At 68.5% G+C, this 55,690-nt stretch carries 54 protein-coding genes (2 of these 54 cut by a window edge); 24 read left to right on the top strand and 30 right to left on the bottom strand.

All coding sequences use genetic code 11. The features are described 5' to 3' along the window. From FM069_RS22040 to FM069_RS08535, 7 genes are all read right to left on the bottom strand, one after another. Window positions 1-27: the 5' end (the start) of a hypothetical protein gene (locus FM069_RS22040; protein ID WP_267904179.1), read on the bottom strand. Its footprint begins 99 nt before the window's first position; 27 of the gene's 126 nt are visible here — the first part of the coding sequence; the start codon lies at window positions 25-27; its stop codon lies off the left edge, out of view. Then, entirely contained in the window at window positions 24-326 is a 303-nt protein-coding gene (locus FM069_RS08510) for a hypothetical protein (protein WP_143487869.1), read from the bottom strand. The genes FM069_RS22040 and FM069_RS08510 overlap by 4 nt, the downstream gene beginning before the upstream one ends. Before the next feature lie 41 nt (window positions 327-367). Beyond that, window positions 368-1,705: a cell envelope integrity protein CreD gene (creD, locus tag FM069_RS08515; protein WP_143487870.1), complete on the bottom strand. Its 1,338-nt coding sequence runs from the start codon at window positions 1,703-1,705 to the stop codon at window positions 368-370. Window positions 1,706-1,805: 100 nt separating this feature from the next. Continuing rightward, on the bottom strand, window positions 1,806-3,230 hold the full coding sequence (gene creC, locus FM069_RS08520; protein ID WP_143487871.1) for a two-component system sensor histidine kinase CreC: 1,425 nt from the start codon (window positions 3,228-3,230) through the stop codon (window positions 1,806-1,808). A gap of 3 nt (window positions 3,231-3,233) precedes the next feature. Beyond that, window positions 3,234-3,935 (bottom strand): two-component system response regulator CreB, encoded by a 702-nt coding sequence (creB, locus tag FM069_RS08525; RefSeq protein WP_143487872.1) that lies wholly within the window; start codon window positions 3,933-3,935, stop codon window positions 3,234-3,236. A gap of 105 nt (window positions 3,936-4,040) precedes the next feature. Next, window positions 4,041-4,556, bottom strand: a complete 516-nt coding sequence (gene rloA2, locus FM069_RS08530; protein ID WP_143487873.1) for a retropepsin-like aspartic peptidase RloA2 — start codon at window positions 4,554-4,556, stop codon at window positions 4,041-4,043. 96 nt (window positions 4,557-4,652) lie between these two features. Further along, window positions 4,653-5,900 carry an HD-GYP domain-containing protein gene (locus tag FM069_RS08535; RefSeq protein WP_143488060.1) on the bottom strand — a complete coding sequence of 416 codons (1,248 nt, stop codon included), beginning with the start codon at window positions 5,898-5,900 and terminating at the stop codon, window positions 4,653-4,655. 157 nt (window positions 5,901-6,057) lie between these two features. Between FM069_RS08535 and FM069_RS08540 the strand changes: the two genes are divergently transcribed. The 4 genes from FM069_RS08540 to FM069_RS08555 all read left to right on the top strand — a co-directional run bounded on the left by FM069_RS08540 (window position 6,058) and on the right by FM069_RS08555 (window position 10,647). Then, complete coding sequence (locus tag FM069_RS08540; protein WP_143487874.1) at window positions 6,058-6,948, top strand: acyltransferase; 891 nt, start codon at window positions 6,058-6,060, stop codon at window positions 6,946-6,948. A gap of 200 nt (window positions 6,949-7,148) precedes the next feature. Further along, complete coding sequence (gene betT, locus FM069_RS08545; protein ID WP_143487875.1) at window positions 7,149-9,152, top strand: choline BCCT transporter BetT; 2,004 nt, start codon at window positions 7,149-7,151, stop codon at window positions 9,150-9,152. A 135-nt stretch (window positions 9,153-9,287) separates the two neighbouring features. Continuing rightward, on the top strand, window positions 9,288-10,073 hold the full coding sequence (locus FM069_RS08550) for a hypothetical protein (RefSeq protein WP_143487876.1): 786 nt from the start codon (window positions 9,288-9,290) through the stop codon (window positions 10,071-10,073). A 34-nt stretch (window positions 10,074-10,107) separates the two neighbouring features. Beyond that, entirely contained in the window at window positions 10,108-10,647 is a 540-nt protein-coding gene (locus FM069_RS08555; RefSeq protein ID WP_143487877.1) for a hypothetical protein, read from the top strand. A 40-nt stretch (window positions 10,648-10,687) separates the two neighbouring features. Here FM069_RS08555 and FM069_RS08560 read toward each other — a convergent pair whose 3' ends face one another. Both FM069_RS08560 and FM069_RS08565 read right to left on the bottom strand, forming a co-directional pair. Then, window positions 10,688-11,179: an STY0301 family protein gene (locus FM069_RS08560; protein WP_178106694.1), complete on the bottom strand. Its 492-nt coding sequence runs from the start codon at window positions 11,177-11,179 to the stop codon at window positions 10,688-10,690. Further along, entirely contained in the window at window positions 11,136-11,531 is a 396-nt protein-coding gene (locus FM069_RS08565) for a BPSL0067 family protein (RefSeq protein ID WP_143487879.1), read from the bottom strand. Before FM069_RS08565 ends, FM069_RS08560 begins: the two co-directional genes overlap by 44 nt. Window positions 11,532-11,825: 294 nt before the next feature. On the opposite strand from FM069_RS08565, the gene FM069_RS08570 reads away from it, so the two are divergent. Next, the gene (locus FM069_RS08570) at window positions 11,826-12,938 is read left to right on the top strand and encodes a Gfo/Idh/MocA family protein (protein ID WP_143487880.1); all 1,113 of its coding nucleotides are present in this window, start codon (window positions 11,826-11,828) and stop codon (window positions 12,936-12,938) included. A gap of 354 nt (window positions 12,939-13,292) precedes the next feature. Here FM069_RS08570 and FM069_RS08575 read toward each other — a convergent pair whose 3' ends face one another. Next, window positions 13,293-14,201, bottom strand: a complete 909-nt coding sequence (locus tag FM069_RS08575) for an RluA family pseudouridine synthase (protein WP_143487881.1) — start codon at window positions 14,199-14,201, stop codon at window positions 13,293-13,295. A 126-nt stretch (window positions 14,202-14,327) separates the two neighbouring features. Continuing rightward, window positions 14,328-15,269 carry a phospholipase BipL gene (locus tag FM069_RS08580; RefSeq protein ID WP_143487882.1) on the bottom strand — a complete coding sequence of 314 codons (942 nt, stop codon included), beginning with the start codon at window positions 15,267-15,269 and terminating at the stop codon, window positions 14,328-14,330. A gap of 89 nt (window positions 15,270-15,358) precedes the next feature. Here FM069_RS08580 and FM069_RS08585 point away from each other — a divergent pair, with 89 nt between their 5' ends. Both FM069_RS08585 and FM069_RS08590 read left to right on the top strand, forming a co-directional pair. Then, window positions 15,359-15,931 carry a DUF6436 domain-containing protein gene (locus tag FM069_RS08585; protein ID WP_143487883.1) on the top strand — a complete coding sequence of 191 codons (573 nt, stop codon included), beginning with the start codon at window positions 15,359-15,361 and terminating at the stop codon, window positions 15,929-15,931. A 103-nt stretch (window positions 15,932-16,034) separates the two neighbouring features. Further along, window positions 16,035-18,413 carry a penicillin acylase family protein gene (locus FM069_RS08590; protein ID WP_143487884.1) on the top strand — a complete coding sequence of 793 codons (2,379 nt, stop codon included), beginning with the start codon at window positions 16,035-16,037 and terminating at the stop codon, window positions 18,411-18,413. A gap of 61 nt (window positions 18,414-18,474) precedes the next feature. On the opposite strand, the gene FM069_RS08595 is transcribed toward FM069_RS08590, so the two are convergent. Next, window positions 18,475-20,022 carry a phosphoenolpyruvate carboxykinase gene (locus FM069_RS08595; protein WP_143487885.1) on the bottom strand — a complete coding sequence of 516 codons (1,548 nt, stop codon included), beginning with the start codon at window positions 20,020-20,022 and terminating at the stop codon, window positions 18,475-18,477. A gap of 318 nt (window positions 20,023-20,340) precedes the next feature. After that, window positions 20,341-21,234 carry an Hsp33 family molecular chaperone HslO gene (gene hslO, locus FM069_RS08600; protein WP_143487886.1) on the bottom strand — a complete coding sequence of 298 codons (894 nt, stop codon included), beginning with the start codon at window positions 21,232-21,234 and terminating at the stop codon, window positions 20,341-20,343. 82 nt (window positions 21,235-21,316) lie between these two features. Here hslO and FM069_RS08605 point away from each other — a divergent pair, with 82 nt between their 5' ends. Next, window positions 21,317-22,117, top strand: coding sequence for a phosphatase PAP2 family protein (locus FM069_RS08605; protein WP_143487887.1), 801 nt, complete (start codon window positions 21,317-21,319; stop codon window positions 22,115-22,117). Window positions 22,118-22,284: 167 nt separating this feature from the next. Here FM069_RS08605 and FM069_RS08610 read toward each other — a convergent pair whose 3' ends face one another. Further along, window positions 22,285-22,683 carry an RNA-binding S4 domain-containing protein gene (locus FM069_RS08610; protein WP_233282009.1) on the bottom strand — a complete coding sequence of 133 codons (399 nt, stop codon included), beginning with the start codon at window positions 22,681-22,683 and terminating at the stop codon, window positions 22,285-22,287. Window positions 22,684-22,900: 217 nt separating this feature from the next. On the opposite strand from FM069_RS08610, the gene rimB reads away from it, so the two are divergent. The 3 genes from rimB to FM069_RS08625 are packed head-to-tail and all read left to right on the top strand — an operon-like array spanning window position 22,901 to window position 25,181. Further along, window positions 22,901-23,377, top strand: a complete 477-nt coding sequence (gene rimB / locus FM069_RS08615; protein WP_143487889.1) for a retropepsin-like aspartic endopeptidase RimB — start codon at window positions 22,901-22,903, stop codon at window positions 23,375-23,377. Continuing rightward, the gene (gene rimK, locus FM069_RS08620; RefSeq protein WP_143487890.1) at window positions 23,374-24,279 is read left to right on the top strand and encodes a 30S ribosomal protein S6--L-glutamate ligase; all 906 of its coding nucleotides are present in this window, start codon (window positions 23,374-23,376) and stop codon (window positions 24,277-24,279) included. Before rimB ends, rimK begins: the two co-directional genes overlap by 4 nt. Further along, window positions 24,276-25,181, top strand: a complete 906-nt coding sequence (locus FM069_RS08625) for a S66 peptidase family protein (RefSeq protein ID WP_143487891.1) — start codon at window positions 24,276-24,278, stop codon at window positions 25,179-25,181. The genes rimK and FM069_RS08625 overlap by 4 nt, the downstream gene beginning before the upstream one ends. Window positions 25,182-25,515: 334 nt before the next feature. On the opposite strand, the gene FM069_RS08630 is transcribed toward FM069_RS08625, so the two are convergent. The 3 genes from FM069_RS08630 to FM069_RS22045 all read right to left on the bottom strand — a co-directional run bounded on the left by FM069_RS08630 (window position 25,516) and on the right by FM069_RS22045 (window position 27,821). After that, window positions 25,516-26,829, bottom strand: coding sequence for an ATP-binding protein (locus FM069_RS08630; protein ID WP_143487892.1), 1,314 nt, complete (start codon window positions 26,827-26,829; stop codon window positions 25,516-25,518). Between the two features lie 61 nt (window positions 26,830-26,890). Beyond that, complete coding sequence (ompR, locus tag FM069_RS08635) at window positions 26,891-27,625, bottom strand: osmolarity response regulator transcription factor OmpR (RefSeq protein ID WP_143487893.1); 735 nt, start codon at window positions 27,623-27,625, stop codon at window positions 26,891-26,893. A 67-nt stretch (window positions 27,626-27,692) separates the two neighbouring features. After that, entirely contained in the window at window positions 27,693-27,821 is a 129-nt protein-coding gene (locus tag FM069_RS22045) for a hypothetical protein (protein ID WP_267904180.1), read from the bottom strand. Between FM069_RS22045 and FM069_RS08640 the strand changes: the two genes are divergently transcribed. From FM069_RS08640 to rmf, 4 genes are all read left to right on the top strand, one after another. Beyond that, window positions 27,820-30,153, top strand: coding sequence for a Tex family protein (locus tag FM069_RS08640; RefSeq protein ID WP_143487894.1), 2,334 nt, complete (start codon window positions 27,820-27,822; stop codon window positions 30,151-30,153). The two genes, FM069_RS22045 and FM069_RS08640, sit on opposite strands and share 2 nt — an antisense overlap. A gap of 70 nt (window positions 30,154-30,223) precedes the next feature. Then, entirely contained in the window at window positions 30,224-30,607 is a 384-nt protein-coding gene (locus FM069_RS08645) for a PaaI family thioesterase (protein ID WP_143487895.1), read from the top strand. A gap of 267 nt (window positions 30,608-30,874) precedes the next feature. Then, entirely contained in the window at window positions 30,875-32,461 is a 1,587-nt protein-coding gene (gene gshA, locus FM069_RS08650; protein ID WP_143487896.1) for a glutamate--cysteine ligase, read from the top strand. A gap of 157 nt (window positions 32,462-32,618) precedes the next feature. Beyond that, on the top strand, window positions 32,619-32,834 hold the full coding sequence (gene rmf / locus FM069_RS08655; protein WP_143487897.1) for a ribosome modulation factor: 216 nt from the start codon (window positions 32,619-32,621) through the stop codon (window positions 32,832-32,834). Between the two features lie 25 nt (window positions 32,835-32,859). Here rmf and FM069_RS08660 read toward each other — a convergent pair whose 3' ends face one another. Beyond that, window positions 32,860-33,276 (bottom strand): carboxymuconolactone decarboxylase family protein, encoded by a 417-nt coding sequence (locus FM069_RS08660; RefSeq protein WP_143487898.1) that lies wholly within the window; start codon window positions 33,274-33,276, stop codon window positions 32,860-32,862. A 75-nt stretch (window positions 33,277-33,351) separates the two neighbouring features. Between FM069_RS08660 and FM069_RS08665 the strand changes: the two genes are divergently transcribed. Then, window positions 33,352-34,170 carry a cyclase family protein gene (locus FM069_RS08665; protein ID WP_143487899.1) on the top strand — a complete coding sequence of 273 codons (819 nt, stop codon included), beginning with the start codon at window positions 33,352-33,354 and terminating at the stop codon, window positions 34,168-34,170. A gap of 34 nt (window positions 34,171-34,204) precedes the next feature. On the opposite strand, the gene argA is transcribed toward FM069_RS08665, so the two are convergent. Together argA and argE are read right to left on the bottom strand one after the other, a co-directional pair. After that, window positions 34,205-35,503, bottom strand: coding sequence for an amino-acid N-acetyltransferase (gene argA, locus FM069_RS08670; RefSeq protein WP_143487900.1), 1,299 nt, complete (start codon window positions 35,501-35,503; stop codon window positions 34,205-34,207). 187 nt (window positions 35,504-35,690) lie between these two features. Then, a complete protein-coding gene (gene argE, locus FM069_RS08675; protein WP_143487901.1) occupies window positions 35,691-36,845 on the bottom strand; it encodes an acetylornithine deacetylase in 1,155 nt (384 codons plus the stop codon). Between the two features lie 143 nt (window positions 36,846-36,988). Between argE and FM069_RS08680 the strand changes: the two genes are divergently transcribed. Both FM069_RS08680 and FM069_RS08685 read left to right on the top strand, forming a co-directional pair. Next, window positions 36,989-37,567 (top strand): serine acetyltransferase, encoded by a 579-nt coding sequence (locus FM069_RS08680; protein WP_143487902.1) that lies wholly within the window; start codon window positions 36,989-36,991, stop codon window positions 37,565-37,567. Window positions 37,568-37,595: 28 nt separating this feature from the next. Continuing rightward, window positions 37,596-38,957, top strand: a complete 1,362-nt coding sequence (locus FM069_RS08685; protein WP_143487903.1) for a CYTH domain-containing protein — start codon at window positions 37,596-37,598, stop codon at window positions 38,955-38,957. A gap of 556 nt (window positions 38,958-39,513) precedes the next feature. On the opposite strand, the gene FM069_RS08690 is transcribed toward FM069_RS08685, so the two are convergent. The 9 genes from FM069_RS08690 to FM069_RS08730 form a co-directional block, all read right to left on the bottom strand. Beyond that, a complete protein-coding gene (locus FM069_RS08690; RefSeq protein WP_143487904.1) occupies window positions 39,514-40,131 on the bottom strand; it encodes an isochorismatase family protein in 618 nt (205 codons plus the stop codon). Then, window positions 40,128-41,174, bottom strand: coding sequence for a M29 family metallopeptidase (locus FM069_RS08695; protein ID WP_143487905.1), 1,047 nt, complete (start codon window positions 41,172-41,174; stop codon window positions 40,128-40,130). The genes FM069_RS08690 and FM069_RS08695 overlap by 4 nt, the downstream gene beginning before the upstream one ends. A gap of 4 nt (window positions 41,175-41,178) precedes the next feature. Then, window positions 41,179-42,018 carry an alpha/beta fold hydrolase gene (locus tag FM069_RS08700; protein WP_143487906.1) on the bottom strand — a complete coding sequence of 280 codons (840 nt, stop codon included), beginning with the start codon at window positions 42,016-42,018 and terminating at the stop codon, window positions 41,179-41,181. Continuing rightward, on the bottom strand, window positions 42,015-42,770 hold the full coding sequence (locus tag FM069_RS08705) for a maleate cis-trans isomerase family protein (RefSeq protein WP_143487907.1): 756 nt from the start codon (window positions 42,768-42,770) through the stop codon (window positions 42,015-42,017). The genes FM069_RS08700 and FM069_RS08705 overlap by 4 nt, the downstream gene beginning before the upstream one ends. Beyond that, entirely contained in the window at window positions 42,767-44,023 is a 1,257-nt protein-coding gene (locus FM069_RS08710) for an FAD-dependent monooxygenase (protein ID WP_143487908.1), read from the bottom strand. The genes FM069_RS08705 and FM069_RS08710 overlap by 4 nt, the downstream gene beginning before the upstream one ends. A gap of 86 nt (window positions 44,024-44,109) precedes the next feature. Then, on the bottom strand, window positions 44,110-45,060 hold the full coding sequence (locus FM069_RS08715; protein ID WP_143487909.1) for a PDR/VanB family oxidoreductase: 951 nt from the start codon (window positions 45,058-45,060) through the stop codon (window positions 44,110-44,112). Further along, a complete protein-coding gene (locus FM069_RS08720; RefSeq protein WP_143487910.1) occupies window positions 45,047-46,105 on the bottom strand; it encodes an aromatic ring-hydroxylating oxygenase subunit alpha in 1,059 nt (352 codons plus the stop codon). Before FM069_RS08720 ends, FM069_RS08715 begins: the two co-directional genes overlap by 14 nt. 198 nt (window positions 46,106-46,303) lie before the next feature. After that, window positions 46,304-47,005 carry a TetR/AcrR family transcriptional regulator gene (locus tag FM069_RS08725; RefSeq protein ID WP_143487911.1) on the bottom strand — a complete coding sequence of 234 codons (702 nt, stop codon included), beginning with the start codon at window positions 47,003-47,005 and terminating at the stop codon, window positions 46,304-46,306. A gap of 36 nt (window positions 47,006-47,041) precedes the next feature. After that, a complete protein-coding gene (locus tag FM069_RS08730; protein WP_143487912.1) occupies window positions 47,042-48,244 on the bottom strand; it encodes a benzoate/H(+) symporter BenE family transporter in 1,203 nt (400 codons plus the stop codon). Between the two features lie 539 nt (window positions 48,245-48,783). Between FM069_RS08730 and FM069_RS08735 the strand changes: the two genes are divergently transcribed. The 6 genes from FM069_RS08735 to FM069_RS08760 all read left to right on the top strand — a co-directional run bounded on the left by FM069_RS08735 (window position 48,784) and on the right by FM069_RS08760 (window position 54,926). After that, complete coding sequence (locus FM069_RS08735; protein ID WP_143487913.1) at window positions 48,784-49,875, top strand: TRAP transporter substrate-binding protein; 1,092 nt, start codon at window positions 48,784-48,786, stop codon at window positions 49,873-49,875. A gap of 2 nt (window positions 49,876-49,877) precedes the next feature. Further along, window positions 49,878-50,432: a TRAP transporter small permease subunit gene (locus tag FM069_RS08740; protein WP_143487914.1), complete on the top strand. Its 555-nt coding sequence runs from the start codon at window positions 49,878-49,880 to the stop codon at window positions 50,430-50,432. Beyond that, window positions 50,425-51,858: a TRAP transporter large permease gene (locus FM069_RS08745; RefSeq protein WP_143487915.1), complete on the top strand. Its 1,434-nt coding sequence runs from the start codon at window positions 50,425-50,427 to the stop codon at window positions 51,856-51,858. The genes FM069_RS08740 and FM069_RS08745 overlap by 8 nt, the downstream gene beginning before the upstream one ends. Window positions 51,859-52,182: 324 nt before the next feature. Next, window positions 52,183-53,967: a GspE/PulE family protein gene (locus FM069_RS08750; protein WP_143487916.1), complete on the top strand. Its 1,785-nt coding sequence runs from the start codon at window positions 52,183-52,185 to the stop codon at window positions 53,965-53,967. A gap of 169 nt (window positions 53,968-54,136) precedes the next feature. Further along, entirely contained in the window at window positions 54,137-54,391 is a 255-nt protein-coding gene (locus tag FM069_RS08755; protein WP_143487917.1) for an NfeD family protein, read from the top strand. 217 nt (window positions 54,392-54,608) lie between these two features. After that, window positions 54,609-54,926 (top strand): DUF2388 domain-containing protein, encoded by a 318-nt coding sequence (locus FM069_RS08760; protein ID WP_143487918.1) that lies wholly within the window; start codon window positions 54,609-54,611, stop codon window positions 54,924-54,926. A 21-nt stretch (window positions 54,927-54,947) separates the two neighbouring features. Here the strand turns inward: FM069_RS08760 and FM069_RS08765 are convergent, their stop codons facing one another. Next, window positions 54,948-55,690: the 3' portion of a hypothetical protein gene (locus FM069_RS08765; RefSeq protein ID WP_143487919.1), read on the bottom strand. 235 nt of this gene lie beyond the right edge of the window; only the last 743 of its 978 coding nucleotides appear in the window; its start codon lies beyond the right edge, outside the window; the stop codon is at window positions 54,948-54,950.

Genomic DNA, 55,690 nt, shown 5'->3' on the forward strand with positions numbered 1-55,690 from the left:
CTCACGCAGGCCGATCCGCCCGCTCATGGCCGCCGGCTCCCGCGAAACAACAGCCAGCCGCTGAGCAGCGCCACCTGCAGCAGCGCCATGCAGAAGCCCAGGAACGACGCCACCGCCGGGTGACGGCGGGCGTGGGCGATGCCGGTCAGGCCGTCCCACAGCCCGTCGGGCAGCAGCCACAGCAGCAGGCTCACCAGGGGCCGGCCGCTGTCCAGCCAGGCCTGGATCGCATCGAAGCGGCCGAGGAACATCAGCAGGGTCAGGGCCGAGACGCCCAGCAGCAGCCCGCCCAGCAGGCACAGGATCACGCGTAGCACGGTATTCATGGGGGGCTCCGGAGCGCGCGCCCGGGGGCGCGCCATGAGGGTCAGTCGGCGGCGCGGACGTTCAGGCCGTACCAGTCCACCCGGCGGGTCAGCGCCATGGTCCCGGCCAGCAGGCCAAACACCAGCAGCGAGCCCAGCAGAAGGGCGTAGTCCTCGGCCCCTAGCAGGCCGTAGAGCAGCCCGTAGAGGGTCGCCAGGGCCGCGCCGAAGCCCAGGCCCCGGGTCCGGCCGCGCAGCACGTGGCTAGCGTAGTAGCCGTTGAGCAGTACGCAGGCGCCGGCCGACAGGCCGTAGGCCGGGCCGAACCCCAGGTGTTCGGACAGCGACAGCAGCAACAGGTAGAACAGCGCCAGGGACAGCCCCGCCAGGGCGTACTGGACCGGGTGCACCGAGCGCCGGCCGATCACCTCGAAGAGGAAGAACACGGCGAAGGTCAGCAGGATGAACAGCAGCGCGTACTTGATCGCCCGCTCGCTCTTCAGGTAGTGGTCCACCGGGTCGATGAAGGCCACCCCCAGGGTGCTGGTGGGGAAGCGCTGGCAACTGGCATCCTGGGCGCAGGCGGCTACCGCTTCCTCCTGGTTGGTGGCGAAGAAGCTGGTCTGCCAGCGGGCGCTGAAGCCGTGGTCGCCGCTTTCCCGCTCGCTGGGCAGGTACTCACCGAAGAAGCTCGGGTGCGGCCAGTCCGAGGCCAGCATGATCCGGCTGTCACGGCCGATGGGGTTGATGGACAGCTGCTCGCTGCCCTGCAGGTCCAGGTCGAAGGCGAACGCCAGGTCCTGCGGCGTCCCGTCCAGGGCCGGCAGCGGGGCATGCACGCCGCTGCCCAGGCGGGCTTCGCCGCTGCCCGGTTCGAAGGCGATGCGCTGACCGTCCAGCTCCAGGCGCAGGTCATTGCGAATGCCGCGGATGTCGCTGACCCCCAGGGCCAGGAACGGCGCCTCGAAGGCATAGTCGGGGAATTCCGCCTCGCTCAGGCCGAAGCGCTCGGGCACCGCGAACTGCCCACTGAAGCGGTTGACGCCGTGGTACAGGCGGGCCTGATAGATGCCGCGGTAGCGCGCCTCGGTGGTCAGCCTGCCGTCCACGGCGAAGCGTTCCGGCAGCAGGTAGAGGCGACCCGCCACCTCCTGCTCCTGGGCGTAGCGGCTGCCGTCCTCGCGGGTGTTCCAGACGGTGAGCCGCTTGCGGTAGGGGACCACCAGCAGCGGGCCGTTGAGCTGCTGAGCGTAGCTGGAGCTGCGGGCGATGTCCGTCAGCACGCCGTCGCGCAGGCGCTGCCGCTCGGTCACCAGGCCGTCGATCATGGTCAGCGGAATCATCAGGAGAAGGATGAGCAGGGCGATGGCGCCCGCTTTGAAGCCCAGGGTGCGGATCATGGCGGTTCTCGTGCAGGGGATGACGAGCCGCAGTCTGGGCGGGCAACGGGGAGCCGGTATGGAGGGCCGGTGGAGACTTCGTGGAGAATGTGTGGCGCCGTCAGTCCAGCGGCAGCCGCAGGCTCGCCTCCACGCCGTCGTCGCGGTTAGCCACCTGCAGGCTGCCGCCGTGGAGCTGCGCCACTTCCTGGACGAAATTCAGCCCCAGCCCGGTGCTCTTGCGGCCACTGGCCGGGCGCGGCAGGGAATAGAAGCGCTCGGTGAGGCGCGGCAGCGCGTAGTCCGGCACCGGCGGCCCCTGATTGAACACGCCGATACGCGCCGCGCGGCCCTCGGCCCGGGCGCTGAGCACCAGGGCGGCGCCCGCCGGGGCGAAGTCCAGGGCGTTCTCCAGCAGGTTGGCCAGGGCCTGGCGCAGCAGGAAGCGCTCGCCGCGCACCCGCAGGTCGCCGTCCACGTCCAGCCGCGCCACCAGTCCGTTCCGTTGGAGGCGGGCGGCCTGGGCCTGCAGCAGCTCCTCCAGCAGCGGCGCCACGGGGATCGGCACCCGTTCCTCCAGGCCCTGGCGCTGCTCCACCTGGGCCAGGTTCAGCAGCCGCTCGATCAGGTGCTGCAGGCGCGTGCTCTCGCGGTCGATGTGGGCCACGAAGCGCTGCCGCTGCGCCGCGGGCATTTCCCCCTCCAGCAGCTCGGCGGCGCCGCGGATCGCCGCCAGCGGGCTCTTCAGCTCATGGGTGAGGGTGTGCACGTAGCGCTCCACGTAGGCCTTGCCCTCCAGCTCGACGCGCATCCGCTCCACCGCCTCGGCCAGGTGCCCCAGCTCGCCGCCGCGCAGCCGCGGCACCTCGGCGCGCTCGCCAGCGCTCACCGCTTGGGCGTAGCGGGTCAGCCGCCGCAGGGAGCCGCTGAGCCACCAGGACAGCAGGCCTCCCACCAGCAGACCGAGGCCGATCAGCCCGCCGCCGAGCCAGGCGAGGCGCCGCTGGGAGCGCTCGATGTAGGGCAGCAGGGTGCGGTTCGGCTTGGCCACCGAGACCACCCCGATGATCCGTTCGCCCTCGCGGATCGGTGCCGCCACGTACATCACCGAGGACTCCGGGTCGCCGTCCACCTCCCGGGTGGAACGCGCGCCGTAGCGGCCCTGGAGGGTCAGGTAGACGTCGTTCCAGCGGGAGTAGTCCTGGCCCACCGCCTCCCCCGCCGAATCCAGCAGCACCACGCCGCGGGCGTCGGTGACGTAGATACGGTGGTTCACCGCCTGCTTGCGCACGCCCCAGATGTCGGCCTGGGGCTGGCGCTGGCCGTAGGCCCGCAGCAGGTCCGGCAGCCGGCCCTGGGCCAGGGTGCCGCGCTTCACGTCGTCCCGCAGCAGTTCCGCCAGCAGGTTGGCGGTGTCCACCAGGGTCTCCTCGGTGGACTGGCGCACCCCCGGACGGATCTCGTCCATCACCGTGCCCAGGACGAACCAGCCGGCCAGGCCGACGAACAGGAAGTAGGCCAGGAAGATGCGGATTCCCAGGGGCACCCGTCAGCGCTCCGGGTCGTAGCTGTAGCCCAGCCCGCGGTGGGTCTGGATCGGCTCGGCGGCGGGGTCCACCTGCCGCAGCTTGGCGCGCAGGCTCTTGATGTGGCTGTCCACCGTGCGCTCGTAGCCGGCGTCCGCCGCCACCCCCAGGGCGTCCAGCAGGCGCTCCCGGGCGAACACCCGCTGGGGCTGGCCGAGCAGGGTCTGCAGCAGGCGGAATTCGTGGCGGGTGAGGGCCAGGAGCTGGCCCCGGTAATGGATGCGGTGGCGCTCCAGGTCCACCTGGAACGCCGCGTTCGCCGGCGCGTCGATGCCGGACGCTTCCCGCGGTGACAGTTCCCGCGGCGCCAGGCGGCGCAGGATGGCCTTGGCGCGGGCCGCCACTTCCCGCGGGCTGAAGGGCTTGACCACGTAGTCGTCGGCGCCGATCTCCAGGCCCACCACCCGGTCCACCTCGGCGTCCCGGGCGGTGAGGAAGATCACCGGCACCTCGGAGAACCGCCGCAGCTGGCGGCAGGCCTCGAAGCCGCTGATGTCCGGCAGGCCCACGTCGAGGATCAGCAGGTCGAATGGCGCCTGGCGCACCCGCTCCAGGGCCTCGCCGGCGAGGCTCAGCCAGGTGGTGGCGAAGCCCTCGGCCTGCAGCGCGTAGACCAGGGTATCGGCGATGGCGGCTTCGTCTTCGACGATCAGGATGTGCGGCATGGCGGGCCCCTGCGCAGCGGAAGGAGCCGCCCGCCGGCGCCTGGGCGCGCCCGCGGACGGTGGCGCCGCACGGTGCCGCAGCGGCGCGCCGGCGTCAACCGGGGCTCAGCAGCCCGGCTTGCCGGCGGTGTACTTGCGTGCCGGGTCCACCGCCGCGTCGAGGCGGCGCAGGGCGCGGGCGCCCACCAGCAGCGGGTAATTGAACGCGGTGCGGTCGGTGAGGTTGACCTCGACGCTGCGGCGCACCTCGCCCAGGCACATTTCCAGCTCGATCACCGGGCGCTTGGCCACCTCGGTGGCGCCGCTCTCCTCCTCTTCCTCGCCGGCCTCGTCGGCGCGGTTCTTGATCTTGCTCATGCGCGCCAGGCGGTGCTCGTAGACGGTGTCGTCGGCACCCTTGGCGGCCAGGCGGAAGCGCACCCAGTCGTCGCCGTCGCGCTGGAAGCGCTCGATGTCCTTGGCCGACAGGGAGGCGGTGAGGGCGCCGGTATCCAGCTTGGCCTTGAGGGTCTGGCCGATCTCCGGCAGGCGGACGTTTTCGTAACGACCGTAGAGGGTCGGTTGTTCGGCGGCGAAGACCGGCAGCGCGGCCAGCCCGAGCAGGACGAGGAAGCGTTTCAAACCATGGACTCCCGGGTGCAGAAGCGGATGGAGCCAGGCGGTCGCCCGGCACTGGCCGATAGACTCGCGGCGCCGGGGTTTCGTTCTGCGCCGGGCTCAACCGAAAGCGGAGCCCGCGCGCCGCTCGCGGCCCAGCCAGAGCGCGTCCAGGTCATGGAAGCCCCAGGCCTCGGGGACTTCGCGGCCGACGATGCGATCGTTCCCGGGCGGTCGCGCCAGGTCCACCACCTGCTGCGGGATCGGCATCCGCGAGCGGGTCGAGAAGAATACCTTCACCCGCGGCGTCAACAGCGAGCGCTCGTACTGCTCCAGCACCACCCCGAGCCGGCCGCTCTCCAGGCGCACCAGGGACCCGGTGGGGTAGATGCCCACGGTCTTGACGAAGGCCTGGAACACCGCCTCGTCGAAGTGCCCCTTGCACCATTCGGCCATCTTGCGGATCGCCTCGGCCGGGTTCCAGCCCTGCTTGTAGGGGCGGTCCGAGGTGATGGCGTCGTAGACGTCGCAGACCGCGCCCATGCGGGCGAACAGGCTGATCTGCTCGCCTTCCAGGCTGTGGGGGTAGCCGCTGCCGTCCACCTTCTCGTGGTGGTGCAGGCAGACGTCCAGCACCAGGGCGCTGACCTGCTTGCTCTCCAGCAGGATGCGGGCACCGGCCTGGGGGTGGCCGCGCACGGTGGAGAATTCGCTGTCGCTGAGCTTGCCGGGCTTGTTCAGCACGTCCTGGGGCACCGCCATCTTGCCGATGTCGTGGAGCAGCCCCGCGACCCCCGCCTCGCGCACCAGCCCCTCGGGCAATTGCAGCTGGCGGGCCAGGGCGATCATCAGGGCGCAGACCGCCACCGAGTGCATGTAGGTGTATTCGTCGGAGGTCTTCAGCCGCGCCAGGCTGATCAGCGCGTTGGGGTGGCGCAGCACCGAGGCGGAGATGTCCTCCACCAGCTCGCCGACGTGGCCGGTGTCCACCGCCAGGCCCATGCGCGCGTCGCTGAACATCGCCACCACCGCCGCCTTGGCCTCGCTGCACAGCTTGAGCGCGCGGCCCACTTCTTCGTCCAGGGACACCGGCCGCACCACCCGCGGCGTCTCCACCGCCAGCAGCCGCGCCTCGGCCTCGGCCTGCACCTCGGCGACGCTCTGGCTGGCCTGGCCCGGGTCCACGTCGCGACCCTTGCCGATGTCGATCCAGACCTCGCGCACACCGCTGTCCTGCAGGCGCTGCAGGTCCTTCGGCGAGGTGAGCTGGAAGCGGGTCTTCCAGAACGGATGCTCCATCCACGAGCCGCACAGTTCATGGATGTGCATGCCCAGGCGCAGATCGGTGACAGCGATGCGTTTCAGCATGGCGGGCCCCATGGCAAAGCGGTCGCCCGGCAGTCGCGGGCACTCTTCCAGTAAATACGCCGGCCGCGCGCCGGGCAAGGCGGCAGCCGTCGGCTTGGGCACGCCGATGCCGCTGGGTATCATGGACGGCCCTTCGCCAGCCAAGGAACCGAAAGCCATGCGGGCGCTCCTCACCGGCCTCTGCGCCGTCTTCCTGCTGTTGCTCAACACCCTGGTGCTGATCGGGCCGATGATGCTGGTCGCCCTGTTCAAGCGGGTGGCGCCGTCACAGGCCCTGCGCGACCGCTGCTCGCGGTGGGTGATGGGCATCGCCGAGACCTGGGCGGAAAACGACAAGCGCATCTTCGCCGCCCTCACCCCCACGGTATGGGACATCCGCGGCGGCGAGCAGCTGCGCCGCGACAGCTCCTACCTGGTGATCAGCAACCACCAGTCCTGGGTGGACATCCCGGCCCTGGTGCAGGCCCTCAACCGCCGCGCGCCCTACTTCAAGTTCTTCCTCAAGCAGCAGTTGATCTGGGTGCCGTTCCTCGGCCTGGCCTTCTGGGCCCTGGAGTACCCCTTCATGAAGCGCTATTCCAAGGCCTACCTGGAGAAGAACCCGCACATGCGCGGCAAGGACCTGGAGATCACCCGGGCCGCCTGCGAGAAGTTCAAGCGCCTGCCGGTCACCGTGGTCAACTACCTGGAAGGCACCCGCTTCACCCCGGCCAAACAGGCCTACCAGCAGTCTCCCTACCGTTACCTGCTAAAGCCCAAGGCCGGCGGCGTGGCCTTCGTGCTGGCGGCCCTGGGCGACCAGTTGGACGCGATCCTCGACGTCACCCTGGTCTACCCGGGCGAACGGGTGCCGGGGTTCTGGGACCTGCTCTGCGGGCGGGTGCCGCGGGTGATCATGGACATCCGCAGCCTGCCCCTGGACCCGCGCCTGTGGCAGGGCGATTACCAGGGCGATCCGGTCTTCCGCCAGTACGTGCAGGACTGGGTCACCCAGCTGTGGCAGGAGAAGGACGCGCGGATCGCCGCGCTGCGCGCCGGGACGGCCTGAGCGGCCCCGGCGAAATTTCCGACGAACGCCACCCGCGCCCAGTCCACGGGCCCTCGGGCGCACCGCCCGCGGCCCCGAGAGAGGGTGGCGATTGGCCGCGAGCCGACCTTCCGTGTTTATATTGAACGTTCGATCAATATTCTGACCAGGAGGTCTGCCTTGCCTATCTTCCGCCCTCTCGCGTCGATGGGCGCTCGCCGATGAGTGCGCCGTCGACCCCGGAGGCCGCGACGCCCCGCATGAACCCGCCGGTGTTCTACAGCTCGGCGGCGGTCATCCTGCTGTTCGGCCTGGTGGTGATGGGCGCGCCCCAGCGCGCCGGCGACTGGCTGCTGCGGGCCCAGACCTGGGCCGCCGACAGCGTCGGCTGGTACTACCTGCTGGCGATGACCCTGTACTTGGTGTTCGTGGTGGTCACCGCCCTGTCCGGCTATGGCCGGATCAAGCTGGGGGCCGACCACGACGAGCCGGAGTTCAGCTACCTGTCCTGGGCCGGCATGCTGTTCGCCGCCGGGATCAGCATCACCCTGTTCTTCTTCTGCGTTTCCGAGCCCCTGACCCACTTCGCCCAGCCTCCCCAGGGCGAGGGCGGCAGCCGCGAGGCGGCGCGCCAGGCGATGCAGCTGCTGTTCCTGCACTGGGGCCTGCACGGCTGGGGCGTATTCGCCCTGGTGGCCATGGCGCTGGCCTACTTCGCCTACCGCCACAATCTGCCCCTGGCCCTGCGCTCGGCCCTCTACCCGCTGATCGGCAAGCGCATCGACGGCCCCCTGGGCTACGCGGTGGACGCCTTCGGGATAATCGCCACGGTCTTCGGCCTGGGCGCCGACATGGGCTTCGGCGTACTGCACCTGAACGCCGGCCTCGACTACCTCGTCGGCATCCCCCACAGCGCCTGGGTGCAGGCCACGCTGATCGCGCTGATGATGGGTGCGGCGATCCTGGTGGCGGTGTCCGGGGTGGAAAAGGGCGTGCGCCTGATGTCCGACCTGAACATGCTGCTGGCCTGCGGGCTGCTGCTGTTCGTGCTATTCGCCGGCCCCACCCAGCATCTGCTCAACACCCTGATCCAGAACCTCGGGGACTACCTGGGCGCACTGCCCACCAAGAGCTTCGACCTCTACGCCTACGACGAGCCCTCCGACTGGCTGGGCGGCTGGACGGTGTTCTACTGGGCCTGGTGGATCGCCTGGGCGCCCTTCGTCGGGCTGTTCATCGCGCGCATCTCCCGCGGCCGGACGATCCGCGAGTTCGTCTTCGGCGTGCTGTTCATCCCCCTCGGCTTCACCCTGGCGTGGATGTCCATCTTCGGTAACAGCGCCCTGGACCAGGTGATTGGCCATGGCTTCGGCGACCTGGCGCGGGTCGCCGTGGAAGAGCCGGCCATGGCCATCTACCGGCTGCTGGAAACCTACCCCTGGAGCCGGGCGGTGATCGGCACCACGGTGTTCGTCAGCTTCGTGTTCTTCGTCACCTCGGCGGATTCCGGCACCGTGGTGCTGTCCACCCTCTCCGCCCGCGGCGGCAGCGTCGACGAGGACGGGCCGAAGTGGCTGCGGGTGTTCTGGGGTGTCACCACCGCCCTGGTCACCAGCGGGTTGCTGTTCGCCGGCAGCATCGACGCGCTGAAATCGGCGGTGGTGCTCACCTCCCTGCCGTTCTCGCTGATCCTGCTGCTGATGATGTGGGGCCTGCACAAGGCCTTCTACCTGGAGTCCCAGCGCCAGCGCGCGCGGCTGCATTCGCCGATGCCGGTGACCGGCCGCTCCAGCCGCCACGGCGGCGGCTGGCGCCAGCGCCTGGGCCAGGCGGTGCACTTCCCGTCCCGGGACGAGGTATACCGCTTCATGGACAGCCGCGTGCGCCCGGCGATGGAGGACGTGGCGGCGCAATTCCGCGAGAAGGGCCTGAGCGTCGACACCGACCTGGACGCCAACACCGCCAGCCTCAGCCTGGAGATCGGCCACGGCGAGGAACACCCGTTCCTCTACCGGGTGATCATGCGCGGCTACTTCACCCCGTCCTTCGCCATCGCCGGCCTGCAGGCGCGCAACCTCAACAATCGCCGCTACTACCGCGCGGAGGTGCACCTGGCCGAGGGCAGCCAGGACTACGACCTGGTGGGCTACAGCCGGGAACAGGTGATCAACGACATCCTCGACCAGTACGAGCGGCACCTGCAGTTCCTGCACCTGGTGCGTTGAGGCCGGGGGGGGACGCGAGCAGGCGCCCTTCCCCTCGTTTTCCGGGGGCTCGCCGCGTTCGAACTGTGCGTGACACCACAGGATCATTCGCGCTTCTCCAGCATGCTGGCGCGTCCATGGCAAAGGGAATTCATCATGCTGACGTTCACACGCAATACACGGGACGCCGACCCCGTCACCGGAACGGTCGACCTGGTCATCGGCAACAAACTGACGGTGAAGCTGAATGGCCTGGGGCCCGACAAGAAACATTACCAGGTCACCAGCGACAGCCCGTGCATCGACGTGAAACAGAAAGCGGACGAACGCTTCCAGGAACAGACGATCCGCTTCGAGGCCAGAATGGCCTGTCAGGGCGCCCGCATCACGGCGCTCAGTGGCACAGGTGAGAAATTCCTGACAGGGCTGACGTTTAATGTCGTGCCAAGGCTGGAGCTTCCACCCGTGAATACGGATGAGGGTGCGCTTGCACGGGTATTGTTGGCCGAATCCATAACCCCGGACGACCAAGAATTTCCTGGTGGCGAAGCCTCACTTACATCGATGCGCCTAATACAACAGGTACTCCTAAACAGATTAGGCTTTCCTGATATCAGCGTCTTCAATCGGCCAAGCGCTCGCACTATTACTGCACTCATCATGGCAGGCCTGGGAAATGAAGTTAAAGGTTTCGGGGCCTATCCAAATATTGAGGCCAAACAAGCCAGACTTATCGCGAATATACTTACTATCGGAAACGATGCCAGTGACAGACGTTACGCACTGTATCGAGATCATATTAAAAGGGCACTGGATGTCGTCACTGGCACGGTACCGCGCCTGGAGGGTGATTACTACGGATGGAGAACCAAAGAATCCTCTCACCCGGGCGGTGCCTATGAACAGCCCTACAATATCGCCGGCCAGACTTTTATAAACTAAGCCGCTCTTTTACAGAGAGATACAGGAAGACAAAATGATGTCACGCGCTCTTTATCTTCTAGCATTATCAGCGTGTTTATTGGGCATTAGCCATATCCCCATCGCTCACTCCAAAGAAAAATTCGGGCCCACTATATTCGAGGGACAAGTTTCACGTTTCGATGCAAGCCAGGCTCCACTTTTCCTGGAGCCTCTATACGAACTGCAATACCTGATCGTGAGCATGGGGAAAAATCAAATACTCAATCACTTCTGCATGGTCGGCTATCGGTGGCCGGACGGCCATCAACGGGTAGCGGTGTACTGGCCGGAGGGACGGACGATCTATCGCTGGAATGGCCGGCGTGACAAGCCTGACCGATACAGCCGCTATGCCTCCACATTGTTCATGTCGCCCAGCATCGATCTCGACCACAACGTAGTGGAGCGCCAGGAAGACATGGGCATGGCCACCTACCTGCGATCGTCCGTGGGCGGGACGATCGCGGACTGCAAGGCGCACGGAACCTGGTACCGCGTGGAGCCCTTCCAGCCGCCGAAGGACGAAGACAACGATGAAGAAGGATGGGAGTGACGCAGGCTAGTTAGCGCCATCAGGTGCGTGGATAGGGTGATTAGCGACAGTCGAACCGTCCACGCCAGCCTGCTGGATGGTCGCCTCGCCACATTGTTCCAACGCAAGTCTCACGATGATCGTCTAAGCGTCGACCCAGCTTCAGCAAGCCGCTTCCGTATTCGCAGACCAGCCATTTTCCGTCAGGGTAATCCCCTTCAAATGACCAGGTAGAGGAAGCATCATCGGCATCAGGTCCGTCAGCATCCTGAGGTTTGAGCGCTCCGCCATGCTCAGGCGGACCATCGTATACAGCGATGCTTTCTAATACCAATTGCGTGGGAATAGAAACCAACCTTGTTTCAGCAGGTAAATCTGCAGCCTTTATTTCAGCCGATTGAATCGGCAGCGTGAATGGGCATTCGAATTTTTCGCTTTCGGCCGTTTCCCGCGCATGAGCTTCCCCACAAAAAATAAGCAATATTAGTAGCGGTAATTTTCTCAAAAAATTATTCAATGATTGAATATGCATCGGCATTATTGCTCGGATCATTATATCCACCTTTACTATTTTTACCCTTTCTACGGATGTATCTTTTGGAAACGAAAGGCTTTCTCTTGTCATCCTTCCACTGATCCATAATCCATATGCCATTGGCATCTTTTGAAAGAAAGAATGCAGCATGATTACCCGTAGAGTGGTTAGAGTAAACGCCATTACTGAATGTGGCTATCGCCGTTCCCTTGTGAATTATTTTGTTCTCGTCTTCAAATACAGATTTTCCTTCATGCCAAAAAGCCGTATTAGGTATATTTGTATAATGCTGAAGAAGTGCTACGCATTGCTTGGAGCCAACTTTGCTTGTGTTCTCCAACCCGTCTGCTTCTGGATAAATATAGGGCATAAAATAGCTGCTCGAATTTTTAATGAATAGTAAATTTTCAGAAAAATTTTGAACATGGTCTGATTCACATTTTCAACAGATCAATAGAGAGTTCGGCAGAGAACTGCGCCATCCAGTTAAGATTTTTATGCATGCGGGCATTGAATCAGCTGTTCCGATTGCTTCGATCTGACAAAGCAGCTGTCGTCTGGCCACATTGACCACGCCACCCCTCATTCCCAGCCATCGACCGCGCTGAACTCTGCTGGCGGCCCATTGCCCACTTCCTTACCCATCGGAAAGAGGAGACAGGTTGTGAGCAACCCAGGCACGCAAGGCAAGGTGCGCTACGCCGTGGTCGGAGGCGGCTGGATATCCCAGGCGGCGTTCATGCCCGGCGTCGGCCAGACCGAGAATTCCGTGATGACCGCCCTGGTCACCGGCGACCCGCGCAAGGCCGACGAATTGGCCGGGCGCTATGGCCTGAAAAGTTATGCCTACGAGGACTACGAGAACCTGCTGGGCTCCGGGGAGATCGACGCGGTGTACATCGCCACGCCGAACTTCCTGCACCGCCAGTTCGTGCTGCCGGCGCTGAAGGCCGGCATCCACGTGTTGCTGGAGAAGCCCGCCGAAGCCGGCGAGGCGGCGGCGCGGGAGATCTTCGAGGCGACCAAGGCGTCCCGCGCCAAGCTGATGGTCGCCTACCGCCTGCACCACGAGCCAGGCACCCTGGAGATGATCGAGCGGGTACGCGCCCGGGAGTTCGGCGACCCACGGCTGTTCACCTCCACCTTCTCCCAAAAGGTAGACCCGTCCAACCACCGCGCCCGCAACGGCTTCTGGGCCGGCCCGGTGGCGGATATGGGGCCCTACCCGCTGAACGCCGTGCGCAACCTGTTCGGTGCCGAGCCCATCGAGGTGAGCGCCGTAGGCGTGAAAACCCCGGGCCTGGGCTTCGATTTCCACGACAGCGTCACCGTTACCCTGCGCTTCCCCGAGGAACGCCTGGCCACCTTCACCGTGAGCTACAGCGTGCCGGGCAGCGAGCGCTTCCAGCTGATCGGCAGCGAGGGGGAGATCGAGGCGTCGCCCTGTTTCGGTTTCGGCCCGGGTACGGCGATCACCTACCGCACCACCCGCGGCGAGCAGCAGGAGGAACGCCGCCAGGCGGTGCTGGACCAGTTCGCCGGCGAGACCGCGTATTTCTCCGACTGCATCCTCAACGACCGCCAGCCGGAAGCCGATGCCGAGGAAGGCTGGCTGGACGTGCGGGTGATCGCCGCGGTGGAGCGCGCCCTGGAGAGCGGCCAATCCCAGCGGCTGGAGCCCTACGACCGCAGCAAGCGCCCTGGCCGCGACCAGGCCCGCCAGTACCCCCAGGGCGAGGTGCCGTCGTTCATCGACGCCGAGCCGCCCACCGGCTGAAGGCTGGCCAGGCCACGGCAAGACCCGAAACAGCGGCGGGCCATGGCCCGCCTGCTGGTTGGCGCCCCTGCGAAGGCATGCGGCCCAGCGCCTTCAGCCGTCACCGGCCCTGTCGTGATCCCTCGAATTGAGATGATCAGGGACGTGTTCGGCTGTTGGCCGGCGGCGGGGAGTCGGCCGAAGTCGCGGTCGGCCACCTCTGTCCTGGCGGCCCACTCAACCTGGTTCATGCCACCGAGGGAGCCTCCTCTGCCCCACATGTTGTTTCGGTCCGGCATCCCGATCCTGCGCAACGACTGCTGCCTATTGGACCGCCCGCGCTGACAGCACCACCGTCGTCTCACGGTCCAAGCCTCAATCGTCCAGATGGAGCGCTAATCGGCTGTCGAAACACCGCCGCTGGCCGTTGAGGGGATCGTCGAAGACCAGGCGCCGCGCCAGCAGTTGCAGGGGGCGGCGGTAGTCGTCGGTTTCCCGCTGGGCACGCTCCAGCAGCACCGGGTAGAACGGATCGCCGAGGATCGGCGCGCCCAGCCCGGCCATGTGCACCCGCAACTGGTGCTTGCGCCCGGTGACCGGCTCCAGCTGGTAGTGCCAATGCTGCGCATGGCGCGCCAACACCTCGATCCGCGTCTCGCTGTTGGGCTCGCCACCGACGCCTTCGCGCATGCGGAAGAACGGCTCGCCGGGTTCCAGGCGCGAGCGATGAAGGTAGGGGAACTGCAGCTGCGGAAGGGCCGGCGCCAGCGCTTCGTAGGTCTTGTGGATGCGTCGCTGGCGGAACAGCGCCTGGTAGGCGTCGCGGGTGGCGGGGTCCACCGAGAACAGCACCAGGCCGGCGGTGAGGCGGTCGATGCGGTGGATCGGCACCAGGTGGGGGTTGTCCAGGCGCTTCATCAGCCGCGCCAGGAGGGTCTGCTCCACGTACGCGCCCGAGGGCATCACCGGCAGGAAATGCGGCTTGTCCACCACCAGCAGGTGGGCATCTTGGTGCAGCACGGTTTCTTCGAAGGGGATCGGGGTCTCCGCCTCCACCTCGCGGAAATAATGGACTCGCTGGCCGACCCGGTATGGCTGGGTCGCCGCCAGTGGCTGGCCCTCGGCGTCCAGCACCCGGCCCCGGGCGAAACGATCCAGCCAGCGCGCCCGGGAGACCGTCGGAAACCGCGCGCACAGGCCCTCCAGCAGCGTCGGCCAGTCGCCCACGGGCAGGTGCACGGTGCTGGCGCCGGCGGGCAGCGTGGGAACGGGGCGCTCGGGCATCATCGGCCTCGGGGGCTGAAACGGGCCGCCATTAGGCCGCAGTGCCGGGGCCCGGTCAAAGGGCGGCGAGGGTCGCGCGGGCCCGCCACCCCGGTAGCGCGCAGGGAGCTGGCCACGCGTCGCCGCTCAGTCGAGGCGTTCGTCGAGGAAGGCGAAATAGCGCTGGCGGAGGGCTTCGGTCTCGTTGGCCAGGTGGTGTCGCGCCGCGGGCAGCAGGAGCAGCTCGGGGCGGTCGAACTTGTCCTCCAGCACCTGCAGGTTGTGGCCCCAGTCCACGGTCATGTCGGCGTCGCCCTGGATGATCAGCGGGCGCTTCGCCACCCGCGACGCCGCCTCGATCCGCGGGATCCAGCGGGACAGGGCGCCGACCCAGGCGGTGGGCAGGGTCTGGGGTTGCAGGGGGTCCTGGCGGTGGACGAAGTCGATGAACTCCGCGTCCCCGGAATTGACGCTGAAGCGCCGCGGGATGGCGTCGACGAAGGGGCGCAGCAGGCGGTAGCTGAGCCTCGACCAGCCCCAGGAGCGCGGGCGCACCAGGGGCGCGAGGAGCAGGGTCTCGCCGTGGCCGTCGATGGCCGCGCCGGTGAGCAGGCGGTCCAGCAGGATCGCGCCGCCGGTGCTCTGCCCGCACAGGTGCCAGGGCGCTGGCAGGCGCAGCGCCGCTGCTTCGGCCAGCAGCCCGTCGAGGGTCGCCTGGTACTCGGCGAAATCGCCGATGCTGGCGCGGGTACCGCTGGACAGGCCATGGCCCGGCAGGTCGCAGGCCAGCACCGCGAAGCCCCGGCCCAGGGCCCAGTCGATGACGTGGCGATAAAGGCCCATGTGGTCGTAGTAGCCGTGCAGCAGGAGCAGGCTGGCCCGCGGCGCCGGCGGCGTCCACAGCTGCGCCGCCAGGCGGTAGCCGGGGATGTCGAAGTGCGCGAGCCGGCTGCGCACCTCGGGGTGCCGCGTGGCGAAGTCCAACCCGTAGAAACGCCGGTACGCGCTACCCTGGGGCAGCTCCTCGGCGTCGGCGGCGAAAGGACGCAGCAGCGGGCTCAACTGGTCGGGCTGGAACGGGTCGGTCATGACGGATCCGGGGAAGGGTGCGGCGGACGATGTTCTGCCCGGCGCGCCGGCGTGGCAAGCTAGCGCACCGAAGCCCGATGGTCCGCCCCATGCGCCCGCGCCGCAAGCCCCTCGTCGCCTGCCTGTCCGTGCTGCTCTGCGCGGTGGCGCTGTACGCCGCCTGGAGCTGGTACCAGGACCGCTACATCCGCCCCTTCGATACCCGTGCCACGCTGTTCAGCGGCGCGCCGCTGCACCTGCCGGCGGACCTGGCCGGGCCCGGGCCGGTGCGGCTGGTGCACTTCTGGGACCCGGCCTGCCCGTGCAACGTCGGCAACCAGCAGCACCTGGCCGGGCTGGTGGAACGCTTCGCCCCCCAGGGGGTGGTCTTCTACAGCGTGCACCGACCCGGCAGCCACGGCCGGCTGCCGGCGAACCTGGGCGCGCTGACCGCCCTGGACGGGCTACCCGGCCTGGACCAACTGCCGGCCAGCCCGGCGGTGGGCATCTGGGACCGCGAGGGGCGGCTCGCCTACTTCGGTCCTTACAGCGAGGGGGCCCTCTGCACCTCGGCCAACAGCTTCATCGAGCCGGTGCTGGAAGCGCTGCTGGCCGGGCGCCCGGTGGACGCCGCCAATACCCTGGCCCAGGGCTGTTTCTGCGACTGGCACCCGGCGCCCTGAACGCCGGGGCCGCGCCCGGCGGTTGCGGTCCGGCGTGCTTCGGTCGATGCTCCGGCCTTCGTGCCGCCCCCTCCCCGCTCCAGGATCGTCCATGAAACGGCTCATGAAACGCGCTTTCTCCCTGCTCGCCCTGGCCCTGGTCGCCGTCGTCGCCACCGGCGCCTGGTACCTCCACGGCAAGCAGCCGCGACGCGACGGCGAACTGCCCCTGGCCGGCCTGCAGGGGCCGGTCAGCGTGCGCTACGACGCCCGCGGCGTGCCCCATCTCGACGCCGGTAGCGAGGCCGACCTGTACCGCGCACTGGGCTACGTGCACGCCCAGGACCGGTTGTTCCAGATGGAAATCCTGCGGCGCCTGGCCCGGGGCGAACTGGCCGAGGTGCTGGGCCCGGCCCTGGTGGACACCGACCGCCTGTTCCGCAGCCTGCGCCTGGGCGAGCATGCCGACGCCTACGTCGGCCGCACGCCCCACGAGGGGCCGGCCTGGGCGGCGCTGGAGGCCTATCTGGATGGCGTCAACCAGTACCAGGCCTCGCGGCCGGCGCCCCTGGAGTTCGACCTGCTGGGCATTCCCAAGCGGCCATTCCGTGCCGAGGACACCTTCAGCGTGGTGGGCTACACCGCCTACAGCTTCGCCGCCGCGTTCCGGACCGAGCCGGTGCTGACCTACGTGCGCGATCGCCTGGGGGCCGATTACCTGGCTATCTTCGACCTGGCCTGGCAGCCTGCCGGCGCCCTGGCGCCGAGCCTGGCCGACGGCGACTGGCGGATGCTCGGCGCCCTGGCGGACCTCAGCGGGCGCGCCGTGGCCGACCAGGGCCTGCCGCAGTTCGAGGGCAGCAACGCCTGGGTGATCGCCGGGCGCCGTACCGCCAGCGGCAAGCCGCTGCTGGCGGGCGACCCGCACATCCGCTTCTCGGTGCCAGCCACCTGGTACGAGGCTCACCTGCGGGCGCCGGGCTTCGAGCTGTACGGCCACTACCAGGCGCTCAACCCCTTCGCGTCCCTGGGTTTCAACCGGTCGTTCGGCTGGAGCCTGACCATGTTCCAGAACGACGACATCGACCTGATCGCCGAGCGGGTCAACCCGGACAACCCCGAGCAGGTGCGCTACCACGGCCAGTGGGTGGACCTGGAGCGCCACGAGACGCTGATCGCGGTCAAGGGCGCGCCGGCGGTGCCGCTGACCCTGCGTCGCTCGCCCCATGGCCCGCTGGTCAACGATGCCCTGGGGGCGACCGGCGACCAGCGGCCCATCGCGCTCTGGTGGACCTTCCTGGAGAGCCCCAACCCGTTGCTGGAGGCGTTCTACCGGCTGGGCCGCGCCGACACCCTGGACAAGGCCCGGGACGCCGCCCGGCTGATCCATGCGCCCGGGCTCAACGTGGTCTGGGCCAACGCTGCCGGCGACATCGGCTGGTGGGCGGCCGCGCGGCTGCCGCGGCGGCCGGCAGGCGTCGACCCGACCTTCATCCTCGACGGCGACAGCCCGGCGGCGGACAAGGACGGCTTCCAGCCCTTCGAGGCCAATCCCCAGGAAGAGAACCCGGCGCGGGGCTACATCGTCTCCGCCAATGCCCAGCCGGCCGGCCCGCAGCCGATCCCCGGCTACTACAACCTGCCCGACCGCGGCCGCCGCCTGGCCGAGCGCCTGGCGGACCCGGCGCTGAAGGGGGACCTGGACGCCAGCCGCACCCTGCAGCTGGACAGCGGCTCCGCCTACGGCCCGCGCCTGCTGGCGCCGCTGCTGCAGGACCTGCGGGCCGCCACCGCCGACCGGCCGGACGAGGCCGCCCTGGTGCAGCGCCTGGCCGCCTGGGACGGCGACTACCGGGTGGACGACCCGGTGCCGACGCTGTTCACCCAGTTCCTCTACCAGCTGGCCGACGGCGCCCTGCGCGACGAGCTGGGGGATGCCTTCTTCGATGCCCTGCTGGCCACTCGGGCGCTGGACGCGGCCCTGCCGCGCCTGGCCGCCGATCCGGACTCGCCGTGGTGGGATGATCGTCGCAGCCCCGCTCGGGAAACCCGCCGGGATATCGTCCGGGGGGCCTGGCAGGCCAGCCTGGCGCACCTGAGGGCCACCGGGGGCGACGACCCGGCGAGCTGGACCTGGGGACGTGCCCACACCCTCACCCATGGCCACCCCCTGGGTCGCCAGGCGCCCCTCGACCGGCTGCTGAACGTCGGGCCGTTCGCCATGCCCGGCACCCACGAGACCCCCAACAACCAGTCCAGCCCCCTGGGCCCGGCACCCTGGGCGGTGAGCTACGGGCCTTCCACCCGGCGCCTGATCGACTTCGCCGACCCCGCCCACAGCCTGGGCATCAACCCGGTGGGCCAGAGTGGCGCGCCGTTCGACGCCCACTACGCCGACCAGGCGGCGGACTATGCCGCCGGCCGTTACCGGCCGCAGTTGCTGGACGAGGCCGAGATCGCCGCCGAGGCGCCCCGCCAGTTGCGCCTGGTGCCGGCGCCCTGAGGCGAACGGCGGGCATGAAAAAGCCGCCCGGAGGCGGCTCGTTTCAACGCGCGGTGGTCGCTCAGGCGAGCTGCGGGCCAGCGGCGCGGATGTCGTCGGACACGCCGTCGAACTTCTTGAAGTTCTCGATGAACTTGGCGGCCAGCTCGGTCGCCGCAGCATCGTAGGCGGCCGTGTCGCCCCAGGTGGCGCGGGGGTTGAGCAAGGCGGTGTCGACGCCCGGCACGGCCTTGGGCACGTCCAGGTTGATCACCGGCAGGTGCTCGGTCTCTGCACCCACCAGGGCGCCGCTCTGGATCGCCGCGATCACGCCGCGGGTGGTGGGGATGCTGAAGCGCTTGCCGACGCCGTAGCCGCCGCCGGTCCAGCCGGTGTTGACCAGATAGACCTTGGAGCCGAAGCCGTTGATGCGCTTGATCAGCAGTTCCGCATACTCCGCCGCCGGGCGCGGGAAGAACGGCGCGCCGAAGCAGGTGGAGAAGGTGGACTTGATGCCGCCGCCGGAGCCCATCTCGGTGGAACCCACCAGCGCGGTGTAGCCGGAGAGGAAGTGGTAGGCGGCCTGCTCGTTGTTGAGGATCGACACCGGCGGCAGCACGCCGGTCAGGTCGCAGGTAAGGAAGATCACCGCGTTGGGCTCGCCGCCGCGGTTCAGCTCGGCGCGCTTGTCGATCAGCTCGCGCGGGTAGGCGGCGCGGCTGTTCTGGGTCAGGCTGGCGTCGGCGTAGTCCGGCAGGCGGGTGGTGGGGTCGAGCACCACGTTCTCCAGCACGGCGCCGAACTGGATGGCCTTCCAGATCACCGGCTCGTTCTTCGCCGACAGGTCGATGCACTTGGCGTAGCAGCCGCCCTCGATGTTGAACACGGTGCCCACGCCCCAGCCGTGCTCGTCGTCGCCGATCAGGTAGCGGCTCTCGTCAGCGGACAGGGTGGTCTTGCCGGTGCCGGACAAGCCGAAGAACAGGGTCACGTCACCCTCTTCGCCCATGTTGGCGGCGCAGTGCATCGGCAGCACGTCCTTCTCTGGCAGCAGGAAGTTCTGCACCGAGAACATCGCCTTCTTCATCTCGCCGGCGTAGCGCATGCCGGCGATCAGCACTTTCTTCTGGGCGAAGTTGAGGATCACGCAGCCATCGGAATGGGTGTCGTCGCGCTCCGGTTCGCAGACGAACCACGGGGCGTTGAGGATCTGCCACTCGCGGCGGGTTTCCGGGTTGAACGTCTCGGGGTTGATGAACAGGCAACGGCCGAACAGGTTGTGCCAGGCGGTCTCGGTGGTCATCTTGACCGGGATGTAGTGGGCCGGGTCGGCGCCTACGTGCACGTGGGAGACGAAGCGGTCGCGGTCCGCCAGGTAGGTTTCGACGCGCGCCCAGAGGGTGTCGAACTTGTCCGCCGGGAACGGCCGGTTGATGGGGCCCCAGGCGATGGCGTCGCGGGTGGAGGGTTCCTCGACGATGAACCGGTCCACCGGTGAGCGACCAGTGCGGTGACCGGTGTGGACGACCAGCGAACCGTTGGCGGCCAGCTCGCCTTCGCCACGGCGGATGGCTTCTTCAATCAGGTGGGCAACGCTGATATCGGTGTACACGGAGGTGGCTTGCGTCATCGAGACTCCCCATCGGCCGGAGCCGAGTGCTGCAGACGGTTTGTAGTGGCCGTCAGGGTCCACTACGACGAAAAAAGTGCGCCGGATTATGCCAGAAAAGGCCGGCGTGGGTAGAAACCTCCGGTCAGCGGGGCGGCAAGCTGACCGCACCCGTCATTCCGGTCACGGCGGGTGCCCGGGTTGCGCTTGGAATGCCGTGGGACGCCGCCGGGCGCGGCCAAAACCCTTGGCCCCTCGGCAGGTCACAGCCGGCAGGCGCACGCTCCGAACGGTGTCCCGCACCCGGCGCGCCCCGCGCTGGCGCCCGTCATTCCAAGTTCAGTGGCGGGTGCCGGAGGGCGCGCCGCTGCCGCCGCCGGCGAAAAGCTGGGCCACGTCGGCGGCGTCGAAACGGTAGCGCTGATTGCAGAACTGGCAGTCGATCACCACCTCGCCGCCCTTCTCCTGCAACAGCTGCTCGGCATCCGCCTGGCCCAGGCTCACCAGCGCCGCCGCCGAACGCTCTCGGGAGCAGCTGCAACGGAAGCGCAGGGGCCGCGGGTCGAACAGCCGCACCGCTTCCTCGTGGTACAGGCGGTGCAGCAGGGTGGCGTTGTCCAGGCCGAGCATTTCCTCGGCGGTGAGGGTGTCGGCCAGAGTGGTCAGATGCTGCCAGCTGGCGGCCCGCGCCTCCGGTTCCTTCAGGCGCTCCGGCGGCAGCGCCTGCAGCAGCAGGCCGCGGGCGCGACGACCGTCGGCGCTGAGCCAGAAGCGGGTCGGCAACTGCTCGGACTGGGCGAAGTAGTCCGACAGGCAGGCCGCCAGGGTCTCGCCTTCCAGGCCGACGATGCCCTGGTAGCGCTGGCCGGCGCGGGGGTCGACGGTGAGGGTGAGCATGCCCTCGGGCATCAGCTCGCGCAGCCCGGCGGTGGGCGACACCTGGTCCGCGTGGTAGCGGGCGATGCCGCGCAGGTCGCCGTCGCTGGAGCATTCCACCATCAGCAGCGGCACGGCGCCGGCGGAGCGCGCCTGGAGGATCAGCAGGCCGTCGAACTTCAGGGTGCCCACCAGCAGTGCGGCGGCGGCCAGGAGTTCGCCCAGCAACTGGGCCACCGGTTCCGGGTAGGGGTGCTTGGCCAGCACGTGGCCATAGCTTTCGCCAAGGGCCACCAGTTCGCCACGGACATCGGTGTCGTCGAACAGGAAGCGCTGGGTGTGATCGGGGACGGGCATGGCAGGGCTCGCAAGATGACAAAGGCATGACCGACCGCTATAAAGCGCGCCATCACTTCGCCTATGGGAAATTCCGGATTTTATGGAGAATACCACCCTCTTCCAAGCGCAATGGCGCTGGCCACGCTTCCTCTTCTGCCACTTCTTCGCCGCCGCGCTGCTGGGCCTGTGGCTGTTCGAGCCGGTGCGCGCCGCCTTCTTCACCTTCGATACGCAGCTGTTCCACCTGCTCAACGCGCCCCTGGCGGACAACGCCGCCTGGCGCCTGGTCTGGGCGATCGCCAGCCTGCGGCCGTTCGACATCCTGGTGGGGCTGATCCTGCTCTGCCTGCTGATCCGCGGCGACTGGCTGTACCCGGCGGTGCAGGTGCGCGCCGCGACACTGGGCTTCATCGCCACCCTGATCATGCTGCTGGTGATCCGCGTGCTGTTCACCAAGCTGGCCAAGCACACCGGCTGGCAGCACGCCAGCCCCAGCGAGCGCATCCCCGGAGCGGTGCACCTGTCGGACTACTACCCCGAGTGGGAGCGCCGCTTCGAACTCAAGGACCGCTCCAGCCGCAGCTTTCCCGGCGACCATGCCTCGGTGCTGATGATCTGGGCGCTGTTCCTCGGCTGCTTCGTGCGCACTGCCTGGCAGGGCCTGCTGGTGGGCGGCCTGGCGGTGCTGTTCATGCTGCCGCGGCTGGTGGCCGGCGCCCACTGGGCCTCGGACGACTATGTCGGCGGTTTGGTGATGGCGCTGCTGGCGTTGGCCTGGTCGATGTACACCCCCTTCGCCGCCTGGGCCAGCGCCCACCTGCTGCGGCTCACCGCGCCGCTGTTCCGCCCGTTCAAGCGAGTGCCGCTGCTGAACCGCCTGAGCGTGGTGCGCCTGCCCTGAGGGGAACGAGGTGGAAAACGCGGTGCGGTTTTCCACCCTGCGTGAATGAGGTCGAAAGGGGTTCGCCGTAGGCAGCGCTGCGGACCTCCCCATCGGGCACTCCCGCCTGGGGCATCCTGCCCATGAGCGAACCGGAGGCACCTGGCCGGGGGCCCCGGCCAGGTAACTCAATAGAGGTCGCGGAAGCGGCTGATGTCCCGGCGCTGTTTCTTGCTGGGGCGGCCGTCGGTCTGCAGGCCGACGGCGCCGGCCTTGCGCTGGGCCGCGGCCGCTTCGCGACGGACGCGGCTTTCCTCGGTCTCCTCGTACAGCGCCTGGGCCTCGGGGGCGCCGCGGCGTACCCCGGACAGCGCCCGCACCACCACCGTGCGCTCGTCGAAGCCGGTGCGGATCACGTAGGCCTCGCCGATCCGCGGCTCGCGGCTGGGTTTGCAGCGCTCGCCGCCCTGGTGCACCTTGCCGCCCTCGATGGCCGCCTTGGCCAGCGCCCGGGTCTTGTAGAAGCGCGCCGCCCACAGCCACTTGTCCAGGCGGACCTTGTCGTCCGCGTTCTGCTGGTCGCTCAAACCGTTCTCCCGTGTTGGCGATCCCGCGATGGTAGCGCCTCGCCGGTCGCGGCGAAATTCCGCAGGACGGGCGCACCTCGTCGCGGGTGCGGTTGTCATACGCCATGACTAGAATGCCGACGCGGGCGTCGCCCGCCATCCACCCGCCCATCCCGTGGCGAAAATCAGGAGAGACCCGCTTGTCCGCCATCCATCCCGTGTGCGCGAGGCGCGGCCCGTGACCGCCTTCGGCCAGCTGCAGGTGATCGGCCTGCGCGAATGGATCGCCCTGCCGCAACTGGGCATGGTCGGCCTGCGCGCCAAGGTGGATACCGGCGCCAGCACTTCGGCCCTGCACGCCAGCGACATCGTCCCCTACGAACGGGACGGCACCCGCTGGGTGCGCTTCACCGCCCACTTCGGCACCCTGGTGCAGCGGCGCCACCGCTGCGACGCGCCGGTGGTCTCGGTGAAGACCATCAAGAGCTCCAACGGCCACGCCCAGCAACGCTACGTGATCCGTACCGCCATGGCCCTGGGCGACCGGGTCTGGCCCATCGAATTCACCCTGACCTGCCGTCGCAACATGCGCTACCGCGTGCTGATCGGTTCCAAGGCGCTGGTGGAGGGCCAGTTCCTGGTCAACCCGGCGCTCTCCTATGTCCAGGACAAGCCGGTACTGCCGGTCCTCGAATCCCTCCCAGGTGCCCCATGAAAATCGCCGTGCTGTCGCGCAATCCGCGCCTGTATTCGACTCGCCGCCTGGTGGAAGCCGGCCAGGGACGGGGGCATGAAATGGTGGTGATCGACACCCTGCGCGCCTACATGAACATCGCCAGCCACAAGCCGCAGATCCACTACCGCGGCCGCCCCCTGGAAGGCTTCGATGCGGTGATCCCGCGGATTGGCGCCTCGGTGACCTTCTACGGCTGCGCGGTGCTGCGCCAGTTCGAGATGATGGGGGTGTTCCCCCTCAACGAGTCGGTGGCCATCAGCCGCTCCCGGGACAAGCTGCGCTCGCTGCAGCTGCTGTCGCGCAAGGGCATCGGCCTGCCGGTGACCGGCTTCGCCCACTCCCCGGACGACGTGCCGGACCTGATCCGCATGGTGGGCGGCGCGCCCCTGGTGATCAAGGTGCTGGAAGGCACCCAGGGCATCGGCGTGGTGCTCTGCGAGACCGAGAAGGCCGCCGAGTCGGTGATCGAGGCGTTCATGGGCCTCAAGCAGAACATCATGGTGCAGGAGTACATCAAGGAAGCCGGCGGCGCCGACATCCGCTGCTTCGTGGTGGGCGACAAGGTCATCGCCGCCATGAAGCGCCAGGCGAAGCCCGGGGAGTTCCGTTCCAACCTGCACCGCGGCGGCACCGCCAGCCTGATCAAGATCACCCCCGAGGAGCGCATGACGGCGATCCGTGCGGCCCGGGTCATGGGCCTGTCGGTGGCCGGGGTGGACATCCTGCGCTCCAACCACGGGCCCCTGGTGATGGAGGTGAATTCCTCGCCGGGCCTGGAGGGTATCGAGGAGACCACCGGCAAGGACGTGGCCGGGCTGGTCATCGACTACCTGGAAAAGAACGCCGAACACGGCCTCACCCGCACCAAGGGCAAGGGATGAACGACTTCCGCTTTCCGCTCCACGGCCGCCTGGCGCTGATCGCGCCCGCGTCGGCAGTGGCCACCGATGTCCTCGACGCCACCCTCGCGCGCCTCGACGCCGCCGGCATCGACTACCGCCTCGGGCGCCACGCCCGGGAACGCCACCGCTACCTGGCCGGCACCCCGGAACAGCGGCTGGAAGACCTGCACGCGGCCTTCGCCGAGCCGGACGTGGCCGCAGTCTGGTGCCTGCGCGGCGGCTACGGCAGCGCGCAGCTGGTGCCGGGCATCGACTGGGCGCTGCTGCGAGGCGCCACGCCGCGCCCGCTGATCGGCTTCTCGGACATTTCCGTGCTGCTCTCCGCCTTCCACCGCCATGGCCTGGCGGCGGTCCACGGCGCCGGCCTCACCGCCCTCGGCCAGCCGCCGGTGGACGACCCGGCGGAGCGCGCCGAACGCGACGACGCCCTGGCCTCCGTCGCCCGCCTGCTGGCCGACGAGGCCCAAGGCCTGCCGGCGCGGCACCTGGCCGGCCCCCGCGCGCCGGTGGACGGCGCGCTGATCGGCGGCAACCTCACCGCCCTGGCCAGCGGTGCCGGCACACCCGCCGGGCTCTACGCACCGCCCGGGTCGATCCTGGTGCTGGAGGACGTGGGCGAGCCTTACTACCGCCTGGAACGCAGCCTCTGGCAGTTGCTGCGCAGCATCGACGCGGCGCGCCTGTCGGCGGTGTGCCTGGGGACCTTCACCGACTGCCCGCGCAAGGGCGTCGTCCACAGCCTGGAGGAGATCGTCGCGGAGTACCTGGAACCCCTGGGCGTGCCCCTCTACGGTGGCCTGCCCAGTGGCCATGGCGCCCAGAACCAGGCCTGGCCCTATGGCCGCCGGGCGCGCCTGGAGGACGGTCGACTGAGCTGGTGACCGTAGCGGCCTGATCGCGCCGGCGGCCATCGCCATGCGCGCCGCCGGAACTCCACGCCTGAACCGAAGGCGCCGCCGGATCGTGGATCGTCTCGCCGCCTGAAATACGAAGGCCACACCCGGCTTGGGCGATGACGACAAATCAGCGAACGGCGGTAAAGGCGGCGCCTCCGAGCCGCCTGCGTCCTCAGGCTTCGCCGGGCTTAAGGTTCTGGACGAAAAGGGCCTGCTCGCGATGAGGCTCGTTTGAAAGCCGCTTCCGCCTGCCTAGTGGCCCCTCGTCAACGCGGCATCCCTTCGGCGTCTGCACCGCGCGCGCTCACGCGACAGAAACCTAGGCCGCATCCCGTGGCAGCAGCAGGCCCAGCGGCAGGCACACGCGCGCCTCCAGGCCGCCGCCGGAGCGGTTGCGCAATTCGACGCTGCCACCGTGGAGAGCGGCGATGCGCTTGACGATGGCCAGGCCCAGGCCGGTGCCTTTGCCCCCCCGTGCGCGGTCGCCGCGGATGAAGGGGTTGAAGATATCCGCCAGCTCCGCCGGGTCGATGCCCTGGCCGCGGTCCAGCACGCTGAGCACCACGTAGGGCGCCCCCTCGTCGCCGGCGACGAAGGCCGCCACCTCGACGCCGCCGCCGCCATGGCGCAGGCCGTTCTCGATCAGGTTCACCAGCAGGCGCTTGAGGGACACCCGGCGCAGCGGGAACGGCGGCACCGGCTCCAGGTACAGCCCGACCCGGGCGTCCTGCTGGTTGTAGGGCGCCGCCACCTCGCGCACCAGTTCCGCCAGGTCCAGCTCCTCGACCTTCTCGTCGCGGCCGTCGCGGATGAAAGCGAGGAACTGGTCGAGAATGGCGTCCATGTCCTCGATGTCGCGGACCATGTCCTCGGTCAGCTCGCTGTCCTCGCGCATCAGTTCCAGGGACAGGCGCAGCCGGGTCAACGGCGTGCGCAGGTCATGGGAGACGCCCGCCAGCATCAGCTCGCGCTCCCGGGAGGCCTGCTCCACGTCCTCGGCCATCTGGTTGAAGGCGCGGTACACCTCGGCCATCTCGCTGGGGGTCTGGCTCACCGGCAGCCGTACGCTGCGCCCCTGGCCCAGCTGGCGCGCGGCGTTGACCAGGCGCTTGAGGGGCGCGTTGAGCTGGCTGACGAAGATCCAGGCCGCCGCGGTGGAAAGCAGACCGATGCCGAGGAACCAGCCCAGCACGCTCCAGATCTTCTGCCCGCGCAGGGGGTGGGGATAGAGCGGCACCTGGACCCAGTCGCTGCCCAGGGACGGCGCGTGGACCCACAGGGACGGCGGGCTCTGCACCCGCACCCGCACCTCGGTGTCCTCGCCCAGCTCCGCCTGCATCTGCCGGCGGAAGATCTCGCTGTAGGGCCAGTGCTGCTCGTCCGGCGGCACCTGGGTGCGCGGCACCCGGTTGAGGCCGGCGGCGCGGGCCACGTGGTCGCGGTCATCGGCGTCGGCGGCCCAGTAGGCGCGCAGGGTCAGGGCGGCGCCGTGGCTGTACTGGCGGTCCACCAGCACGTCCTCGTTCATCAGCAGGTAGACCAGGGTCAGGGCCTTGGAGAACAGCACGACGATCAGCACCAGCCAGAGGGTGCGGGCGAAGAAACTCTGCGGGAACCAGACGGGGGTTTTCATGGGGCGGCTCGGACAGCGGGCGGGGACGCGAAGGGCGGCGCCGGAAGCGCCGCCCGCGGGGCTACTTGTTGCCGTCCGGCACGAAGACATAGCCGACGCCCCAGACGGTCTGGATGTAGCGCGGCTTCGACGGGTCCGGCTCGATCAGCCGCCGCAGCCGGGAGATCTGCACGTCGATGGAGCGCTCCAGGGCATCCCACTCGCGGCCCCGGGCCAGGTTCATCAGCTTGTCCCGGGTCAGCGGTTCGCGGGCGTGCTGCACCAGGGCCTTGAGCACGGCGAATTCGCCGGTGGTGAGCATGTGCACGTCATCGCCCTTGCGCAGCTCGCGGGTGGCCAGGGACAGCCGGTAGTCGCCGAAGCTCACCTTCTCGTCCTGGCTGGCCGGCGCGCCCGGCACTATCGGCGCCTGGCGGCGCAGCACGGCCTTGATGCGGGCCAGCAGTTCGCGCGGGTTGAAGGGCTTGGCCAGGTAGTCGTCGGCGCCCAGTTCCAGGCCCTGGATGCGGCTGGACTCGTCGCCCTTGGCGGTGAGCATGATGATCGGCACGGCGTTGTTGGCGGCCCGCAGGCGGCGGCAGGCGGACATGCCGTCCTCGCCCGGCAGCATCAGGTCCAGCACCAGCAGATGGAACAGCTCCCGGGACAGCAGGCGGTCCATCTGCTCGACGTTCTCCACCGCACGCACCCGGTAGCCCTGTTCCTCGAGAAAGCGTTCCAGCAGACGGCGCAGTCGCGCGTCGTCGTCGACGACGAGGATTTTCTCACCCTCGGCGGGCGTGGCAGTGGCGCTCATAGAAGCTCCCAGGCGGCAAAGGACGGCATTATGGCCCAGGCGCCGGCGGGCGCCCTGCCGGCCATTGTTAGCAGATTTTTCCCCGGCCGCGCAGCGCCGCGGCCGGCCAGGGACGTCCGGGGCCGGCGGGCGTGGTTATAATGCCGCCCTTTTTGGACCAGGCCCGGCCTGTCTTCAACCGTTTCAGGTGGTTCATGAACAGCATCCATACCCGTATCGCCGAAGAGCTGGGCGTCCGCCCGCAGCAGGTCGTCGCCGCCGTGGCGCTGCTGGACGAAGGCTCCACCGTGCCCTTCATCGCCCGCTACCGCAAGGAAGTCACCGGCAGCCTCGACGACACCCAGCTGCGCCACCTGGAGGAACGCCTGCGTTACCTGCGGGAGCTGGAGGACCGCCGCGGGGCGATCCTCGCCAGCATCGAGGAACAGGGCAAGCTGACCCCGGAGCTGACCCGGGAGATCAACCTGGCCGACACCAAGACCCGCCTGGAAGACCTCTACCTGCCCTACAAGCAGAAGCGCCGCACCAAGGGCCAGATCGCCCTGGAAGCCGGCCTCGGCGAGCTGGCCGACGCCCTGTTCGGTGACCCGACGCTGAACCCGGAGACCGAGGCCGCGCGCTTCGTCGACGCCGAGAAGGGCTTCGCCGACGTCAAGGCGGTGCTGGACGGTGCCAAGTACATCCTCATGGAGCGCTTCGCCGAAGACGCCACCCTGCTGGACCGGCTGCGCGGCTTCCTCAAGGACAACGCCACCCTGGCCGCCCGCCTGGTGCCCGGCAAGGAGCAGGAAGGCGCCAAGTTCAGCGACTACTTCGAACACGACGAGCCGCTCAGGAGCGCACCCTCCCATCGCGCCCTGGCGATCTTCCGCGGGCGCAACGAAGGCGTGCTCAGTGTGGCCCTGAAGGTGGGCGAGGAAGCCCCGGGCACCCTGCACCCCTGCGAGCTGATGATCGGCGAGCGCTTCGGCCTGGCCAACCGCGGCCGGGCCGCCGACAAGTGGCTGGCCGAAGTGGTGCGCTGGACCTGGAAGGTGAAGCTCTACACCCACCTGGAGACCGACCTGCTGGGCGAGCTGCGGGAGAGGGCCGACGTCGAGGCCATCACCGTGTTCGCCCGCAACCTGCACGACCTGCTGCTAGCCGCCCCGGCCGGCCCGCGCGCCACCCTGGGCCTGGACCCGGGCCTGCGCACTGGCGTGAAGGTCGCCGTGGTGGATGCCACCGGCAAGCTGCTGGACACCGCCACCGTCTACCCCCACGCGCCGAAGAACCAGTGGGACCAATCCCTCGCGGTACTCGCCGCGCTGTGCGCCAAGCACCAGGTGGAGCTGATCGCCATCGGCAACGGCACCGCCAGCCGCGAGACCGACAAGCTGGCCGGCGAGCTGATCAAGAAACACCCGGCGCTGAAGGCCACCAAGGTCATGGTCAGCGAGGCCGGCGCCTCGGTGTACTCCGCCTCGGAGCTGGCTGCCCGCGAATTCCCCGGCCTCGACGTTTCCCTGCGCGGCGCCGTGTCCATCGCCCGCCGCCTGCAGGACCCGCTGGCCGAGCTGGTGAAGATCGAGCCCAAGTCCATCGGCGTCGGCCAGTACCAGCACGACGTCTCCCAGTTGCAGCTGGCGCGCAGCCTGGACGCGGTAGTGGAAGACTGCGTGAACGCCGTGGGGGTGGACGTCAACACCGCGTCCGCCGCCCTGCTGGCACGCATCTCCGGCCTCAACGCGACCCTGGCGCAGAACATCGTGCAGTTCCGCGACGCCAACGGCGCCTTCCCCACCCGCGACGCGCTGAAGAAGGTGCCGCGCCTGGGCGAGAAGACCTTCGAGCAGGCCGCCGGCTTCCTCCGCGTAATGAACGGCGGCAACCCGCTGGATGCCTCCGCGGTGCACCCGGAAACCTACCCGCTGGTGCAGCGCATCGCCGCCGATACCGGCCGCGACATCCGCTCGCTGATCGGCGACTCGGCCTTCCTCCGGCGCCTGGACCCGAAGGCCTTCACCGACGAACGCTTCGGCCTGCCCACCGTCACCGACATCCTCAAGGAACTGGACAAGCCCGGCCGCGACCCGCGCCCGGAGTTCAAGACCGCGGAATTCCAGGACGGCGTGGAGAAGCTCTCCGACCTCACGCCCGGCATGGTCCTGGAAGGAGTGATCACCAACGTCACCAACTTCGGCGCCTTCGTCGACATCGGCGTGCACCAGGACGGCCTGGTGCACATCTCGGCGCTGTCGGAAAAGTTCGTCAAGGACCCCTACGAGGTGGTCAAGGCCGGCGACATCGTCAAGGTCAAGGTCATGGAGGTGGACATCCCGCGCAACCGCGTCGGCTTGTCCATGCGCATGGGCGACACCCCCGGCGAGAAGGTGGACGGCCCCCGGGGCGGCGGTTCGCGCACGCCGTCCGGCCGTGCCCCGTCCGGCCGCGCCGCCCAGGGCAACCGTGCCGCCGCCCAGCCGGAGCCGGCCGCGGGCGCCATGGCGGCCCTGTTCGCCAACGCCCGACAGATCAAGAAGAAATGACCCGGCCCACGGGCGATCCGTCGCCCGCGGCCGCGCCTGACCGCAACCGCCTGATGCAGGAGCCTGGAGTATGGAGATTCCGCACGAGTTGGCGATGAGCGCCTTCGGCCGGCTGATCGGCTGCCGCCCGCTGGCCATGGAAAAGGGCCGCGCCGAGGTGGCCCTGAGCCTCACCCCCGACCTGCACAACCGCCTGGGCAAGCTCCACGGCGGCGCCCTGTTCAGCCTGCTGGACATCGCCATGAGCCTGGCCTGCTCCAGCGTCCATGGCTTCGAGTCCCGCAGCGTGACCCAGGAGTGCAAGATCAACTACATGCGCGGCGTCGACGACGGCGAGGTGGTCTGCGTCGCCACGGTGGTGCACGCCGGCAGCCGCTCCCTGGTGGTGGAGGCGGACATCCGCCAGGGCGAGGCGCTGGTGGCCAAGGGCCTGGGCACCTTCGCCCTGCTCTGACCCGCTCTTGGCCGGGCCCGTGGCGAATCCGCTTCGGGCTGCGCCCGCGCAACGGGTAGACTGCCCGCTTCGAGCCGTCGGCGCCCGGCCGGGCGCGACGCGCGACGCCGCGCGGGCAGCGTTGAGCGCCGCGCTGCCGGCGGTCGCCTCGCCGCGAACGGACCGTGGCTTTTCCCGGACGAAGCGAAAACGCGTTCGTGTCCGACCCTTGTAGAGCGTCCGGTCCACCCCCATAGTGGGGCGATCGACGCGTGAAGGAACCCTATCTTGAGCGATCTTCTCTCTCGCCGCCTGGCTGTCCTGGGCGAGCGCGCCAACCTGTCGCTGCTCGGCCAGTGCCTCCACGGTATCGAACGCGAGTGCCTGCGTGTCGACGCCCAGGGCCAGCTGGCCCTCACCGACCACCCCGTCGCCCTCGGCGCGGCCCTGACCCATCCGCAGATCACCACCGACTATTCCGAGGCGCTGCTGGAATTCATCACCGCCACCGACACCGATGTCACGCGGACCCTGGACGAGCTGGAGAAGGTCCACCGCTTCACCTACGGCCGGCTGGAGGGCGAGCTGCTGTGGAGCCCGTCGATGCCTTGCCGCTTGCCGCCGGAGGAGCTGATCCCCATCGCCCGCTACGGCAGCTCCAACATCGGCCGCCTCAAGCACGTCTACCGGCGCGGCCTGGCGGTGCGCTACGGCAAGACCATGCAGTGCATCGCCGGCATCCACTACAACTTCTCCCTGCCGGAGGCCATCTGGCCGCTGCTGCAGGCCCTGGAAGGCGACAGCCAGGCACCGCGGGACTATCAGTCGGCGCGCTACATCGCGATGATCCGCAACTTCCGCCGCTACAGCTGGCTGCTGATGTACCTGTTCGGCGCCACCCCGGCGCTGGATGTGAACTTCCTCCGCGGCCGCCCGCACCAGCTGGACAGCCTCGACGCCGACACCCTCTACCTGCCCTGGGCCACCAGCCTGCGGATGAGCGACCTGGGCTACCAGAACAACGCCCAGTCCGGCCTGACCCCCTGTTACAACGGCCTCGACAGCTACCTGGACAGCCTGCGGCAGGCGGTCTCCACCCCCTACCCGCCCTACGCCGCCATCGGCACCAAGCGCAACGGCGAGTGGGTGCAGCTGAACACCAACATGATCCAGATCGAGAACGAGTACTACTCCAGCATCCGGCCCAAGCGCGTCACCTACACCGGCGAGCGACCGCTGCAGGCGCTGATGGCCCGGGGCGTGCAGTACGTGGAGGTGCGCTGCCTGGACATCGACCCCTACCTGCCGGTGGGCATCGACCTGGACGAGGCACGCTTCCTCGACGCCTTCCTGCTCTACTGCGCGCTGCAGGACAGCCCGCCCATGGACGGCGGCGAGTGCCGCGCCAGCACCGACAACTTCCAGCTCACCGTCAAGGAAGGGCGTCGTCCCGGCCTCCAGCTGCAGCGCCGCGGCCAGCCCGTAGGCCTGCGGGACTGGGCCGGCGAGCTGCTGGAGAACATCGGCGCGCTGTCCGAACTGCTGGACACCGTGCACGGCGGCGACGCCCACCGCCGTGCCCTGGACGCCCAGCGCAGCAAGGTGGAGGACCCCGAGCGGACCCCCTCGGCCCGGGTGCTGGCGGACCTGCGCGCCAGCGGCGACAGCTTCACCCGTTTCGCCCTGCGCCAGAGCCGCGCCCATGCCGAGCATTTCCGGCGCGAGCCCCTGGCCGCCGCCGACCGCCAGCGCTTCGAGGCGCTGGTCCAGCAGTCCCTGGGGGAACAGGCGGAGCTGGAGGCGGCCGACCAGGGCGACTTCGACACCTTCGTCGCCGCCTACCAGGCCAGCATCCTCGGTCTGCTCAGCGTCTGACCGCCCGACTCGCCCCGCGCGGCCGCGACTGGGTCGCAGCGGCGGCGAGAGCGGCGTCACAAAAGCGACATTCCCTAGCATTTCCTTCGTCCGATGCCTGCCGCGCCGGAAAAACGACGGCTAGCATGAGGCGACACCCACACGAAGCGGGCCCGCCATGACGCCACCGACCCTCGTCGATGACCGCCACTGGAGTCTCGAAACACTGAACAAGGCCTACCAGCAGGGCTACATGGCCGGCCTCACCGGCCAGCCGATCGACCTGCAGCCCTACCCGGCGGACGTGCTGGCCGCCGCCTGGGAGGCCGGCTGGGACGATGGCCAGGCGCAGCAGCAGGGCGCCCTAGCCGAACGCCTGCAGGCCACCGGCTGAACGGACGGGCGCCGGTCCCGGGTCCTCAGTGAGCGCTGCCCGGGTCGTCGTCCCGCAGCGCCGCATCCACCGGCACCCGGTAGCCGTTGGCCAGGCGGTTGGTCTCGTTGGCCATGCCGATCACTGCCATCAGCTCACCGAACATCGCCTCGTCCATGCCCGCCTTGCGCGCCGCCGCCCCGTGGGACGCCATGCAGTAGTCGCAATTGTTGGTGATGCTCACCGCCAGGTAGATCAACTCCTTGGTCAGCGGGTCGAGGGCGCCGGGCGCCATGACTTCCTTCAGGCTGCTCCAGGTGCGGGCCAGGGTCGCCGGGTGCTGTGCCAGCGCCTTCCAGAAATTGTTCACCTGCTCCACCTGGCGCGTGGCCTTGATGTCGTCGTAGACCGCGCGGACTTCCGGGCTGGCATTTTCATATTCGATCAAGTGCTTAGACGCCACGTGCAACCTCCATTTATGTTCTGTACGTCGCCGCGCCACCTGGCGCGGCCGCCGTCCATCATGGGGGAAACGTTCATGCCGTACCAACCGACCCGCCGCCTCGCGCTCGCCGCCGTCGCTGCAGCCGCCTTCGCCCTGCCCCTGACGGCCCCGGCCGCGCAACCCGGGCTGTGGGACACCTACGCCACCCTCAAACAGCACACCTGGGTCGACCTGAGCCATGGCTACGACGACGCCATCCCCCATTGGAAGGGCTTCGAGAACGCCGGGCGCAAGACCCTCTACACGGTGGGCAAGGACGGCTTCCAGGTGGACCTGTACACCCACGTAGGCCAGTGGGGCACCCATGTCGACCCGCCGGTGCATTTCCACGAGGGCCTGCGCCCCATCGACAAGATCGACGTGAAGGAACAGCTGCTGCCCCTGGTGGTGCTGGACATCCACGAACATGCCGGGCGCAACCCCGACTACACCGTCACCCTGGACGACGTGAAAGCCTGGGAGCGCCGCCACGGCCCGGTCCCCGCGGGCGCTTTCGTGGCCCTGCGCAGCGACTGGTCGAAACGCTGGCCCGACCAGGCGAAGATCCAGAATGCCGACGCCCAGGGCGTCGCTCACTACCCGGGGTGGAGCAAGGAGGTCCTGACCTACCTCTACGAGACCCGCCACATCACCGCGTCCGGCCACGAGACCACCGACACCGACCCGGGCATCGCCACCAGCAAGGACGACTACTCCCTGGAGTCCTACGTGCTGGGCACCGACCACTACCAGATCGAACTGCTGGCCAACCTGGACCAGGTGCCGGAAGCCGGCGCGCTGGTGGTGGTGAGCTTTCCCAAGGTGGTGAACGGTACCGGCTTCCCGGCCCGGGTCTTCGCCATCCTGCCCTGAGCCATGGAGGGCCCGCCGGCGACGCGCAGCCCGGCTAGAGGGTCTTCTCGAAGATCTGCGAGTTGCGCTGGTAGTTGTACAGGGAGGCCCGCGCCGCCGGCAGCCGCTCGATGCTGCTGGGCTGGAAGCCGCGCTCGCGGAACCAGTGGGCGGTGCGGGTGGTGAGGACGAACAGGGTCTTCAGGCCCAGGGCCCGGGCCCTAGCCTCGATCCGCTCCAGGAGCTCGTCGCCGCGACCGCCGTGGCGGTACGACGGGCTCACCGCCAGGCAGGCGAGTTCCGCCGCCTCGGAGTCCGCCAGGGGGTAGAGGGCGGCGCAGGCGATGATCAGCCCGTCGCGCTCGACGATGCTGAACTGGCCGATCTCCCGCTCCAGCACTTCACGGGAGCGGCGCACCAGGATGCCCTGCTCTTCCAGGGGGCTGATCAGCTCCATCAACCCGCCCACGTCCTCGATGCTGGCCTCGCGGATCTGCTCGAACTGCTCCTGGTCCACCAGGGTGCCGCCGCCATCGCGGGTGAACAGCTCGGTGAGCAGCGAGCCGTCCTCGGCGAAGCTCACCATGTGGGCGCGGTTGACTCCGCCCCGGCAGGCCTGGGCGGCGGCATCCAGCAACTCCGCCTGGTACTGGCTGCCGAGGCGCACCAGGTGCGCCGGCACCTGCTGCGGGCGCAGTTCCCGCACCAGCCGGCCCTCGGCATCCAGCAGGCCGCGCTCGGCGCCGAACAGCACCAGCTTGTCGGCCCCAAGGTCGATGGCGGCGCGGGTGGCCACGTCCTCGCAGGCGAGGTTGAAGATCTCCCCGGTGGGGGAATAGCCCAGGGGCGAGAGCAGCACGATGGTGCGCTCGTCCAGCAGCCGGCCGATGCCCTTGCGGTCGACCCGGCGCACCTCGCCGGTGTGGTGGTAGTCGATGCCGTCCAGCACGCCGATGGGCCGCGCGGTGACGAAATTGCCGCCGGACACCCGCAGCCGCGCGCCCTGCATCGGCGAGGCGGCCATGTCCATGGACAGCCGCGCCTCGATGGCGATGCGCAGCTGGCCGACGGCGTCGATCACGCACTCCAGGCTCGGCGTGTCGGTGATCCGCAGGTCGCGGTGGAAGCGCGGGGTGAGGCCGCGGGCGGCCAGGCGCGCCTCGATCTGCGGGCGCGAGCCGTGCACCAGCACCAGGCGCACGCCGAGGCTGTGCAGCAGCACCAGGTCGTGGATGATGTTGCCGAAGTTGGGGTGGGCGACGCCTTCGCCGGGCAGCATGATGACGAAGGTGCGGTCGCGGTGGGCGTTGATGTAGGGCGATGCGTGGCGCAGCCAGTTGACGTAGTCGTGCATGGAAATCCGTGGGCCTGTCGAAGAAGGGGCTGGAGGCGGGACCGCCGCGCCCGGAACGGGTGCGGGACGGCCGCGAAGGGCGGCGCGGTCATCGTCGTCGCAGGTACATCTGCAGCCTCTCCTCGATACGGCAGGGCGCCCGCGTGGGGGCGCTTCAGGATAGGGAACGAACGGCGCGGCGGCGGCTTCAGGCCGCCCGCGGCGCCAGGCAGTAGTGTTCGATCAGGCCGCGCAGCAGGCCCACGGTGGGTGTCAGGCGCGCCAGCTCCAGGTACTCGTCCGGCTGGTGGGCGCAGGCGATGTCGCCGGGGCCCAGCACCAGGGTCTCGCAGCCAAGCTGCTGAAGATAAGGCGCTTCGGTGCCGAAGGCCACCGCTTCCGCCGAATGCCCGCTGAGGTGCTCCGCCAGGCGCACCAGTTCGGCGTCGGCGGCCTGCTCGAAGGGCGGCAGGTGGGGGAACAGCGGCGCGAAGTCGATCCGTACGCCATGCCGGTCGGCCAGGGGCACCAGGCGCTCGCGGATCGCCGCGCGCAGGACCTCCGGCTGCATGCCCGGCAGCGGACGCAGGTCGAACTCCAGGGCGCACTGGCCGCAGATGCGGTTGGGGTTGTCGCCGCCGTGGATGCAGCCCAGGTTGAGGGTCGGCTGCGGCACGCCGAACTGCGGGTTGTGGTACTGGCGCTGCCACTCGCCGCGCAGCGCCAGCAGCTCGCCGATGGCGCCGTGCATCGCCTCCAGGGCACTGTGGCCCAGGGCCGGGTCGGAGGAGTGCCCGCTCTGCCCAAGGATGTCGATACGCTCCATCATCACGCCCTTGTGCAGCCGCACCGGACGCAGCCCGGTGGGCTCGCCGATCACCGCGGCGCGCCCCAGGGGCCGGCCCGCCGCGGCCAGGGCACGGGCGCCGGCCATGGAGCATTCCTCATCGCAGGTGGCGAGGATCATCAGCGGCTGGCGGAACGGCTGGTCCAGCAGCCCCAGCACCGCCTCGATGGCCAGGGCGAAGAACCCCTTCATGTCGCAGCTGCCGAGGCCGTACCAGCGCCCGTCGGCCTCCCGCAGGCGCCAGGGATCGCCGGCCCACAACCCCTCGTCGCAGGGCACCGTGTCGGTGTGGCCGGCCAGCACCAGGCCGCCCGGGCCGCTGCCGTAGGTGGCCAGCAGGTTGCACTTGCCGGGCGCCACCTCCTGCACGGCGCAGGCGAAGCCCAGTTCGTCGAGCCAGCCCGCCAGCAGCTCCACCACCGGGCGGTTGCTCTGGTCCAGCGCCGGCTGGGTGCAGCTCACCGAGGGGGTGGCGATCAGCGCCGCGAAGCGATCCTTGAGCGAGGGCGTCGACATGGGCGTTCTCCTGGGACGAACCGGCATCATGCAGCAGCGCGCCGGGCAACGGAACCCGCCGTCCGGCCGCCGGCCCGGGACGCCCGGCCGGGGCCGGCGGCAAACCCTGTATAGTTACGCCCTTCTCCGCGACCCCCACGACCATGAAGTACGCAGAACTCAAGCGTTATTGGCACATCGAACTCATCGGCGGCGAACACAAGCGATTCACCTGGAGGCGCCTGTTGCGCAAATACCGGCAACGCTCCCGCTACCGGTACCTGTTCTGGTACCGCCTGGCCGGCTACCTGCACGCCCGCGGCGGGTTCTGGGCCGAGCGGGCGCGCCGGCTGAACGATCGGCTGTCGGAACGCTACGGCATCGAGATCCCCCTGGACGCACGCATCGGCGAGGGGCTGTTCATCCCTCACCCGGTGGGCATCGTGATCACCCGCAAGGCGGTCATCGGGCGCAACTTCAGCGTGTTCCAGAACACCACCATCGGCCAGAAGAGCGACGACAGCGCGCCCATCGTCATCGGCGACAACGTCTCGGTGGGCGCCAACAGCTGCATCATCGGCGACGGCCTGCGCATCGGCGACGACGTCACCATCGCCGCCGCCTCCTTCGTCAACAAGGACATCCCGGCCCGGCACATCCACATCTCCCGGCACGTCTCGAGCCTGGTGGAGAACGTCGACGGCCGCCAGCCCATCAGCACCCGCCACAGCCGCGGGTCCTGACCTCCATCGCTCCAGCAGAGGCGCAGCCATGCAGAAAGAAACCGAAATCAAGTTGCGCGCCAGCCGCGAGACCCTGGACGCGCTGCGGGACCACCCCGTCCTGAAGAAGCGCAACAAGTCCGGCTGGGAACGCCACGAGCTGCTCAACCGCTACTTCGACACCGCCGACCGCGACCTGGCCCGGGCCCGGGTCGCCCTGCGGGTGCGGCGCGACGGCGAGCAGTTCATCCAGACTCTGAAGAGCCGCGGCCAGAGCGTGGCCGGGCTGTCCGAACGCAACGAGTGGGACTGGTACCTGGACGACGACCGCCTGGACCCGTCACGGCTCGGCGACGACTGCTGGCCGGCCAGCCTCGCCGACCTGGACAAGGCCACGCTGCAGCCCATCTTCACCACCGATTTCGTCCGCCAGCGGGCCGAGATCGCCTGGGGCCGGGGCAAGGCCAAGGTAGTCATCGAGGCGGCCCTGGACCTGGGCCGGGTGGTGGCGGGCGAGCGCGACGAGCCCATCTGCGAGCTGGAACTGGAACTGCGCCAGGGCGACCCTGCCGCGCTACTGGAGCTGGCGGCGGAACTGGCCGCCGACCTGCCGCTGATGCCTTGTGACATCAGCAAGGCCGAGCGTGGCTACCGCCTGCACGACCCCGACAGCTACGCCACCGCCCTGCCGGCGCCGGCGCCCACCGCGCCGCAGCCCCTGGACGACGCCTTCGCCGCCCTCGCCTGGCACCTGCTGGGCACCAGCCAGCGGCTGGCCGAGCAGTACCGCTTCAACGGCCACTGGAGCCTGCTGGAAGACTGGCTGCGCCAGCTGGTGGACCTGCGCGCCCTGCTGGGCAGCCTCGGCCAGGCCGCGCCGCGGGCCGCCAGCCGCGCCTTGCGCGAAGCCCTGGACGCGCTGCTGGCGGACTGGCGCCCGCGCCTGCGTCAGGGCCAGGCCGACGAGCAGGCGCGCCGCGAGGCGCCGCAGCGGTTCGCCGAAGAACTCCAGGGCACCCGCTGGGGCCAGCTGTCCCTGGCCCTGTCGCGCTGGCTGCTGGCCCAGGGCTGGCGCGCCGGCCGCAACGCCCGGGGCGACCGCCAGGGTGCCGCGCCGCTGGGCGCCTGGCTGGCCCGACAACTCGCCGAGGAAGCCGCCGCGCTGCCCCTGGCCCGCTACCAGCAGTACCCGCGCGACCTGTCGGAGCAGCTGCCGCGCCTGGAGCGCATGCTGGTCTGGCTGCGCCTGGCCCGCGGCGCCCTGGAGCTGCCGGAGACCGACCGCCTGTATGGCGAGCTAGCCAAGCTGGAAGCCCTGGCCAACCGTCCCGACGACGAGGACGTGCTGGTGGAACGGGTCGAGCAGCTGCGCGTCCTGAACGGCCTGCGGGGCTGGAAGGCGCTGCGCTGACCTTCAGGCTCCCATGAGCCGGCCTCCAGCCCTGCGCCCAGGCAGACAGGCGGAGGCTCGCGGGAATGGGCTGTCAGGCGAGCACGGGACGGACCGCTCCACTCGACGCACCCACGCCCGTCATGGGCAGGGGATCGCGGAACGCGATGTGGACGTTCGGCACGGCGGAGAGTGCTCTCGCAGGGCGCTCTCGAGGGAGGCCACCAACGGCCGCGCCGTGTCCTTCAACGCCATCGCCCGAGCGGACCGGTGAACGGCCCGTAGCCTGCGGCCGACCTCGTGGCCCCCTCCCACCCCGCCGATGTGTGCCTGGCGATGGGAGGGTGGCCACGTGCCCGGCCCAAGGTGCCTCGCCGAACGGTTCGATCCACCTCGACGCCTGCGCTCGCCCAGGTCGGCAGCCAAGGGCGGCATGCCCGCCATGGGCCGCTCCCCGCGGATGCCTGGTGGACGCTGGGACGCCCGCTCCTCCCACTCGCCGGTTATGGCGAGCCCGATGAGCCCGATCCCGAAGGAGGCGGTTCCCGCCCCCCTATCGCGGGGGGTCGCGGCGAGCTCATCGGTCAATCGCCTGCAACGCGCGCTCCAGCGGCATCACCGCGGCGTACTTCTGCGCCATGTCGAACAGATTGGCCTCATGCGGCCCCAGGGCGCGGTCCCCTACGCAGTCGCTGACCACCAGGGGGCGGAAGCCATGGTTCATGGCGTCCAGCACGCTGGCGCGCACACAGCCGCTGGTCACCGCACCGGCCACCAGCAGGGTGCGCACGCCGTGAAAGGTCAGCCAAGGCGCCAGGTCGGTGCCGAAGAACGCCGAAGGCAGCGTCTTGCGCACCACCAACTCGCCCTCGCGCGGCTCCAGTGTCGGAACGATGGCACTGCGCGGGGCCCGCTCGGTCAGCGTGAGCATGGAGGGGACCTTCAGGGAGAACACGTTGGCGTCGCTGCCGTCGTCGGCGAAGACGATGCGCGAGTGCGCCACCGGCCATGCGCGTTCACGGGCGGTCGCCAGGAGCGTTTCGGTGCGCGCGATGGCCTGGGGGATGTTGCCACCGCCGAAGATCGCGGGGTCGGCGAAGCCTTCGACCAGGTCGATGATCAGCAGCCCGTAGGGCGCTGGCAGCGGCAGCTCGGCACCGAAGCCCTGGCGCGCGTAGGGCTCGAGGTCGCTCATGCGCGCAGCCCTCCATCCAGCACCTTGCCGGCGTCCACCATCACCTCGTCGTCGAGGCGAACCGTGCAACCGCGCAGGGGGATGTCGATGTGGCAGGCTGTGGTGCGGTCGCCACCGGCTTCGTTGTTCGGGCCCAGGGAGAAGAGGAAATTGCCTTCGTAGGCGCGGGCGTCCATGCCGATGTGCCGCTCCCGGTCCAGCAACCCCAAGGTCGACCAGCGGGCGCGCGGCTGCAGGCCCCAGCCGATGTGGGAAATGGCATAGGCCTCGGGATCGTCGAAGCTGTCCATGTAGTCCCGCAGCAGGGCCGCGTCGACGCCACCGTCGATGCTGACCGCGAAACCGTCCTGGATGGTCAGCTCGATCGGATCCTGCACGTAGTTCTTGTGGGGCAGGAGGATGTCGCCGCGGTCGATCACGATCCGGCCCTGGGTCACCCGTTCGTTTGGCCAGGTCAGGGCGAAGCCGCTGGGCCAGTGGTCCCAGCGGCCGGGCTGGTCGACGTAGCCGTATTCGCCGATGACCGGGAAATCACCCAGCGGGCAGCTGAGTTCGGTGCCGGCCGGCGATGTGACGGTCATCCGCGTGGCCTTCTCGATGCGCGCGGCGGCGGCCAGCACGCGTTCGCGATCGGCGACGGTGGGGACCAGGCGCGCAAGGATTTCCGGGGGTTCCACCGCCAGCAGGATCTTGGTGCCGTTCGCGAGGATCTCCAGCTGTTCCGGCGAAAACAGCAGCGTCATCAGGTCGAGCACCAGGTCGCTGGCCTTGAGCGCCGCCATGGCGGGCGCGTTGCCGGTCAGCGGCGTGGTGCCCAGGTACGCCAGCGGGTCGCGGCTCAGGGCCTTCTCGCCGTTGACCGGCGGCAGGTCGAGCCGGTTGACCACGGCGCCCATGGCCTGGCACGCGATCATGGCCGTGCGCAGGGTCTGCGGATGGGTCTCCGCGCCGGTCAGCACGGTCACGCTCTGACCGGCCTCGAGGCGGGAAAGGGTGAGGACCTGTTTCCAGGCTTCGATCATCACGTGGTCGCTGACGGCCATGGATTCAGTCTCCTGTAGCGGTGGGCAGCGGGGCGCCGAGAAAGTCACCGAGGCCGGCATGGAAGCCGGGTTCGTTGTCCCACGGGATCATGTGGCCCGCGCCGGCGATTCGGACATGGGTCAACTGCGGGACCAAGGACTGGCACTCGGCGACGTCGTCGTCGCGTACGACATCGCCGCGCTCGGCGGTCATCAGCAAGACGGGGCAGGCCAGCGAGGGCAGATCGGCATGGATGTCGTCGAGGTGGAAACCGTCGAAGCTGATGCGGATGGCACGCTCGTCGCAGGTATGCAGCCACTGGGCGCGCAGGGTCAGTTGCTCGTCGGTCCAGGTGGGGCAGAAGGTCCGCATGCCGTCGCGGTCGATCCCCCGCACGGCGCGCTGGATCGAGTCGGTGTACCAGGGCAGGTTGGCCGGGTAGGGACGACGACCGGGACCGGACATCGGCGGGTCCACCAGCACGGCGCGCGCCAGGCCGGCGGGCGTGCGGCGGGCGGCACGGATGGCGATGCGAGCCCCCATGGAGTGGCCAAGCACCGTGTAGCGGCTCAGGGACAGCGCATCGGCGAAGGCGACCAGGTCCGCCGCCTGGGCATCCAGGCCGTAGTCCAGGTGTACGCCGGCCTCGGACAGGCCGCGGCCGCGCACGTCCAGCACGTAGGTATCGAAACGACTGGCCAGGCGTTCGGCGACGAAGCCCCAGGTCACCGCCGGGCTGGTGATCCCCGGCACGATGATCACCGGGTCGCGCCCCGAGCGTTCCGCTTCGGCGGAACAGTAGCGCAGGAAGTGCTGGCGGATGCCGTTGGCGTGGAGGTGCGCCCCGTAACGAAGATGGCTCATCGGTAGGCCCCCGAAAGCAGCGCGCCGCCACCCGGCACGATGGGCTCCAGCTTCAGTGCCTTGAGCATGGCGTAGGTGGTGGCGATGGCGGCGGTGAGTACCGGCTTGCCGGTCTGCGCCTCGACCTGGGCGACGGCGGGCAGGGACGGCATCTGCACGCAGGCGGAGAGGACGATGGCGTCGACGCCGTCGAGGTCCAGGTCCGCGACGATGCCGGGCAGGTTGGCCGGGTCATGCCGGGCAACGGCCAGGTTGTCCGGGATCTCCAGTGCGTGCCAGACCTTCACCTCGATGCCCTCGTGCTGGATGTAGTCCACCACCAGCTCGGTGAGCGGCTTCATGTAGGGCGCGACCAGGGCGATGCGCCGCGCGCCGAGCACCTTGAGGCCGTCCACCAGGGCGCCGGCGCTGGTGATCACCGTGGCCTCGGCGTCGTTGTCGCGGGTGACCCGGGTCAGGCGCGTCTGGGATTCGCGGTGGTAACCGCGCCCCATGGCCATGATGGCGACGAGGCAGGCGTAGCCCAGCACGTCGACGCGGGCATCGGAGAGTTCGGCGGCGCAGCGGTCGGACTCGGCGTCCATGGCGGCCAGCTCCTCCTTCTTCACATGTTTCATGCGCATGCGCGAGGAATGGAACGTGAAGCGCTCGGGCCGGATCGACTGGCGCGCGCCAAGCATCGCCGGGATCTCGGTTTCCATGGTGGTGTTGGAACTCGGCACGATCTGGCCGATGCGGTAGAGCGGGGTCATGCGAGCACCTCTTCAGCGGCAACGGGGGCGGGTTTCACCGGGGCGAAGCGTTCGCCGCAGGTGCGGGCGTCGTACTCGTAGACCCAGTTGGCCTGGATGCCCACGGCATTGGGGTTGATCAACTGGCGCCAGCGATAGGTCAGGTCGCGCTTGAGCTGGGACCAGGTCGACGGCAGGTGATAGGTCCGGCCCCGCTCGCGCGCCTCGAGCTGGACACGGCTGGTGCGCGGACGCCGCTCCCGCTCGTAGGCCTGCAGGGCCTCGGTGAGGTGTTCGGCGCCGTAATGGCGGAGCGACTGGGCCAGCACGTAGCTGTCCTCGATGGCCATCGCGGCGCCCTGAGAGAGGAAAGGCAGCATCGGGTGCGCGGCATCGCCCAGCACGGTCGCCCGGCCCCTGGACCAGGCGCTCATCGGGTCGCGGTCGAACAGGCCCCACTTGTAGATCGCATTGGGATCGGTGCGCTGGAACAGCTCGATCAGGTCGGCATGCCAGCCCTCGAAGCCCTTGAGCAGTTCCGCCTGGGTGCTCTTGGCGTTCCAAGACTCCTCGACCCAGGCGGCGCTTTCGTTCACCGCGACGATGTTCACCGCCGCGCCGCCCTTCACGTAGTAGGTCACCACGTGGCCCTTGGGGCCCATCCAGAAGTTCGAATCCGGCGAGACGAAGGGCAGCGGATGGCGATCCACCGGCACCAGCGCCCGCCAGCACATGTGGCCGGTGTACTGCGCCTCCTCCTGGCCCCACAAGGCTTCGCGGATCACCGAGCGGACGCCATCCGCGCCCACGATCAGGTCGGCTTCGTATTCGCTGCCGTCGTCGAAGCGCGCGATGGCGCTGCATGCATCCTGGACCAGTCCGATGCAGGACACGCCCAGGCGGGCCTGCTCGGGCGGGATATCCTTCGCCAGGAGCGCATGCAGATCGGCCCGGTGCACATGGTAGAAGTCGGCGCCGTAGAGCGCGGGGCAACTGGCCCGCAAGGGCGTGCGGAAAAGCTCCCGGGCGGTTTTCCAGTTGCGCCCGACCATGGCCTGGGGCAGAAAGCCGACACGCTGCAATTCGGCCTCCAGGCCGAGCGCCTTCAGCACCTTCACCGCATTCGGCGTCATCTGCACACCGGCGCCGATCTCACCGAAGGCCGGTGCGCGTTCGAAGATGCGGTATTCGATACCGGCCTGGCCCAGCGCACGGGCCAACGTGACGCCACCGATTCCGGCACCGACGATGCCGACCCGCAGTGGTCTGTTCATGGCGTGACTCCCCATTCCGCAGCATCTGCGGAATCAATAATTAAACGTACAATTAATAAATGGCGGAAGGTGTACCTCCGCACCTGTTACAGGTCCAGCACCAGAGATGCCCCGATTCCCCGGGAGCAGCAGATCATCATGCAGTCACCCCGGGCCCGCTGCTGGGGCGACAGGACCGTATCCCGGTGTTCGATTTCGCCCCCGAGCACCCGCACTTCGCAGGCACCGCAGACCCCTTCCTCGCACGAGTAGGCGACGTCGACGCCTGCCGCCTCGCACACCTGCAGCAACGTCTGGTCCGGCCCGACCGACAGGGTCATGCCGGAGCGCTGCAAGGTGACCTGGAAGCCGTCGCCAGGCTGCAGGGCGTCCGTGGACGCGCTGAAGCGCTCGCGGTGCACGGTCGCCGGGGCTCGCCCGGCGGTCACCCGATCGAATTCGTCGATCATCGCGGTGGGGCCGCAACAGTAGAGACAGGCCTCGGCGGGGGCGTCACGGACGATGTCCTTCAGGCGCGGCACCGCGACGCCCGAGCGGGTATGGAACAGGCGAACGCCGTCGACACCGTCCTGCAGCTCCTCGGCGAACAGCGCGTGCTCCGGGGTGGCGCTCCAATAGAACAGCTGCACCGCTCGTCCCTGCCGGCGCAACTGCCGGTACATGGAGACGATCGGCGTGATGCCGATACCGCCGGCGAAGAGGTAGCTGATGCCGCTCGCCTGCAACGGAAAGAGATTGCGGGGGGCCGACACCCGGTAGACGGCCCCGACCACCGACTCGTAGTGCAACTGCCGCGAACCGCCCTTGCCCGCCTCGGAGACCTGAACGGCGATGAGGTAGTCCGACGCACGCGGCGAGGGCCACAGCAGCGAGTATTGCCGGACCAGGCCGGGCGCCAGCTCCAGGTCGATGTGCGCGCCCGGTTCGTAGGCCGGTAGCGGCTGGCCGTCCAGGGAACTGAACCGGTAGTGATTCACCCCGGGCGCCCCGTACTCGATGGCGGTCAAGCGCACGCTCGACAGGTTAGATGACGCCATAGGTGATGCCCTTGCCGCGCAGCCAGGACCGGTACTTCTGCCCCATCAGGTCGGTGCGGTGATGGAGTTCGTAGCGCAGCTCGGTGGGAATGCGCTCCGGACGCTGGGTCTCGACGATGTCGCGGTCCTGGTTGAACACCACGTCGGCGCGCTCGCGTACCTTTTCCGGGTCCGGGTGCGGGTGCACGTTCAATGCCGCGCATACGCGCACGATGCAGGTGACCGCATCCACGGGCTGCACGGTGAACAGGGTGGCGAAGGTGTCCGAGTGGTCGCTGGTGATGGTGCCCTGGCTGTCGGCATCCTGGGTGCGCTTGGAGAAATACGCCGTCAGCGGGCGGAATGCATGGTAGGTGTAGAACGCCATGAGTGGCTTGCCGCGGGCATCACCGAAGGGCTGGAAGACTCTCACTTCCGAGGAGCGCAGGCCGGTCTCCACCTCTTCGACGGTATAGGGCTCCAGGCGGTCCGGGTTGTCCATGACGCCGTTCAGCCCGGCATGCACGAACGGAAAGTGGGACGCATCGATGAAGTTCTCCACGGCGCGGAAACCGTTCGCCTTGTAGGGATACGGGCCGCTGTGGACCTTGAGGTAGAGGTCGTTCTCCCATTCCGGAAAGACGGGAACGTCCTGTTCGGGCTCGCCCAGGCATGCCCAGACGAAGCCGTAGCGCTCCACGGCCCGGTAGGGAAACGCCCGGGCCTTCTTCATCGGCTTCTCGTCCGGTGCCGCGGGCATCAGCGTGCAGGCGCCGGTACAGTCGTATTCCCAGCCGTGGTAGGGGCACACCACCGCGTCGTTCTTGATCCAGCCCTTGGACAGGCGGGCACCGCGGTGGATGCAGAGGTCTTCCCAGACGTGGATCTGCTGGTCGGCGCTGCGCCAGACGATCAGGTCGCGCTCCAGCAGGCGAGTGGGGTAGATGGTGCCCGGGGTGAAGTCGGTGGAGTAGCCGATGACATGCCAGTCGTTCAGCAGGACGGGGTCCTGACAACCGTCACTGGCGGTGATGGGTTGGTGAGGGACAACGGCGATCAGATTCATGGTAGCTCCCAATCGATCCAGACGAAGTAATCGCTTCAATTAATTAAATGACCTTTTAATTAATTGATAGCAAGCCTCGTGCCACTCCCTGATTAACTCCAAGCTATTGAAATGAAAGGCTTAACTTGTTTAACGCCAGGTTGTGTCCAGGTACCCGATTGCACCAGTTTCGGGAGCCTGCACCGTGCGTGTGCAAGCTCAGAAACCGGCGGACATTCCGCCTACGACGAAACGAGCCACCTGATCGATGAGGGACTTCCAGTCGTCCGGGTCGAACGTGTTGGGCAGGCGGTCCTCCATGCGGTGGGTATCGGAAAACGCATACAGGTAGCTGCCGATCATCAGGGTGATACGCCAGTTGGCATCCAGGTCCGGCAGCCCGGGGATCGCTTCCTGCAGGGCCTCGACATAGCGCTGGGTGGAATTGCCGTAGGCCTTGGTCCGCAGATCGTAGGAAATCTGCGGAGGCTCCGTGTGCAGGCGGGCCTGCAGGCGCAGAAAGTGCCGCCCCTGCTCGGTAGTGCGGAGGATGGCGGTGGGCAGCAGGAATGCCTCGACGATGTCGCGCACCGTCGGCACTTGCCCATCCGCCCGGAGCCGTTCGAGGTTCTCCATCCGTTCCAAGGAGATGGCCGCACCACGTCGCAGGAAGACTTCTTCGAACAGGCCGAACTTGGAACCGAAGTAATAGTTGATCAGCGCCTGGGTGACCTTCGCTTCGTGGGACACCTCGCGCAGGGTGGTGCCGGCGTAGCCCAGGTTGGCGAACAGGCGCTCGGCCGCGTCGAGGATTTCATCGCGAACGACGCTGGCACCTTCGGGACGGCCCGGCCCCTTCCGTTTCGCACGGCCCTTGTCGATGGTGGTGAGATTCCCGCGGCGTCCGGCGACTATCTGCATAGAAATTCCGTTGCATTGCTCAAAGCGAAGAGGGAGTCAGGCGCGGGCGACGGCTGGGCGTTCGATGCCGTAGTAGAGCAGGCTGCCGAACACGATTCCCCAGAACGGCGCCCCGATGCCCAGCAGGGTGATGTCGCTCAGGGTGATGACGAACACCGCCAGCGCGCTCAAGGGTAAAGGCGAAGTGAAGGCGGCGACAAAGGATTTTTCCAGGACGCCCATCATGGCCAGGCCCGCGAGTACCGCCACGAAAGGCCCCGGCAGCACCGTCAGCAGAAATACGTAGGCGCTGGCGAACAGGCCGATCAACCCGCACAGCGCGCCGGCGATCAGGGCGCTGATGAAGTGCCGGCCCTGCACGCCGGCGGACACCAGAATCGCGCTGCAGGGCCCGGCGAGGACCGTGGGGCAGCCGCCGAATGGAGCGGTCAACGCGCTCAGCAGGCCGCTGCACAACGTGACGAGGCGTACCGAAACGGTGTACCCCGAGGCGCGCAGCACGGCGATTCCCTGGGCGTTCTGCACGAACAGCACGGTGATGAGCATGGGAATCAGCAGTTCGGAGAGGGCGTGAAGGCTGAAGCGCGGGTGGACCAGCATGGGGGTGACGAGCCATCGGTCCGTGGCGTTGGAGGGCCATTGGAAGCCCCCCAGGAGCACGACGGCGGTACCGACCAGCATGGCACCGATGATCGGTGGCGCCGGGGACTTGCCGCGTCGCTCCAGGTACAGCAGGCCGAAGAAGGTCACCAGCATGCTGGCGCCGATCCAGGGCGCCGCCAGGGTCGAATGGACGATGGCCAGCACGTACTTGATGAACAGGCCGGCGATCATCGCCATGACGATGGGCATCGGCATCCACCGATCGAGCAATGCCACCAGGTTGGTGATGCCCAGAACCAGCAGCACCAGCGCGCAGACGAGGTAGGTGCCCACCGCTGCGTCGAGCCCGTAGCGAGCGATGACCGGGGCCACCAGCACGGTGCCGGGGATGGTCCAGAGAAAGATCAGGGGCTGCCGGGTCTTCCAGCTGATCAGTACGCTGGCCAGCCCATTGATGCCGATGACCGCGGCCAGCCAGGAGGACGTCTGCTCCAGGGAGACGCCGCCTTCCTGCGCGGCGGAAATCAGGATGGCCACCGGGCCCGTGGCCGAGAAGCTCAGGCCCACGAGGGCCAGCATCAGGTAGGTCAGCCAGGAACGGTTGACGCGGGCTTCGACGGTACCAAGGGCGGACATCCAGGACTCCCGGGGGGCGTGGAGGCGAATGGAAAGTGCGCGGGTGCCGAACGAACGCGGCGGATCGCGGATTTTCCATTCCTATAATTAATTGGTCGTTCTTTTAATTAGATTATGCATGTGACGTGCCAGTGCTTTGATCCGCTGGCGCGGCGGACCGGTTCGATCTGGCTCGTTCGTCGACCGACTGGCCTGGCAGCAGGCGGCCTGCCCTCTTACAGGCAGCACGGGCTCTCGATGCCGATAGGCGTGACCGCTCCACCCAGTGATAAAGGCGCGGCTGCAGAGGTGCACCGACTTGAGGTGAATCGCCCATCCGGTGTTCGCATATGGTGCGCAGTGTTTCCGCGACCGCTTTTTTCACCGCGAGCGTTCGCTCCGGCAAATATTAATTATACGACCGTATAATTTATTGCGTTTCAATGGGATGGTGGCGTTTCCGCCGGTTTCGGAGCGGCATCGCGCCGACCAGGCCGATTCAGCTGGCATATGGGTTGCTATCGCCTCGACAGGACCATCCACCTGTCGAGGTATTTCACATGCAGCGTCGTCGCTTTCTGAAAGGGGCCGGTATCACGGCGGGGCTGGCCACCGTCGCCCTGCCCTCCCTGGCGCAGGACACGCCCACGGTCAAATGGCGAATGGCAACCAACTGGCCGAAAAGCCTGGATGCCATGTTCGGCTCGGCCGACGAGCTCTGCCAGCGGGTGAGCGTCCTGACCGGGGGCAAGTTCGAGATCCGGGCCTTCGCCGGTGGCGACATCGTGCCGCCCGCCCAGAGCCTGGATGCGGTCGGTGAAGGCACGGTGGAATGCAACCATGTGCTGGCTTCCGCCTACTTCGGCAAGAACACCGCCTTCGCCTTCGACACCGGCCTGCCGTTCGGCATGAACGCCCGGCAGCACAACGCCTGGGTCCAGTACGGCGGCGGCCGCGCGCTGCTGGAAAAGCTCTATGGCCAGTACAACATCAAACCCTTCATCTGCGGCAACTCCGCCGTGCAGATGGGCGGCTGGTATCGCAAGGAGATCAAGTCGCTCGACGACCTCAAGGGCCTGAAGATGCGGGTCGGTGGCGTCGGCGGCATGGTCATGCAGAAGCTGGGCGTCCTGCCCCAGCAGATCCCGACGTCCGACATCTACCCGTCGCTGGAAAAAGGCACCATCGATGCCGCCGAATGGATCGGCCCTTACGATGACGAGAAGCTCGGCCTGAACAAGATCGCCAGCCACTACTACGCCCCCGGCTGGTGGGAAGGCAGCGCGTCGATTACCTCCATGGTCAACGCCAAGGCCTGGGCGGACCTGCCGCCGCTGTACCAGGCCGCGTTCGAGTGCGCCTGCAACGAGCAGACCCTGAAAATGCTGGCCAAGTACGATGCCAGCAACCCCCCGGCACTGAAGAAACTGATCGCCAACGGTGCCAAGGTGGCGTACTTCCCGCGGGACGTCATGGACGCGGCCTGGAAGGCGTCCAACGAGCTGTTCGCCGAGCTGGCGGGAAAGAACCCGGATTTCAAGGAAATCTGGGGGCCCTGGTCGAGCTTCCGCCGTGACGAGGTGAGCTGGTTCCGGGTCGCCGAATCCGCGCTGGACAACTTCACCGCCAGTGTCGTCGGCAAGGAAGCCTGAGCATGAGGCCCCTGCTGCTTGGCCTGTCCCACGCCATCGACCGGCTCAACCGTGGCGTCGCCTGGCTCGCGAGCGGGTGCATCCTGCTCGCGGTGCTGGTCAGCGCCGGCAACGCCCTCGCCCGCAAATTCTTCAACTTCGGTAGCAACGGCCTGCTGGAGCTGCAGTGGTACCTGTTCGGTGCGGTGTTTCTGCTCTGCGCGGGGTACACCCTGCTGCAGAACGAACATGTGCGGGTCGACCTGCTGTATTCGCGGCTCCAGCGGCGCGGGCAGTTGCGCGTGGAAGTGTTCGGCCTGCTGGTCTTCATGCTGCCGGCCACCACCCTGATCCTGAGCCTGTCCTGGGAGCCGTTTCTCGAAGCCTGGCGCAGCGGCGAAGTCTCACCGAACGCCGGCGGCCTGATCCGCTGGCCCGCCAAGCTGCTGATTCCCGCCGGTTTCACCCTGCTGCTGTTGCAGGGGATTTCCGAGCTGATCAAACGGATCGACGAGTTGCGCCAGCTGCCGGCGGGCGCGACACCGGACCTGACACCGGGGGAGACGCGCCATGGTTGAATTCCTGATCCAGAACATGGCGCCGATCATGTTCGCCAGCCTCATCCTGTTCCTGATCATCGGCTATCCCGTGGCGTTCGCACTGGCCGCCAACGGCCTGTTCTTCGGAATCGTCGGCATCTGGCTGGGCCTCCTGCAGCCGACGTTGTTCCAGGCCCTGCCGGACCGGGTGTTCGGCATCATGTACAACGAAACGTTGCTGGCGATCCCGTTCTTCACCTTCATGGGGCTGATCCTGGAACGCTCCGGCATGGCCGAGGAACTGCTCGATACCATCGGCCAGCTCTTCGGCTCCATCCGTGGCGGCCTGGCCTACGCGGTGATTCTGGTGGGTGCGCTGCTGGGCGCCACCACGGGCGTGGTGGCGGCGTCGGTCATTTCCATGGGGCTGATCTCGTTGCCGATCATGATGCGCTATGGCTACAGCAAGCGACTCGCCACCGGCGTGATCGCCGCCTCGGGTACGCTGGCGCAGATCATTCCGCCGTCGCTAGTGCTGATCATTCTGGCGGATCAACTGGGCCGGCCGGTGGGCGAGATGTACGCCGGCGCGCTGCTGCCCTCCCTGGTGCTGATCGGTCTCTACCTGGCATTCGTGATCGGACACGCGCTGTTTCGCCCGAGCACGGTGCCAGCCCTGCCGCCGGAGGCGCGGACATTGCGGGGACGGGCCCTGTGCCTGCGCGTGCTGACCACGCTGATCCCGCCACTGGTGCTGATCTTCCTGGTCCTGGGCACCATCTACTTCGGCATCGCCACGCCTACCGAGGGAGGCGCGATGGGGGCGACCGGCGCCCTGCTGCTGGCGGTACTCCGCCGTCGGCTGGACCGGCTCCTGCTGCGCCAGGCGTTGGACAAGACCGCCAAACTGACCTGCTTCGCCATCTTCATCCTGGTGGGGTCGTCGGTGTTCAGCCTGACCTTCCGCGGCGTGGACGGCGACTTGTGGGTCGAGCACCTGTTGATCAACCTGCCGGGCGGCCCGGTGGGCTTCCTGATCGTGGTCAACCTGCTGGTGTTCTTCCTGGCCTTCTTCCTGGATTTCTTCGAGTTGTCGTTCATCCTGGTGCCGCTGCTGGCGCCCGTGGCAGAGAAGCTGGGTATCGACCTGGTCTGGTTCGGCGTGCTGCTGGCGGTCAACATGCAAACGTCGTTTCTCCATCCCCCGTTCGGCTTCGCGCTGTTCTACCTGCGATCGGTGGCGAGCAAGGCCATCAGGACCATGGACATCTACCGCGGTGCGATTCCGTTCGTGGCACTGCAGATCATCATGGTGGGGATCGTGCTGGGCTTTCCGGAGCTGGTAGGCATCGAAAAAGAAGCCACGGACCTCGACCTGAAGAGCATCAGCCTCGACATGGGCAGCCAGGGCGGATTCGGCGGGAACGGGTACCCCGGGGAGGCCAGCACGCCCTTCAGCGACTAGCCGCCGAAGGGGCGAAGCGCGCGATGAGGAATGGGCTGTCCACACGAGCGAGGCCCTCGCGGCGGAGCTCCACCGGCACGCGAAACGGCGCGGGTAGCCATGGCGTGGTCGCCCCGTGGAGCGGGGCGGAATCACGGTCGCCGTCCGATGACGGTGATGAACGGGGCCCCGCCCGGTAGGGCGGATTCCGCTACGCCGCCCCGGACAGGGGCGAGCCGCTCCCCATGAACTCACTTCGACCGCTACGCCCGATTCGGGCATGCTAGGCGCCTGCCGGGGTCTGCCATGGGGGCGGGCCGCCGCTCCAACGCGCCGAGGATGCCGATGGCCGCTTTCGCTTCTTCCAGCCAGGACCGCTGGCTGGACCTCAATGACGTGCTGCGCGAACTGGTCGCCCAGGGCAGGATCGTCCAGGAAACCGCCGAGCAGTGCCTGATGGTGCGTCGCGGCGGGACCAACGCGCAGTTGCACCCGCTGGAATTCCTCGCCGCCCAGCAGCTCGACGACCTCGGCCGGCCGGGGCGCAAGCTGGACCTGGAGAGCCTCACCCAGTGGCTGGCGGACTGGTCCGGGCAGCCCTATCTGCGCATCGACCCGCTGAAGATCGACGTCGCCGCCGTGACCCCGGTGATGTCCTACGCCTTCGCCCAGCGCCACAAGATCCTTGCCGTGGCGGTCAGCCCCGAGCAGGTCACCATCGCCAGCGCCCAGCCCTTCGTCCAGGGCTGGGAGGGCAACCTGGCCCATGTGCTGAAGCGGCCGATCAAGCGGGTGGTGGTGAACCCGGTGGACCTGCAGCGCTTCACCGTGGAGTTCTACCGCCTGGCGCGCTCGGTCAGCGGCGCCAGCGCCAGCGACCAGAAGGTCACCGGCATCGGCAACTTCGAGCAGTTGCTCAGCCTCGGCGCCCAGGACCAGGAGCCGGACGCCAACGACGCCCACATCGTCAACATCGTCGACTGGCTGTTCCAGTACGCCTACCAGCAGCGCGCCAGCGACATCCACATCGAGCCGCGCCGGGAACAGGGCGCGGTGCGCTTTCGCATCGACGGCGTGCTGCACACCGTCTACCAGTTCCCGCCCCAGGTCACCATGGCGGTGGTCAGCCGCCTGAAGACCCTCGGGCGGATGAACGTGGCGGAGAAGCGCAAGCCCCAGGACGGCCGGATCAAGACCAAGACCCCGGACGGCGGCGAGGTGGAACTGCGTCTGTCGACCCTGCCCACCGCCTTCGGCGAGAAGCTGGTGATGCGTATCTTCGACCCCGAGGTGCTGCTCAAGAGCTTCGACCAGCTGGGCTTCTCCACCGACGACCTGCGCCGCTGGCAGAGCATGACCAGCCAGCCCAACGGCATCATTCTCGTGACCGGCCCCACCGGCTCGGGTAAGACCACCACCCTGTACACCACCCTCAAGCAGCTGGCCACCAGCGAGGTGAACCTCTGCACCATCGAAGACCCGATCGAGATGATCGAGCCGGCCTTCAACCAGATGCAGGTGCAGCACAACATCGACCTGACCTTCGCCAGCGGGGTGCGCGCGCTGATGCGCCAGGACCCGGACATCATCATGATCGGCGAGGTGCGCGACCTGGAGACCGCCGAGATGGCGATCCAGGCGGCCCTCACCGGCCACCTGGTGCTGACCACCCTGCACACCAACGACGCCCCCAGCGCCATCACCCGCCTGCTGGAGCTGGGCGTGCCCTACTACCTGCTGCGCTCCACCCTGCTGGGAGTGATGGCCCAGCGCCTGGTGCGCACCCTCTGCCCCCACTGCAAGCAGCCGGTGACCCTGGAGGAAGAAGACTGGGCCAACCTGACCCGGCCCTGGAGCGCGCCGCTGCCCAGCGGCGCCCACCGCGCCGTGGGCTGCCTGGAATGCCGCGACACCGGCTACCGCGGCCGCGCCGGGGTCTACGAGATCATGCTGATGAGCGATGGGGTGAAGAACCACGTCAGCGCCGACACCGACCTTTCGGCCCTGCGCCGCCAGGCGTTCAAGGACGGCATGCGCAGCCTGCGCCTGTCCGGCGCGCAGAAGATCGCCAGCGGCCAGACCACCATCGAGGAAGTCCTGCGGGTCACCCCCCAGAGCGACCAGCGCTGAGGCCGGGCCGGGCGGCCGCCGTTCGACCGAACGGTCGTTCCATTCCCCAAACTGGGGATCACCGCACGGACCGTCCCGGCCGGCGACGCTAAACTCCCGCCCCGTTCGAGCCCGCCGCGCCTTCCGCGGCGGCGCGACACCCGCTTTCGGAAAAGGACCCGCTGAAACGATGTGGAATGCCCTGTTGCACCTGACCCCCTGGACCTGGCTCGGCCTGTGCACCCTGCTCCTCGTCCTCGAAGTCTTCGGTGCCGGCGGCTACCTGCTGTGGAGCGCCTTCGCCGCGGCCCTGGTGGGGCTGGTGGCCTACCTGCTGCCGGGCCTGGACGGCTATGCCCAGGCAGGCCTGTTCGCGGTGCTGGCGGCGACGGCCGCGCTGCTCTGGCGCCGCCACCGGCGCCGGGACGCCGCCAGGGCGCGCTAGTCCTGTACGAACGTGCCGGCCCTCGGTGAAGCGTCGTTGAAGACCGGTTCGGCTTGCTCATTCACCCGCTGATGAGTGCCGCGTCCTCTCCGGTTTGCGCCTCGCCCGACGGCTTCTCGTCAGAACCCCGCGGCGCCACGGATGTCCATGCGCCAGCATGGAACTCCCGCCAGGGGCCGCGCCTCTACTGGCATACCCCACTCTGGAGTAGCCACCCATGCGTATCCGACATGCCGTTGCCAGCCTCGCCGTGATGTCCCTGCCGTTCGGCTCCGCCCTGGCCGACACCTTCTGGCGGGACGTGATCTCCTCCGGCGCCACCACCGCCTCCACCTACATGACCTTCAAGGACCACAAGCTGATCGTCGCCGCCCAGGACGACGCCGGCAGTTTCGTCGCCAGCGACGGCGCGATCCGCGGGCCCTACCTGGAAGCCGCCCTGCAGCGCGTACGCAGCGACAACCCGGGCCTGGACGCCAGCGACATGGACCTGGCCCAGGCGATCCTCACCGCCAGCGACCAGCCCGCCCACTGATCCCACCTACGGCGCGCGCCTTCAACGGGCGCGCAGCGCCGCGAGGAATGCCGCGCCCCGCGCCGGGGCGAAATGGCTGCCATCACGCCAGTCCTCCGCCGGCAACCCGTCCCTATAGGCGCGGGTATAGGGCGAGGCCAGGTCCAGCAGGGCCAGGGTGCAGCCCGGATAGCGCGGGCGATAGCGCGCCAGGACTGCCTCCATCGCCTCTGCCTGGCGCTCCTGCGCCTGCAGCAACAGGGCCAGCCGCTCCCGCGGCACATAGGCCGGCAGGGTGAAGACCTGCAGGCGCTGCCCGCGACTCGCGCACCCCGGCCCGTAGGCCTCCAGCAGCTCGCCCAGGGCACGTTGCTGCTCCACCAGCGCGGCGGCGTCGTGCGACAGCGCGATCAGCCGATCACTGCCCAGGGCCTTGCCCGGGTGATCCGGCCGCCAGTCGGTTTCTCGCACGTCCACCCCACAGCGCCCATCGAAGGCCGCGGCCCGGCTCCGCCACAGGGTGGTGAGACCCACCTGGGTGGCGGTCCAGCCGAACAGCTGGCGACGCAGCTCGGCAGGGTCACCCAGACCCGAAGCTCCGGGGTCCGCGGACGCCACGGGCTCGCCGGGTACCGACAGCTCGAAGGACAGGCTGCGCAGCCCTGGCGCGTCCGCCAGGGCGGGGGCCAGCCAGGTCATTTCCCGCAGGCTCAGGGCCAGCAGGGCGATCCGTTGCACCCCGGGCGCGGCGCAGGTGTCCAGCCCATACCGCAGCCGCGACGTCC

It is taken from the genome of Pseudomonas mangiferae (assembly GCF_007109405.1).
GTDB lineage: Bacteria > Pseudomonadota > Gammaproteobacteria > Pseudomonadales > Pseudomonadaceae > Pseudomonas_T > Pseudomonas_T mangiferae.

Excerpts from the sequence above, each read along its gene's own strand:
- FM069_RS08575 (WP_143487881.1), bottom strand. The coding sequence starts at position 14,201 with ATGCCCGAGCGCCCCGTTCCCACGCTGCCCGCCGGCGCCAGCACCGTG.
- FM069_RS08690 (WP_143487904.1), bottom strand. The coding sequence starts at position 40,131 with ATGAGCGACCTCGAGCCCTACGCGCGCCAGGGCTTCGGTGCCGAGCTG.
- FM069_RS22045 (WP_267904180.1), bottom strand. The coding sequence starts at position 27,821 with ATGAACCACCTGAAACGGTTGAAGACAGGCCGGGCCTGGTCCAAAAAG.
- FM069_RS08705 (WP_143487907.1), bottom strand. The coding sequence starts at position 42,770 with ATGACCCCGCTCTACCGCATCGGCCAGATCGTGCCGAGTTCCAACACC.
- FM069_RS08605 (WP_143487887.1), top strand. The coding sequence starts at position 21,317 with ATGGAGAATACCACCCTCTTCCAAGCGCAATGGCGCTGGCCACGCTTC.
- FM069_RS08715 (WP_143487909.1), bottom strand. The coding sequence starts at position 45,060 with ATGGCGTCATCTAACCTGTCGAGCGTGCGCTTGACCGCCATCGAGTAC.
- FM069_RS08710 (WP_143487908.1), bottom strand. The coding sequence starts at position 44,023 with ATGAACAGACCACTGCGGGTCGGCATCGTCGGTGCCGGAATCGGTGGC.
- creB (WP_143487872.1), bottom strand. The coding sequence starts at position 3,935 with ATGCCGCACATCCTGATCGTCGAAGACGAAGCCGCCATCGCCGATACC.
- FM069_RS08640 (WP_143487894.1), top strand. The coding sequence starts at position 27,820 with ATGAACAGCATCCATACCCGTATCGCCGAAGAGCTGGGCGTCCGCCCG.
- FM069_RS08760 (WP_143487918.1), top strand. The coding sequence starts at position 54,609 with ATGCGTATCCGACATGCCGTTGCCAGCCTCGCCGTGATGTCCCTGCCG.
- FM069_RS08700 (WP_143487906.1), bottom strand. The coding sequence starts at position 42,018 with ATGAGCCATCTTCGTTACGGGGCGCACCTCCACGCCAACGGCATCCGC.
- argA (WP_143487900.1), bottom strand. The coding sequence starts at position 35,503 with ATGCACGACTACGTCAACTGGCTGCGCCACGCATCGCCCTACATCAAC.
- FM069_RS08735 (WP_143487913.1), top strand. The coding sequence starts at position 48,784 with ATGCAGCGTCGTCGCTTTCTGAAAGGGGCCGGTATCACGGCGGGGCTG.
- FM069_RS08750 (WP_143487916.1), top strand. The coding sequence starts at position 52,183 with ATGGCCGCTTTCGCTTCTTCCAGCCAGGACCGCTGGCTGGACCTCAAT.
- FM069_RS08755 (WP_143487917.1), top strand. The coding sequence starts at position 54,137 with ATGTGGAATGCCCTGTTGCACCTGACCCCCTGGACCTGGCTCGGCCTG.
- argE (WP_143487901.1), bottom strand. The coding sequence starts at position 36,845 with ATGTCGACGCCCTCGCTCAAGGATCGCTTCGCGGCGCTGATCGCCACC.
- FM069_RS08630 (WP_143487892.1), bottom strand. The coding sequence starts at position 26,829 with ATGAAAACCCCCGTCTGGTTCCCGCAGAGTTTCTTCGCCCGCACCCTC.
- FM069_RS08695 (WP_143487905.1), bottom strand. The coding sequence starts at position 41,174 with ATGGCCGTCAGCGACCACGTGATGATCGAAGCCTGGAAACAGGTCCTC.
- FM069_RS08645 (WP_143487895.1), top strand. The coding sequence starts at position 30,224 with ATGGAGATTCCGCACGAGTTGGCGATGAGCGCCTTCGGCCGGCTGATC.
- creD (WP_143487870.1), bottom strand. The coding sequence starts at position 1,705 with ATGATCCGCACCCTGGGCTTCAAAGCGGGCGCCATCGCCCTGCTCATC.
- FM069_RS08745 (WP_143487915.1), top strand. The coding sequence starts at position 50,425 with ATGGTTGAATTCCTGATCCAGAACATGGCGCCGATCATGTTCGCCAGC.
- FM069_RS08720 (WP_143487910.1), bottom strand. The coding sequence starts at position 46,105 with ATGAATCTGATCGCCGTTGTCCCTCACCAACCCATCACCGCCAGTGAC.
- betT (WP_143487875.1), top strand. The coding sequence starts at position 7,149 with ATGAGTGCGCCGTCGACCCCGGAGGCCGCGACGCCCCGCATGAACCCG.
- FM069_RS08560 (WP_178106694.1), bottom strand. The coding sequence starts at position 11,179 with ATGATCCGAGCAATAATGCCGATGCATATTCAATCATTGAATAATTTT.
- FM069_RS08510 (WP_143487869.1), bottom strand. The coding sequence starts at position 326 with ATGAATACCGTGCTACGCGTGATCCTGTGCCTGCTGGGCGGGCTGCTG.
- FM069_RS08680 (WP_143487902.1), top strand. The coding sequence starts at position 36,989 with ATGAAGTACGCAGAACTCAAGCGTTATTGGCACATCGAACTCATCGGC.
- FM069_RS08740 (WP_143487914.1), top strand. The coding sequence starts at position 49,878 with ATGAGGCCCCTGCTGCTTGGCCTGTCCCACGCCATCGACCGGCTCAAC.
- FM069_RS08580 (WP_143487882.1), bottom strand. The coding sequence starts at position 15,269 with ATGACCGACCCGTTCCAGCCCGACCAGTTGAGCCCGCTGCTGCGTCCT.
- FM069_RS08625 (WP_143487891.1), top strand. The coding sequence starts at position 24,276 with ATGAACGACTTCCGCTTTCCGCTCCACGGCCGCCTGGCGCTGATCGCG.
- ompR (WP_143487893.1), bottom strand. The coding sequence starts at position 27,625 with ATGAGCGCCACTGCCACGCCCGCCGAGGGTGAGAAAATCCTCGTCGTC.
- FM069_RS08540 (WP_143487874.1), top strand. The coding sequence starts at position 6,058 with ATGCGGGCGCTCCTCACCGGCCTCTGCGCCGTCTTCCTGCTGTTGCTC.
- FM069_RS08550 (WP_143487876.1), top strand. The coding sequence starts at position 9,288 with ATGCTGACGTTCACACGCAATACACGGGACGCCGACCCCGTCACCGGA.
- rimK (WP_143487890.1), top strand. The coding sequence starts at position 23,374 with ATGAAAATCGCCGTGCTGTCGCGCAATCCGCGCCTGTATTCGACTCGC.
- rmf (WP_143487897.1), top strand. The coding sequence starts at position 32,619 with ATGACGCCACCGACCCTCGTCGATGACCGCCACTGGAGTCTCGAAACA.
- FM069_RS08585 (WP_143487883.1), top strand. The coding sequence starts at position 15,359 with ATGCGCCCGCGCCGCAAGCCCCTCGTCGCCTGCCTGTCCGTGCTGCTC.
- FM069_RS08565 (WP_143487879.1), bottom strand. The coding sequence starts at position 11,531 with ATGCCCTATATTTATCCAGAAGCAGACGGGTTGGAGAACACAAGCAAA.
- FM069_RS08685 (WP_143487903.1), top strand. The coding sequence starts at position 37,596 with ATGCAGAAAGAAACCGAAATCAAGTTGCGCGCCAGCCGCGAGACCCTG.
- FM069_RS08555 (WP_143487877.1), top strand. The coding sequence starts at position 10,108 with ATGATGTCACGCGCTCTTTATCTTCTAGCATTATCAGCGTGTTTATTG.
- FM069_RS08665 (WP_143487899.1), top strand. The coding sequence starts at position 33,352 with ATGCCGTACCAACCGACCCGCCGCCTCGCGCTCGCCGCCGTCGCTGCA.
- FM069_RS08725 (WP_143487911.1), bottom strand. The coding sequence starts at position 47,005 with ATGCAGATAGTCGCCGGACGCCGCGGGAATCTCACCACCATCGACAAG.
- FM069_RS08595 (WP_143487885.1), bottom strand. The coding sequence starts at position 20,022 with ATGACGCAAGCCACCTCCGTGTACACCGATATCAGCGTTGCCCACCTG.
- FM069_RS08535 (WP_143488060.1), bottom strand. The coding sequence starts at position 5,900 with ATGCTGAAACGCATCGCTGTCACCGATCTGCGCCTGGGCATGCACATC.
- FM069_RS08590 (WP_143487884.1), top strand. The coding sequence starts at position 16,035 with ATGAAACGCGCTTTCTCCCTGCTCGCCCTGGCCCTGGTCGCCGTCGTC.
- hslO (WP_143487886.1), bottom strand. The coding sequence starts at position 21,234 with ATGCCCGTCCCCGATCACACCCAGCGCTTCCTGTTCGACGACACCGAT.
- FM069_RS08730 (WP_143487912.1), bottom strand. The coding sequence starts at position 48,244 with ATGTCCGCCCTTGGTACCGTCGAAGCCCGCGTCAACCGTTCCTGGCTG.